Origin of the sequence: Nocardia sp. NPDC052112 (assembly GCF_040680135.1) — a bacterium.
Lineage (GTDB): Bacteria > Actinomycetota > Actinomycetes > Mycobacteriales > Mycobacteriaceae > Nocardia.
In genome coordinates, this window is record NZ_JBFAWD010000010.1 from 230,357 (window position 1) to 276,675 (window position 46,319).

40 protein-coding genes and 1 pseudogene (1 of these 41 cut by a window edge) are annotated in these 46,319 nt (G+C 66.4%); 24 read left to right on the plus strand and 17 right to left on the minus strand.

What is annotated here, in order from left to right; all coding sequences use genetic code 11:
- Positions 1 to 1,519: the 5' portion of an ABC transporter ATP-binding protein/permease gene (locus AB0L58_RS21470; protein ID WP_364389163.1), read on the minus strand. 338 nt of this gene lie to the left of the window's left edge; the window shows 1,519 of its 1,857 coding nt (coding positions 1–1,519); the start codon lies at positions 1,517 to 1,519; its stop codon lies off the left edge, out of view.
- An 802-nt stretch (positions 1,520 to 2,321) separates the two neighbouring features.
- On the opposite strand from AB0L58_RS21470, the gene AB0L58_RS21475 reads away from it, so the two are divergent.
- The 4 genes from AB0L58_RS21475 to AB0L58_RS21490 are packed head-to-tail and all read left to right on the plus strand — an operon-like array spanning position 2,322 to position 5,363.
- On the plus strand, positions 2,322 to 2,720 hold the full coding sequence (locus tag AB0L58_RS21475; RefSeq protein WP_364389164.1) for a helix-turn-helix transcriptional regulator: 399 nt from the start codon (positions 2,322 to 2,324) through the stop codon (positions 2,718 to 2,720).
- Positions 2,720 to 3,505, plus strand: a complete 786-nt coding sequence (modA, locus tag AB0L58_RS21480) for a molybdate ABC transporter substrate-binding protein (RefSeq protein WP_364389165.1) — start codon at positions 2,720 to 2,722, stop codon at positions 3,503 to 3,505. The genes AB0L58_RS21475 and modA overlap by 1 nt, the downstream gene beginning before the upstream one ends.
- Positions 3,505 to 4,317 (plus strand): molybdate ABC transporter permease subunit, encoded by an 813-nt coding sequence (gene modB / locus AB0L58_RS21485; RefSeq protein ID WP_364389255.1) that lies wholly within the window; start codon positions 3,505 to 3,507, stop codon positions 4,315 to 4,317. Before modA ends, modB begins: the two co-directional genes overlap by 1 nt.
- Positions 4,314 to 5,363 carry an ABC transporter ATP-binding protein gene (locus tag AB0L58_RS21490; protein WP_364389166.1) on the plus strand — a complete coding sequence of 350 codons (1,050 nt, stop codon included), beginning with the start codon at positions 4,314 to 4,316 and terminating at the stop codon, positions 5,361 to 5,363. Before modB ends, AB0L58_RS21490 begins: the two co-directional genes overlap by 4 nt.
- Positions 5,364 to 5,550: 187 nt before the next feature.
- Here the strand turns inward: AB0L58_RS21490 and AB0L58_RS21495 are convergent, their stop codons facing one another.
- A complete protein-coding gene (locus tag AB0L58_RS21495) occupies positions 5,551 to 5,952 on the minus strand; it encodes a PPOX class F420-dependent oxidoreductase (protein WP_364389168.1) in 402 nt (133 codons plus the stop codon).
- 168 nt (positions 5,953 to 6,120) lie between these two features.
- On the opposite strand from AB0L58_RS21495, the pseudogene AB0L58_RS21500 reads away from it, so the two are divergent.
- Together AB0L58_RS21500 and AB0L58_RS21505 are read left to right on the plus strand one after the other, a co-directional pair.
- Positions 6,121 to 6,240: pseudogene (locus tag AB0L58_RS21500) on the plus strand (type III polyketide synthase); the annotation flags it as partial.
- 181 nt (positions 6,241 to 6,421) lie between these two features.
- On the plus strand, positions 6,422 to 7,327 hold the full coding sequence (locus AB0L58_RS21505; protein ID WP_364389169.1) for an ADP-ribosylglycohydrolase family protein: 906 nt from the start codon (positions 6,422 to 6,424) through the stop codon (positions 7,325 to 7,327).
- 333 nt (positions 7,328 to 7,660) lie between these two features.
- Here the strand turns inward: AB0L58_RS21505 and AB0L58_RS21510 are convergent, their stop codons facing one another.
- Entirely contained in the window at positions 7,661 to 8,434 is a 774-nt protein-coding gene (locus tag AB0L58_RS21510) for a TIGR03084 family metal-binding protein (protein ID WP_364389171.1), read from the minus strand.
- 295 nt (positions 8,435 to 8,729) lie between these two features.
- Between AB0L58_RS21510 and AB0L58_RS21515 the strand changes: the two genes are divergently transcribed.
- On the plus strand, positions 8,730 to 9,653 hold the full coding sequence (locus AB0L58_RS21515) for an NADP-dependent oxidoreductase (RefSeq protein ID WP_364389173.1): 924 nt from the start codon (positions 8,730 to 8,732) through the stop codon (positions 9,651 to 9,653).
- Between the two features lie 170 nt (positions 9,654 to 9,823).
- Entirely contained in the window at positions 9,824 to 10,393 is a 570-nt protein-coding gene (locus AB0L58_RS21520; protein ID WP_364389174.1) for a helix-turn-helix domain-containing protein, read from the plus strand.
- Between the two features lie 252 nt (positions 10,394 to 10,645).
- Here the strand turns inward: AB0L58_RS21520 and AB0L58_RS21525 are convergent, their stop codons facing one another.
- The 3 genes from AB0L58_RS21525 to AB0L58_RS21535 all read right to left on the minus strand — a co-directional run bounded on the left by AB0L58_RS21525 (position 10,646) and on the right by AB0L58_RS21535 (position 12,790).
- Positions 10,646 to 11,416, minus strand: a complete 771-nt coding sequence (locus tag AB0L58_RS21525) for a hypothetical protein (RefSeq protein WP_364389176.1) — start codon at positions 11,414 to 11,416, stop codon at positions 10,646 to 10,648.
- Between the two features lie 181 nt (positions 11,417 to 11,597).
- Positions 11,598 to 12,149 (minus strand): N-acetylmuramoyl-L-alanine amidase, encoded by a 552-nt coding sequence (locus tag AB0L58_RS21530; protein ID WP_364389177.1) that lies wholly within the window; start codon positions 12,147 to 12,149, stop codon positions 11,598 to 11,600.
- Positions 12,146 to 12,790 carry a DUF1906 domain-containing protein gene (locus AB0L58_RS21535; RefSeq protein WP_364389178.1) on the minus strand — a complete coding sequence of 215 codons (645 nt, stop codon included), beginning with the start codon at positions 12,788 to 12,790 and terminating at the stop codon, positions 12,146 to 12,148. The genes AB0L58_RS21530 and AB0L58_RS21535 overlap by 4 nt, the downstream gene beginning before the upstream one ends.
- A 1,074-nt stretch (positions 12,791 to 13,864) precedes the next feature.
- Here AB0L58_RS21535 and AB0L58_RS21540 point away from each other — a divergent pair.
- Entirely contained in the window at positions 13,865 to 14,110 is a 246-nt protein-coding gene (locus AB0L58_RS21540) for a DUF6400 family protein (protein ID WP_364389256.1), read from the plus strand.
- A 216-nt stretch (positions 14,111 to 14,326) separates the two neighbouring features.
- Here AB0L58_RS21540 and AB0L58_RS21545 read toward each other — a convergent pair whose 3' ends face one another.
- The gene (locus tag AB0L58_RS21545) at positions 14,327 to 14,734 is read right to left on the minus strand and encodes a hypothetical protein (protein WP_364389179.1); all 408 of its coding nucleotides are present in this window, start codon (positions 14,732 to 14,734) and stop codon (positions 14,327 to 14,329) included.
- Between the two features lie 560 nt (positions 14,735 to 15,294).
- On the opposite strand from AB0L58_RS21545, the gene AB0L58_RS21550 reads away from it, so the two are divergent.
- Entirely contained in the window at positions 15,295 to 16,185 is an 891-nt protein-coding gene (locus AB0L58_RS21550; protein WP_364389180.1) for an SAM-dependent methyltransferase, read from the plus strand.
- Positions 16,186 to 16,704: 519 nt separating this feature from the next.
- Here the strand turns inward: AB0L58_RS21550 and AB0L58_RS21555 are convergent.
- The 4 genes from AB0L58_RS21555 to AB0L58_RS21570 form a co-directional block, all read right to left on the minus strand.
- A complete protein-coding gene (locus AB0L58_RS21555) occupies positions 16,705 to 17,961 on the minus strand; it encodes an FAD-dependent oxidoreductase (protein ID WP_364389257.1) in 1,257 nt (418 codons plus the stop codon).
- Between the two features lie 519 nt (positions 17,962 to 18,480).
- Complete coding sequence (locus tag AB0L58_RS21560) at positions 18,481 to 18,837, minus strand: nitroreductase/quinone reductase family protein (protein ID WP_364389182.1); 357 nt, start codon at positions 18,835 to 18,837, stop codon at positions 18,481 to 18,483.
- 68 nt (positions 18,838 to 18,905) lie between these two features.
- Entirely contained in the window at positions 18,906 to 19,829 is a 924-nt protein-coding gene (locus tag AB0L58_RS21565) for a hypothetical protein (protein ID WP_364389183.1), read from the minus strand.
- A 120-nt stretch (positions 19,830 to 19,949) separates the two neighbouring features.
- Complete coding sequence (locus tag AB0L58_RS21570; RefSeq protein ID WP_364389185.1) at positions 19,950 to 20,777, minus strand: hypothetical protein; 828 nt, start codon at positions 20,775 to 20,777, stop codon at positions 19,950 to 19,952.
- Between the two features lie 740 nt (positions 20,778 to 21,517).
- Between AB0L58_RS21570 and AB0L58_RS21575 the strand changes: the two genes are divergently transcribed.
- The 7 genes from AB0L58_RS21575 (at position 21,518) to AB0L58_RS21605 (ending at position 29,088) form a co-directional block, all read left to right on the plus strand.
- Positions 21,518 to 22,021 carry a DinB family protein gene (locus AB0L58_RS21575; protein WP_364389258.1) on the plus strand — a complete coding sequence of 168 codons (504 nt, stop codon included), beginning with the start codon at positions 21,518 to 21,520 and terminating at the stop codon, positions 22,019 to 22,021.
- A 414-nt stretch (positions 22,022 to 22,435) separates the two neighbouring features.
- A complete protein-coding gene (locus tag AB0L58_RS21580) occupies positions 22,436 to 23,455 on the plus strand; it encodes a hypothetical protein (protein WP_364389186.1) in 1,020 nt (339 codons plus the stop codon).
- Positions 23,455 to 24,081: a hypothetical protein gene (locus tag AB0L58_RS21585; protein ID WP_364389188.1), complete on the plus strand. Its 627-nt coding sequence runs from the start codon at positions 23,455 to 23,457 to the stop codon at positions 24,079 to 24,081. The genes AB0L58_RS21580 and AB0L58_RS21585 overlap by 1 nt, the downstream gene beginning before the upstream one ends.
- Positions 24,082 to 24,207: 126 nt before the next feature.
- Positions 24,208 to 24,372 carry a hypothetical protein gene (locus AB0L58_RS21590; RefSeq protein ID WP_364389189.1) on the plus strand — a complete coding sequence of 55 codons (165 nt, stop codon included), beginning with the start codon at positions 24,208 to 24,210 and terminating at the stop codon, positions 24,370 to 24,372.
- A 206-nt stretch (positions 24,373 to 24,578) separates the two neighbouring features.
- Complete coding sequence (locus AB0L58_RS21595; protein ID WP_364389190.1) at positions 24,579 to 25,193, plus strand: class I SAM-dependent methyltransferase; 615 nt, start codon at positions 24,579 to 24,581, stop codon at positions 25,191 to 25,193.
- A 257-nt stretch (positions 25,194 to 25,450) separates the two neighbouring features.
- Positions 25,451 to 26,251 carry an LLM class flavin-dependent oxidoreductase gene (locus AB0L58_RS21600; protein WP_364389191.1) on the plus strand — a complete coding sequence of 267 codons (801 nt, stop codon included), beginning with the start codon at positions 25,451 to 25,453 and terminating at the stop codon, positions 26,249 to 26,251.
- Positions 26,252 to 26,850: 599 nt separating this feature from the next.
- On the plus strand, positions 26,851 to 29,088 hold the full coding sequence (locus AB0L58_RS21605) for a DUF4328 domain-containing protein (protein ID WP_364389193.1): 2,238 nt from the start codon (positions 26,851 to 26,853) through the stop codon (positions 29,086 to 29,088).
- Positions 29,089 to 29,293: 205 nt separating this feature from the next.
- On the opposite strand, the gene AB0L58_RS21610 is transcribed toward AB0L58_RS21605, so the two are convergent.
- The 3 genes from AB0L58_RS21610 to AB0L58_RS21620 all read right to left on the minus strand — a co-directional run bounded on the left by AB0L58_RS21610 (position 29,294) and on the right by AB0L58_RS21620 (position 33,457).
- Positions 29,294 to 31,321 (minus strand): protein kinase, encoded by a 2,028-nt coding sequence (locus tag AB0L58_RS21610; RefSeq protein WP_364389194.1) that lies wholly within the window; start codon positions 31,319 to 31,321, stop codon positions 29,294 to 29,296.
- Positions 31,322 to 31,391: 70 nt separating this feature from the next.
- Positions 31,392 to 32,087: a response regulator transcription factor gene (locus tag AB0L58_RS21615; RefSeq protein WP_364389195.1), complete on the minus strand. Its 696-nt coding sequence runs from the start codon at positions 32,085 to 32,087 to the stop codon at positions 31,392 to 31,394.
- Complete coding sequence (locus tag AB0L58_RS21620) at positions 32,084 to 33,457, minus strand: histidine kinase (RefSeq protein WP_364389196.1); 1,374 nt, start codon at positions 33,455 to 33,457, stop codon at positions 32,084 to 32,086. Before AB0L58_RS21620 ends, AB0L58_RS21615 begins: the two co-directional genes overlap by 4 nt.
- Before the next feature lie 158 nt (positions 33,458 to 33,615).
- On the opposite strand from AB0L58_RS21620, the gene AB0L58_RS21625 reads away from it, so the two are divergent.
- From AB0L58_RS21625 to AB0L58_RS21635, 3 genes are read left to right on the plus strand one after another with little or no spacing between them, the layout of a single operon-like run.
- Positions 33,616 to 34,041: a hypothetical protein gene (locus AB0L58_RS21625; RefSeq protein ID WP_364389197.1), complete on the plus strand. Its 426-nt coding sequence runs from the start codon at positions 33,616 to 33,618 to the stop codon at positions 34,039 to 34,041.
- A gap of 59 nt (positions 34,042 to 34,100) precedes the next feature.
- Positions 34,101 to 34,817, plus strand: a complete 717-nt coding sequence (locus AB0L58_RS21630) for an ABC transporter ATP-binding protein (RefSeq protein ID WP_364389198.1) — start codon at positions 34,101 to 34,103, stop codon at positions 34,815 to 34,817.
- Positions 34,814 to 37,306: an FtsX-like permease family protein gene (locus AB0L58_RS21635; protein WP_364389199.1), complete on the plus strand. Its 2,493-nt coding sequence runs from the start codon at positions 34,814 to 34,816 to the stop codon at positions 37,304 to 37,306. Before AB0L58_RS21630 ends, AB0L58_RS21635 begins: the two co-directional genes overlap by 4 nt.
- A gap of 380 nt (positions 37,307 to 37,686) precedes the next feature.
- Here AB0L58_RS21635 and AB0L58_RS21640 read toward each other — a convergent pair whose 3' ends face one another.
- Positions 37,687 to 39,669: a protein kinase gene (locus AB0L58_RS21640; RefSeq protein WP_364389200.1), complete on the minus strand. Its 1,983-nt coding sequence runs from the start codon at positions 39,667 to 39,669 to the stop codon at positions 37,687 to 37,689.
- 262 nt (positions 39,670 to 39,931) lie between these two features.
- Between AB0L58_RS21640 and AB0L58_RS21645 the strand changes: the two genes are divergently transcribed.
- The gene (locus tag AB0L58_RS21645) at positions 39,932 to 40,819 is read left to right on the plus strand and encodes a hypothetical protein (RefSeq protein WP_364389201.1); all 888 of its coding nucleotides are present in this window, start codon (positions 39,932 to 39,934) and stop codon (positions 40,817 to 40,819) included.
- Here AB0L58_RS21645 and AB0L58_RS21650 read toward each other — a convergent pair.
- Complete coding sequence (locus AB0L58_RS21650; protein WP_364389202.1) at positions 40,816 to 41,481, minus strand: response regulator transcription factor; 666 nt, start codon at positions 41,479 to 41,481, stop codon at positions 40,816 to 40,818. The genes AB0L58_RS21645 and AB0L58_RS21650 overlap by 4 nt on opposite strands.
- Positions 41,482 to 41,683: 202 nt before the next feature.
- Positions 41,684 to 42,883, minus strand: a complete 1,200-nt coding sequence (locus AB0L58_RS21655) for a histidine kinase (RefSeq protein ID WP_364389259.1) — start codon at positions 42,881 to 42,883, stop codon at positions 41,684 to 41,686.
- A 201-nt stretch (positions 42,884 to 43,084) separates the two neighbouring features.
- On the opposite strand from AB0L58_RS21655, the gene AB0L58_RS21660 reads away from it, so the two are divergent.
- From AB0L58_RS21660 to AB0L58_RS21670, 3 genes are read left to right on the plus strand one after another with little or no spacing between them, the layout of a single operon-like run.
- Positions 43,085 to 43,843: a hypothetical protein gene (locus AB0L58_RS21660; RefSeq protein ID WP_364389204.1), complete on the plus strand. Its 759-nt coding sequence runs from the start codon at positions 43,085 to 43,087 to the stop codon at positions 43,841 to 43,843.
- On the plus strand, positions 43,840 to 45,279 hold the full coding sequence (locus AB0L58_RS21665) for an alpha/beta-hydrolase family protein (RefSeq protein ID WP_364389205.1): 1,440 nt from the start codon (positions 43,840 to 43,842) through the stop codon (positions 45,277 to 45,279). Before AB0L58_RS21660 ends, AB0L58_RS21665 begins: the two co-directional genes overlap by 4 nt.
- Positions 45,280 to 45,332: 53 nt before the next feature.
- Positions 45,333 to 45,779 carry an SRPBCC domain-containing protein gene (locus AB0L58_RS21670; RefSeq protein ID WP_364389206.1) on the plus strand — a complete coding sequence of 149 codons (447 nt, stop codon included), beginning with the start codon at positions 45,333 to 45,335 and terminating at the stop codon, positions 45,777 to 45,779.
- Positions 45,780 to 46,319 lie beyond the last annotated feature (540 nt).

Consider the following 46,319-nt stretch of genomic DNA (forward strand, 5'->3'; position numbering starts at 1 on the left):
GCACCGCCGCATCGGAGGCGCTGTCGGGTGCCGCGGGATAGGTGACGGCCGCGCGCAGATCGCCCAGCGGCAGGTACGGCAATTGCGAGATGAACAGGGTGGCGCCGGCCTCGGGCCGACCGACGACACCCCGGGTGTAGGGCCACATCTCGGCGATGGCACGCAGCAACGTCGTCTTGCCGCTCCCGGAAAGCCCCTTGACGACCACCGCATCGCCGCTGCGCAGCCGCAGATTCAACGCCGCGATCAGGACCGCGCCGTCGGGCTTCGATACGTCGACCGCGGTCAACTCCACCGATCCGTCCAACGCGCGCACGCCGATGGTGGGCAGTTCGCGCGATTGCGCGCTCGCATCGACAAGTCCGTACAGGCGCATCAGGGTCGCGCGAAAGGCCGCGAATTGGCTGTAGCTATTGCGGAAGAAGGACAGCGACTCCTGGATCTGCCCGAATGCGGTGCCGGTCTGCGTGACATCGCCGAGGGTGAGCGTCCCGGCGAAGAAGTGCGGCGCCTGGATGAGCCAGGGAAATACCCTGGCCGTCTCGGTCGCCGCCTGATTCCAGCCGATGAACCGGGTAGTGAACAGAACCAGGCGATAGTAGACGCGCAGCACTTCCGTGAATAGCGTACGCAATCCGGCATTTTCCGTGCCCCCGCCGCGGTAGAAGGCGATGCGCTCGGCATTCTCACGCAATCGGACCAGTGCATAGCGGAAGTCCGCCATCACCGCCTGATATCGGAAACCGAGCCGGATCAGTGGGCGGCCGAGCCGGAAGGCGATGGTCGTGGCCGCCAGTACGTAGGCGAATACCAGGAACACCATTGCCCGTGGAATTTCGAAGCCGACAAGCGTCAGCGGCTCCGAAAGGTCCCACAGGATTCTGGTGAAGGACACCACCGACACCACGGCGGTGACCGCCCCGAGCGACAGCAAGCGTGCACTCGCGATCATGTCGCCGACATCCTGCTGGATGCGCTGATCCGGGTTGTCGATGGGTTCGTCGATGAATCGGGCCCGATAGTAGGCCCGATCGCCGATCCACGTTCCGGTGAGACTGTCGGTAAGCCAACGGCGCCAGACGATTTCGAAGATCTGACCGAGATAGAAATCCAACTGGGTGCGCAATACTTCGACCGAGGCGAGTAAGGCGAAGATGGCCATCGAATGCCAGAACGCGTTCTGGGCGGTGCCGAGCGCGCTGTCGTCACCGCTCCCGATCGCCGCGGCGGCACTCTGCAGTGCCGAGTACATGTCATTGCCCTGATACGACAGCAGCACCTGCACTCGGACCGATGCCACGGCACTCAATAACAGCACCCCGACCAACGGAATGGCGCGCACCGCCGTCCTACCGGTGAAAAACTCGCCGGTGACCGTCCAGAAATTCTGCCCCCATGTGGTGACCCGCAGCAACAACACCGCGACAAGCAGAAAGGCAATGACGGTGATCGGGAAGGCCATGAGCAGCCACCGTGCCGACCCGGCCAGTTCGTCGCTCCAGTCTCGTGACGCAGGCACCGCAGCCTCCGATCGTTTCCGGCAGCATCGAAATCGCAGTCGAGAATTCGCCCGGCGCCGGGCGCGAGCCAACGCTACTTGCTACCCACGCGAACTCCGTGGAACCGGATCGACTCGCGGTACACAGCGGGTGCGGGTATGGATCGGCGGGTCGGGGCTCGGAATTTTGCCGGACGGCTCTATAACGCAATGGCTGGGCAGGCCGACGCTCGACCAGCGTGCTCAGTTCGATCTGCACCGCGCCCGCGACGCTGCCTGGGCCACCACGCAAATGCTCTGGATGCACCGCGACAATAAGCTGCTCCTCGAAATGACACGGCGAACATGCCACGCGCCGGACTATCACATCGGGCTCGCCGACCCCGCCGACGACGGCGAAACCCTTGTCTGCCGGGGGTGCGGCGCGAATGACCATGACCGGCAACCGATTCCGCGTCGTACCCAATGGCGCATGCGCAGCATTGCCGGTGTTCATCGCCTTCAGCTTCGCCGACGATCCGATCGCGAGCACGATTCCTCTTCGGCCTCGCGGTGCTGCGCGCGCAGACGGGGTCTGCACCGATGCGGTACGACACGCAGTGTTCGGTGACGCAGCCACACAATCGCCGGTCCGCGATGACCAACGAACCCGACCCGCTCGTACCCGGCTCCGCATTCCCGGCGAATCGAACAGGGGCCAGCGTGACGTCGCGTTTCGAACAACTCGCACCACCGGCGACGCGCGTGTCCACCTAGATAACGATCCGCCGAAGCGTCTACATCGGGCTATACATTCCGTGGATACGGCAATATGCTGCCAATCGTGTCGAATCTGCGGATCAGCGAGGTTGCCGCCTTGATGGGGGTCAGCGATGACACCGTGCGGCGGTATATCGATCAGGGGCGACTGAAAGCGATCCAGCTGGACAGCGGTCGCAAGGGCGTGAGCGGCCGCGAGCTGGCGGAATTTCTGCAGGCCAACGCGGAGGCTCCGGAACCCGGCGCCACGGTGGCTGCTTCCGCGCGGAATCGGATGCGCGGGATCGTGACACGAATCGTGAAGGACACGGTGATGGCCCAGGTCGAGATGCAGGCCGGGCCGTTCAGGTTGGTGTCGCTGCTGAGCCGGGAATCGGTCGATGAGCTCGGCCTCGAGGTCGGCAGCATCGCCGTCGCGTCGGTCAAGTCCACCCACGTTGTTGTAGAAATCCCGGAAAGTTGATGAGGATGATTCGTTCGCTGAGTGCGGTTGCCCTGACCGGCGCGGTCGCATTGACTCTGGTCGGCTGTGGATCGGACAAATCGTCCGACTCGGCCCCTACCGACAAGATCTCCGGGACGGTGACGGTATTCGCCGCCGCATCGCTGACCGAGACGTTCACCGAACTCGGCAAGCAATTCGAGGCCGCGCACCCCGGCACCAAGGTCGTCTACAGCTTCGGTGCGAGTTCGGCATTGGCGGAACAGATCAAGCAGGGCGCCCCGGTCGATGTGTTCGCCTCGGCGGCGCCGAAGAACATGCAGCAGGTCGTCGACGCGGGCGATATCACCGCCAAACCGGTGACCTTCGTGCGCAACCGCCTCGAAATCGCGGTTCCCAAGGGCAATCCCGGCCACATCATCGGACTGGCCGACTTCGGCAAGACCGAACCGAAGATCGCGCTGTGCGCCGAGCAGGTGCCGTGTGGTGCGGCGGCCAAGACCGTCTTCGATGTCGCCGGTGTCAACCCGCAGCCCGACACTCGTGAGGCGGACGTCAAAGCGGTGCTGACGAAGGTCACCCTCGGTGAAGTGGACGCTGCGCTGGTCTACCGCACCGACGTCAAGGCCGCGGGCGACAAGGTCGAGGGCATCGACTTCCCCGAGGCCGACAAGGCGATCAACGACTACCCGGTCGCACCGCTGGCCAAGGCTCCCAACTCCGCCGCCGCCTCGGCATTTGTCACGTTCATCGAGTCCGACCAAGCCCGCGCGGTATTCACCGAGGCGGGATTCGACAACCCGTGATCCGGACGTCGGCGCGACGGCGGGCAACACGTGGGCGGCGACCGCTCATCCTCGTGCTGCCCGCCGTCTGCGGCTTGGCGTTCCTATTGTTGCCGTTGGTCGGGCTCCTGCTGCGCGCACCGTGGCGCAGCATGCCCGACCGATTGTTCAGCGCCGAAGTCGGCCAGGCACTGCGCTTGTCGCTGATATGCGCGAGCTCGGCGACTGTCGTCTGTCTGGTATTCGGTATCCCGCTGGCGTGGCTGCTCGCGCGCGGCGAGATGCCCGGACTCGGATTCGTCCGAGCGCTGGTGACCGTCCCACTGGTATTGCCGCCGGTCGTCGGCGGGGTCGCCTTGCTACTCGTTTTGGGCAGGCGCGGAATCATCGGCCGGCATTTGAACGAATGGTTCAGTGTCTCACTGCCTTTCACCACCGCCGGGGTCGTGGTCGCCGAGGCGTTCGTGGCGATGCCGTTTCTGGTCATCTCCGTCGAAGGTGCACTGCGCGGAGCCGACCCCCGCTACGAGGAAGCCGCCGCCACCCTCGGTGCCTCGCGCTGGCTGATCTTCCGGCGGGTCACCATGCCCGCGATCATGCCGGGCGTGATCGCGGGCGCGGTGCTGTGCTGGGCCCGTGCCCTCGGCGAATTCGGTGCCACCATCACCTTCGCGGGCAACTTCCCCGGCAAGACCACGACCATGCCGCTGGCGGTATACCTCGCCTTGGAAACCGATCCCGAGGACGCGATCGTGCTCAGCCTGGTACTGCTATTCGTATCGGTGGTCGTACTCGCGGCGCTGCGGGACCGGTGGACACGAGGTGCGATGTGACCCTCGAAGCCGAAATACGCATCACCCGAGAAAGATTCGAACTCGACATCACCGTCACCGTGTCAGCCGGGGAAGTCGTCGCACTGCTCGGCCCCAACGGAGCGGGCAAAACCACCGCACTGCGGGCGCTGGCCGGACTCACCCCACTCACCGGCGGACGCATCCGTCTCGACGAAAACACCTGGGACGCACCGCCGAAGCTGTTCACCCCCGCCGAGCGACGCGCGGTCGGCGTCGTATTCCAGGACTACCTGCTGTTCGCGCACATGTCCGCCCAGGACAACGTCGCTTTCGGACTGCGCGCCCGCGGACAGCACCGCCGCGCGGCCCGCGACCGCGCCGAATATTGGCTCGACCGGGTCGGCCTCGCCGAACACCTACACGCCAAACCACGCGCACTGTCCGGCGGACAGGCGCAACGCGTCGCCCTGGCCCGCGCACTCGCGACCGACCCACAACTGCTGCTACTCGACGAACCGCTGGCCGCACTCGACGCCAGCACCCGCTTACAGGTTCGAACCGACCTCGCCCACCACCTCACCGATTACACCGGGCATACGGTGCTGGTCACCCACGACCCGCTCGACGCCATGGTGCTCGCCGACCGCCTCGTCATCCTCGAGGACGGCAACATCATCCAGGAAGGACCACCCGGCGAAGTGGCCCGCCGACCACGCTCCGACTATGTCGCAAGCCTGGTGGGCCTCAACCTCTATCGCGGCACCGCCCACGGCAACACCGTCGACCTCGACGGCGGCGCAACACTCACCGTGGCCGAACCGGCCCAGGGTGCGGTCCATGTCGCGTTCCCTCCCAACGCGGTGAGCCTGCACCCCGAACAACCCGCGGGCAGCCCGCGAAACACCTGGCCGGTCACCATCATCGGGCTCGAACAGCACGCCCACACCACGCGAGTCCGCCTCGACGGCAGCCCAACGGTTCTCGCCGATGTCACCCCGGCCACTGTCGCCGAACTGCGCCTACACCATGGCGCGCAGTTGTGGGCAGCGCTCAAAGCGACCGAGATCAACACCTACCCGGCATGACGCCACCACGCGGCGGGTGCCCGTCCGAAACATCCATCCAGGACCGCCGCCACTGGCACCCGACACTTCCACCCGGCCGCGCCCGCACGATGTGGGTCGACCAGCACGGCGCGGTCGCCTATCCGGCCGCTTGGCAGCCTTTCGGAACCGCGCCGCATGCCCCCAAGGAACTTGCGGGCGCGACCACTCAGTTGTCGGGCGTGCGACTGGTGAAATCGAAGGAGCCGCCGTCGATGCCCCAGGAGATGATCCGTTCGGGATGAATCCGAATGATCGAGCGCTCCTGGGGCGGGAACGGCGGCTCCTGGTCGTCGAGCGCCTCGGCCGTGCCGCGCACCTCGATGCCGCGAATAACGTACGGCTCCAACGAGACCTGCTGGTCGACGACGAACGACACCCGACTGCCCGCCTCGACATTGCGGTACTTGCGGCTGTTGTGCATGCGCATCCCGCCGATGTCGATGGTGCCGTCGGCATTCACCCGATAGCTGGTCGGGTTGTTCTGCACAACGCCGTCGGGCGATACCGTGGCCAGCCGACCGATCCCGGCCTCCGCGAGGAACTGCTGCTCATTCGTAGTGAAAGTCACCGATGAAGCGTAGCGGGGCTTCGGCAGCGATCGCGCCATCCTTTACTTCGTTCGGATGACGTGGACCGGTGGCAGGTTCCGGCGACGGCGACGATGTCGAACAGTTGGTGTTCGGTGAGGAGTTTGTCGATGATTTCCCGCGGGCTTCCGGCGTCGACCTGGCACTTCGGACTTCTCGTGTTCGCCACGAGCACCGGCGTCATCGCGCCCGGCGTCGATGTCGCGGTCGTCGAAGACCTCGGACTGCCTCGTTCGATCGCTCGCCTGGTGGTCAACTTCATGGGCTGTGGATGAACGGATCCGCACCGCCTCCAATTCTGCTGCCTCGACTTCCGAGACATGCTCGGCGGCATGCAGTTTCGACTGGCATGCGAGTCGGCCGCGGCGGTCATACCGCCGTGGACCATTGTGGCACTGCTCTTTTCGGGTGTTGCGGTAGCTGGTTGCGGTTGGCATCATTGGCCACCGTATGTCGTTGGTTTCCGATTCCGCGTATCACAGCCTGCAGGGTTTGTCTGTTGGCGATGCGCTGGGTGCTCAGTTCTTCGTGCCCGGTCACTCCGTCGCTGATCTGCTCGCAGGGCGAACGCCAGTGGCCCCGTGGCAGTGGACCGACGACACCGAGATGGCCTGTTCGGTGTATTCGGAAGTCCGCGGCCGCGGCGGTGTCGACCGGGACGCACTCGCGGGCGCCTTCGCCGATCGCTGCGAACCGTATCGTGGCTATGGTGGCGGCACAGTCGTTGTGCTGCACGAGATTCGCGACGGGCGCTCCTGGGAGGAAGCGGCAGGCGCTGCTTTCGGCGGGCGCGGATCATGGGGAAACGGGGCCGCGATGCGGGTCGCCCCGCTCGGGGCGTACTTCGCTGGAGACCTGCGCCGAGCGGCAGCGCAGGCCGCGCTGTCCGCCGAGGTCACCCACCGGCACCCGGAAGCGATCGTGGGCGCCATGGCGGTCGCCGTCGCGGCGAGCCATGCTGCGGTGACGCGTGGAAAAGACTGTGTACCAAGTGAATTGCTGCACGCGGTAGAGCCGTATCTGGTTGATGGCCGGACCGGGGACGGTGTCCGGCGAGCTCGAAAGCTGCTCGGCCGATCGGTAGCCGAAGCAGCTTACGAGCTCGGCAACGGCGCACAGGTCAGCGCTCAGGACACGGTGCCGTTCACGCTCTGGGCAGCCGCCACCTTTCTCTGCGACTATCCGGCCGCCGTCACCGCGTGTATCGAGGCTGGCGGGGATGTGGACACGACGGCCGCGATCGTCGGTGGAATCGTGGCAGCACACACCGGGATCGGAAGCCGAGGCACGATACGCGGAATACCGGAACAGTGGTTGTCGGCACGTGAGCCCCTGCCTGCATGGGCGACGGACTGACGCCGATCATCAGCGGGGTGAGCCAGCCGGAGACGAACGCGCGCATCTGTCGAGCGATCGCGACGTTGTCGACCCAGTCGTTGCCGCGGAGAAAGCACTGCCGATTATGTGATGTCCGGTGCAGGGTAAGTCGCTACTCGACCTCATGCTCGATGCCTTACGGCTGAAAACGACCAGCTGACCAAAATGGAAGCCAGCCCCGGAAGCGGAAGGGCCGACCACGGCACTGCCGAGGCCGCTACTCATCCGTCGACACTGTGAACTCATCGCACGGTCTGCACGCTGCGAGCCGACGTTCAACGTCTGGATCATTGGCTCGGGGAACCAACCTCTTCAGAGGAAAACACGAGCGATCTCCAGCCACTTCCGCGCGTCCTCGCCGACCGCCGTGAGGTCGGTCTCGGCCAGGGACCTGCGTTGGGTGACTCGAAGACAGAAGTCGAGGGCACTGCCCCGAACCCGTTGCCCGGCATCTTCCGGGCCCCAGACCCAGGTCCGGCCGTCGGGACCGGTCAGCTCGACACGGAACGGCTCTGCCGGAGTAGGCAATTGGGCCGCGTAGAACGACAGCTCTCGTCCTACGACCCCCAAGGAGGCCACATGTCGGAGCCGACCCGTCGGACGGTGTGCGACACCCAACGCATCGAAAACGTCCTGCCCATGAGCCCACGTTTCCATCAGCCGCAGCGGCACCATGAGCGCGGCGGTCAACTGCGAGCCATACCACGGAAACCCATGGTCCAGTGGAACATCACGCAGCGCCGCCGCCACCGCGGTACGACCGGCACGCCATTGTTCCAGCAGTACCGATCGCGGTTTCGCTGCTCCCGCGGCAGCGTCGAGATCGGCGTATCGGCTGCCTGCGGCTTCGGCCTGCTTCAGCACGGCGTCGAACGCCTCCGGGGTCCGTATGGCGATGAGAACGTTCGCATCAGCTGCAGCAAGATGAGCGATCTGGTGGGCGATCGTCCACCCCATTGCCGGCGTGTCCGTGGACCAGTCGGCCTGCGCTGACACCAGGGCGTCGAGCTCATCTCCTTCAGCCACCAAGTCGGGCAGAGCAAGATCGCGCTCCACATCGGACATGTCGAGGCCGTAATCCAACATCCGGTATCACCTTCACACACATGGTCGAACATGATCACCACCAAGGTAGACGCCGACCGCGCCACACCGCGGACGCATCCGGAAATGCCGCTGATCGGTTGTCCGGCACGCTGACTCGACGATCGGGCGGAAGGCACTCTTCTGTCGATTTCCACGCGCGCCCGACGAGTGCGGGCAACATCATCGCTTACTGTGAAGCCGTTGATCCTGATGAGCCTGGCTGCGTTCGAACCGTCACATCCGGCAGTGCTGCCTCGTCGCCCTGTCGGCAACATACGACAACGAAGGACCAAGCATGCAAGCCATCATCGTTGGGAATCGTGACGCCGGCGTCGCCGGGATGACCCTGACGCACGACCTGCCCTACCCCCACGCCGCCGAGAACGACGTGATCGTGAAAGTGCACGCCGCCGGGTTCACCCCCGGTGAGCTGGACTGGCCCGGCACCTGGAACGACCGCGCCGGCCGGGACCGGACCCCGAGCGTGCCCGGCCACGAGTTGTCGGGAGTGATCGTCGAACTGGGATACGGCACCACGGGTTTGACCGTCGGCCAGCGGGTCTTCGGTCTGGCCGACTGGACCCGCAACGGCACACTTGCCGAATACACCGCGGTGGAAGCCCGCAACCTCGCTCCCCTACCCGCAGATATCGACCACACCGTGGCCGCCGCACTGCCGATCTCGGGGCTGACCGCCTGGCAGGGCCTCTTCGACCACGCCCGCCTCACCACCGGTCAGACCGTCCTGATCCACGGCGCCGCCGGCGGTGTCGGCTCGATCGCGGTGCAACTCGCCCGCGAGGCCGGCGCCCGAGTCATCGGCACCGGCCGAGCCCGCGACCGCGACCGCGCGCTCACTTTCGGCGTGCACACCTTCCTGGCCCTGGACACCGAGCCGCTGGAGCAGGTCGGCGAAGTCGATGTGGTATTCGACGTGATCGGCGGAGACGTTCTGGATCGCTCGACCAGCCTGGTACGCGCCGGCGGAACCCTGGTCACCATCGCCATGCCACCCACGATCCAGCCCGACAACGGACGCGCCGTCTTCTTCGTCGTCGAACCCGACCGGGCCCAACTCACCGAGCTCGCCACGCGCCTGCGCGACGGCCGCATCAAGCCGGCCGTCGGTGCCGTCCGCCCCCTCGCCGAAGCACCCGACGCCTTCGATCCCGGCAGGCACAGCCCCGGCAAGACGATCATCCGCATAAGCGACGAATGAATACGCCGTCGTTCACCCTGATTGCGGTCGGTCGCCGAGTCGGACGCCTGGGCCTCGATCCCACGCCGATGCACTCCGACTGCGGAATACGAGAACAGCAGCAGCGCGCCGACCGCAACCAGAGCGAGTGACCCTCATGCCGCTGCGCGAACGCGGGGAGTTGCGGACACATGTCCGCTTCTGTCAAGAGCGACGGAACGCGGCGGGCGGTCGCGCAGCGCAACCACGAACGGATCCTTCGCGTGGCACGCGATCTCGTGCGCGAGCCCGGAGAGCTGAAACTCAACGCGGTCGCGAAGGCCTGCGGCATCGGGCAGGGCACCCTGTATCGGCACTTCCCCACGGGTGAGGACCTCCTCGCCGAGGTGTACCGCCATGAGGTGGACGAACTGGTCGCGGCATCGTCGCGCCTGCTGGCAACTCACCAGCCATTGGACGCGTTGGCGGTATGGTTCGACCGGGTGGCCGCCTACGCTCGGGTCGAGCGCGACATGTTCGCCGCCGTCGAGGCAGCGACCTGGCGTGACCTCGCCGCCCACAGCCTCGGCCCGATCGGTGCGGCGGTGGAGCTGCTGCTGGCCGCCGGTCGCTCGGCCGGGAGCGTCCGCACCGACACCGAAGCCCGCGACGTCATCGTGCTCATCAGCTGGCTGTCGCGGCTGGACGACGCCGAACTCGACGCGCGAGGGCCGCGGTTGCTGTCGATCCTCGTCGACGGTCTCCGCGCGCACCGCCCCTGATGCGAATACGCCGTGGGAGCGCTCATCGCGCCGCCCGCGCGGCGCATGCTCATGCCGCTGACGCGGTCTCGGTCCGGCGCTGATCTCCCGCCGCTGCGCCGTTGGCGGTTGACGTTCGAATGGCACCATGAACTCCGGTCAGGCGTTGCGACGATCGCTCGAAACCGCCCTTTCGTCCCCCAGGATCTGGTCGACGTCGGTATCCACGCCGAGCAGGCGTTGGACAATCCCGTGGCAACCAGGAACAGAGCACTAGCTGCAGTGTGCGCCGGTGACGGCGAAACGTTCGACCGGTGCCGTGTGACCGCCCGTTGCCACGGCGATCGTGAGCGTGCCAGGGCAGGCGTCGGTCAGCGGAACTGTTACTGTCCAAGGGGAATTGGTGCCGCCTGCGGGGATTCCAGATACCTCACCCGCAGGTTGTGACAGATCGCTGCGGCGGACCTGCACACGCAGGCTTTCGTCCGCGCCGGTAATGCGGCCACCGACGGTCAGCGGCGAGGTGATCGCCGCCCCGTAGCTCGGCGTGGTGAGGGTGAGCGTGGTGTCCTCGGTGCCCACCACTTCCCACGGGGCATCCGCACCCGTCCCGTAGCGCGCCAAATGCACCACGGCCGCGGTGGCGGTCATGCCGCTGGGGTTGTCGAATCCGACGCTCACCCGCGCCTCGTCCTCTCGGACATCGGTTTTCACGATCTTGTCGACATTCCGGTAGCCGAGATAGTCGCGCGTGAACGTCTGGGCGACCTGATCGGCAGCAAGATGCCATGGCTGGTGCCCGCCCGCCCGGTAGGCCTGCTGCCATGTGGCCGCATCCGCGGCGCTCCCGAACGGCCACAGCGGCTGATAATCGAATCGAATCGGAGTTGACGACGCATTCTCGCTGGTCGGCGCGGCGTCACCCGGTGAGGAGGACGCCGCACTTCGCGACGAGACCGCCGATGTGGCGGCCGGCGGATGGTTTTCCTCGGCCGTCCCGCAGGCCACCGCCAGCGGCACGGCCGCCAGTACGGTGCCGATCACCGAACGACAGTGCGGCAGAGACAATTTGGTGAGCATAAGAGCAAGCATCGTCCGCCTGTGCGCAATTCGAAACCCGTGAAATCAGGGGTCGCCCTCGGCCGGGGACGGCGTTCCGAACATGAGCCCACACGACCGAGTAGCCGCTCGCTGCAATGGTCTGTTCGGAACTGATCCAGCCCTGTCAGGAGCCGGAATACTCGCTCAGTTTGGAGTTCACATAGTCCCACGGGAAGTTCGGGCCCACGTCGGTGTGCGAACCGTTGTGCTTGCCGATCGTGTAGGCATTGTGATCGGCGATTCCGGCCTGGTCGTTCCCGAGTTCTTCCGGTGAGATGGTGCGGATCGGAATCCCGTACTTGCGGCAGTCCTGCACCGCGATCCAGACCGCACAGTCGATGCCGCGCTGCATATTCGAGAACCATTCGTCGCGAGTCCACGCGACCCGCGAGCCCGCGAAGCACAGGTTGATCGATTGCGGGTTGCCGCTGAGCACCGACCACGACGCCAGATCCGTATCCACCACGCCGATCACCGTGCCGGAGTTGTCGACCGTGTAGTGATAAGACACTCCGGAGTCAGGATTCTGCAGGTAGTTCGCCAACGACTGGGCGTTGCCGTCTCCCTCCTGCGTGTGCAGCAGGAACCAGAGAATCGGCGCGCCGTTGCGGGATTCACAATTCGGGCTGACGCCGGTCTGATCTTCTTCCTTGTACATCGGCGATGTCATGGTCATGGTTTTTCCCCTCCTGGTCGGCGAGCAGCCGACCACTGTCCGTAGTCGTTCTTCAGAGCCTCGTTCACATCGACGCCGACGCCATCCACCTGGCGCTGGTCGATCTCGATCTGGTGCAGATGTGCCTGCGGATGATCTCCATTGATAGACGGATCACCGGACCAGTTGTGTTGCCAGAACCACCGCGCCACATCATCTTCCAGCGCCCAATCGATGCAGCGGGCGTTGCAGTAGACGCCGGTCCATTCGAGGCCGATAACCGACGCCCAGCCGCGTAGGAACGGGGCGATGAGGTTGTTCCAGTCCGCCAGGCTCGGGTTGTCGTCAACCGGGGCATACAGCGGACGATAACCGGGTCCGCCGGCCTCGAAGTGCAGGCGCAGTGCGGTTTCCGCGTGCCGGGCACCGCCGTCGTAGCCACCGCGCCAGTCCGCGGTCTCGCCCTTGCCGTACTGATAGTTGGCGACGATCTCCAGTCCCGCATCGCGCAGCCGATCACAGTAGTCACGGCGTAGCGGCTTGGCACCGAAGTCGGTACCTGGACGCGACTCGGAGAAGTATCCGACCACGCCGGCGAAGCCGGCGGCCTTGATGTCGGCGGGCTCGATAAGTGCCGCCGAGAAGTCGATCAGCTGAGTCACGACAATCCTCCGGACGCCCGACGACTGCAGCCCGCGAGTTGCGCACAGAAGCAGCACTGAATACGCAAAATGTATTGTCCTTCCACATGTTCCGGTGACTCGAGTGTTCACGCAAAGAGTGGTGATCCGGACGACACCGCGCAATTGATCGACGGACGAGCGGATCGACAGGCTGACGACACCAACCGTTGAACGGCGGGTTATCCCGGATCCGTTGTTGCTGCCGCGCCGTGAGCTCGGCTACCGATTTACGCGCGTGTCGAAAGGCGTCAGACAGGGACGCACGATAATTCGAAGAAAATCCGCACCTTGTTCCGCCCCCTCCAACGTACCGATGTTTCAGCCGGAAGCATACAACGCACATCGAGGATTCGCGGTGCAATCCCCAAAATTGCATCAGCACAAGGTCATTCACCCAGGTCGGGCGTGGTGCACCTGCGATGGACTGCACGACAGCCGCAGGGTCGGTCCCGATCGCCGACGGCCCCCCAGCGCAGCACCGCTGCGTCTTGAGCACGAGCGTGAGCCGAAACCACGTCTAGCACAACGGAGTTCGAGGCGTCATCGCCTTCCGCTCGAGCGAGCATCCATACGCACCGGGAGACCGGAAACCAGCGTCTGTACTCCACATATGCATCAATCGGCGTCTCCCACATGCACTTCCGATTATCGTGGCGCCGCGCTCAGACATAGCGCGTGATCCCGGCGAACACCGCGGCCAGCGACTGCAAAAGCCACAACGGGCACCTCACCTGGGCACGGATCCTTGAACGACCGCACAGTTATGTCGCTGAGCGTTTTCGGCAGGCGAGATGCGCGGCGGCTCAGGTATCCGCTGATGCCGAATATCACGCGCTCGTCACCGGCCCCTGATGTCGTAGGGCCCAGTTCGGGGTCGATCGGTGCGTGGGTGTTCGCATCGGAGTCGCCGGCAACAGCACCCGGGCGCCAGCGACGGCCAATGGCGAGCGCACGAGCGTCGAATGTGACGAAGTCCAACCATGGAATGTGATGCAGGTCATTGCCCGAGGCGGTGTTGTTGGGCATCGTCGTCAATTCGTTTTTGGAAAGAACCTGGTTGGAGATGCCCAAATGGCCGACCACAATTTTGCTTACGACCTCACGCTGGACGAGGCACGACGGCGCAGCGCCGTCGTCGCGGCGCTCGGTGACGACTGGGATCCGGCCGCGGTGCTCGCCGAGGAAGACCTGGCCTACGACATGTTGTACTCGAATCTCGACGATGAGCAGCAGCGGATCTACGAGGAACTCGTCCAGGCCGGGATCCTGCCGGATCGGGCGACGCGCATCACCGACTGATCTCACCGCCGAGCACGAACCATGACTCGGCGTGTTAGTTCCGGTGAGGCGTGACCCAGCTGCTGCGGCTCTCGGCTGAGTTTCGTGGGCAGTGGTGCGCAGTATTGCCGCATATCGCGCGTTTCCCAACGGCCGCAACCCCCGGGTTCGATGGCCGAGTCGCGAGGTCCGGACAGGACCCCGCGACCAACCTGTGCCGCGCCGAACCCGAACCCCTCAGGCCGCCGCGTCCAGAGCCGCCACGATCTTGCCGACCATCACCGCCACGGCAGGACTCGACTCACCCTTGCCGGACTGGGCAGCGGCTTCCACGGCGACCAGCACGGTACCGCGGAAATTCTCGGCCTCCTCCGGATACTGCTCACCGAGCAGACCCATCGCCGCGGTCAGGCCCGGCAACACCTGATCGGCGAGTTCGGCGACGGTCTTGCCTGGCAGGTGAATGTCTTTGGACTTGGCGGCGAGCACATGCCCGACCAGACCGGTGGCCGAAGTCAACACAATCGAGCCCTGCGTGATGCCCTTGTGCGGCGCACCGGCGGCGGCCATCAACGACACCGCACCATAGGCGGCGGTGCGCAGGGTGCTCTTGTCCTGGTCAGTCAGGGTAATGGTGACAGACATCTCGTGTACTCCTCGAAATCGGTTGTGGCACCGTGTCGGTGCCGGTCGTTTTGTTCGATGGACACACTCTCGCCGGACTAACTGACAGCGACCTGACACACACCTGACACCCCCACTGACACCACGACCGGCCATCAACACGCCAGCTTCATACGGCCTGAGATCGCTGTGACTCGGAAAGTCCTACCGCGACCCTCACGTTCGCTCCCGGCAGCGCCCTACTGCCGACAGTTCCCGATGCCGCGCCGCCAGGTGCGACCGCCCGCACGCAATAAGACCGGAGTCATCGCCGCGACTGCCGTAGTCGTGACAGCCGCTCCGTCTGGCTTCGTCCGTGATCTGTGACGTCGTTTGTTCGTGAATTTCGACGGCACTCGAGGGGAGTCTGTCGGGCGAGTCGTTCGCGAATGTCGACGGCCCTGAGATCCGGAGGCGATCGTGGTGCCGAGGCCTGGTCGTCGCTGTGTCGACCGGACCGGCCATCCGATTGCGGACGACCCACGCCCGGTGTGGTCGAGTTCACGGGTGCTCGCGTGGTGTTCGTGAGTAGCTTCTTGTGTATGGACAACGAGGGACCCAGCCGGACCGCGCTCGTGACTGCCTATGCCCGTGCCTATCATCAAATTGCTGACCGGCCAAGGATTCTTACCGATCCGCTGGCGGCACGTCTGCTGGGTGTCACTGTGGACGAGCTGACCGAATTGGGCCGGCCCACAGAGGATCGTCCCGGCAGCGATGTGGGCTCGGGAATCCTGCGGCTGGGTGTCAGTGATCGGCCGCGCCGCCTGTTCTTTGCTGCTCGTGCCCGTTTCGCCGAGGATCGCGTGGCCGAGGCCGTCGCTGCCGGCGTGCGACAGGTCGTGATCCTCGGCGCGGGCCTGGATACCTTCGCCTACCGCAACCCACATCCTGACCTGCGTGTATTCGAGGTCGACCATCCCGCTACCCAAGCGTGGAAACACCAACGCCTCGCCGCCTCCGGTATCGACCAGCCCGAGCGGTTGACTTTCGTGCCGGTCGACTTCGAAACCGACACACTGGCAACACGATTGGCGGCCGCCGGATTCAGCCGGACCGATCCGGCCGTATTCGTGTGGCTCGGTGTCGTCTTCTATCTGACCCAGGACGCCGCCCGCACCACCCTCGAATACATTGCTCGTCAATCCGAGCCGGTCGAGGTGATCTTCGACTACCTACAGTCGGCAGACACCGACGAGGAACGGGCGCAGATGCAGGCGCGCGCACATCGAGCGGCAGCTATCGGCGAACCCTGGTTCAGCTACTTCACTCCTGACGACATCGCCGCACAGTTGCGCGCGCTCGGCTTCACCGACATCGAAGACCACTCCGCCACCGACCTCATCGCTGGGTACCTCGATGGATCCGCGGAATTCGCGGGCGAACCACCCGAGGCACTGCACCCGGTCCGCCTACTACGGGCGAGCCGCTGAGGGTCCCGCAAGTCCTTGCCGGCGCAGCCTCAGCTGCGCTCGGTCTCCGCCGAGCAGGAGGGTGAACCGGAGCAGGTCGACGCGTATGTCGTGGTCGGTGTAGCCCGTGTGGGCGATGTAGTGGTCCGGGCAAGCGCGAGCGGTTCGGTCGGCAACGAGCCAGTCGTGTCGAACTGCAGCAGTTCAGCCAGTTCTGTTGTGTCGCTGCTGTGTTCTCGGTCACGTCAGTATTTGTCTACGGCGGCTCGGGTGTGGGCGAGCCGGTAGCTGTCGGTTCCGGTTCGCGGCCAGTTGGGAAAGGCTCGTGCCGTGTTGAGAATACTGCGGCGGACTCCGCCGGACTTCGTGATCATGGTGTGAGTCGGGACCGGTGCTGGTAGTGGTTGCGTCGGGCGCAATGCTGGTGTCGGCGTCGCCGGAGCGACCATCGCATCCGGTGGCCGGGGGAACGGGCAGGGGCGAGACACGTGCTGCGCGGACGGCACCCGTCACCACCGAGATCGTGCCTCTTGTATCGGATTACGTATCCATCAGCGCGATCGGTAGTCGATGGGCGGACTCGGGTCCGTGCTCGGGCGCGGCCTGCAGTTCGGGCGCGGCGGCGGCCAGCAATGCGGCCCGGTCGCGGTTCAACGGAGGATAGATACGCCGAGTGTTGATGGCGCGCTTGGTGTCTTTGGCCTCTTCGCCGTACGCGACCACGTGTCGGTCCCAGCCCTCGGTATACACCGCGCCTGCCGGTCCCAGATCGAGAACCGTTACATACCAAGGGATCCGCAACGGCTTCAAGGGCTTGCCAAGAAGATCACCGATGACGTTGTATCCGGCCCACCGGCCCATCGGGCGGCTGTGCTGGCAGGACATCACCGACATATGCTCGTCGTCCATTTTTGCGGCGGCGACGTCACCCGCGGCGAATACCCCCGGCACACCGCAGACCCGCAGATAATCGTCGACGGGGAGTCGACCCAGCCGGTCACGGTGGACCCCGAATTCCGCGGTCAGCGGATTGGCCAGCATGCCGGCACACCAGACGACGGTGGCGGCGGGCACCACTTCACCCGAGGAGAGCGTCACACACCGCTCGTCGACGGCAACGACCCCGACGCCCAACTTGGTCTCGATCCCGATGTAGGCCAGCGCCGCCTCGATGACCGGTCGAGCCGATGCACCCATGTCCGAGCCGACCGACGGGTTGCGGTCGACCAGGATGACCCGCGGCGCGACGGCACGCGCGGCAAAGGCGTCGGTGAGCATTGCGGGCAGCTCAGTCGCCTCTTCGATCCCCGTCAAACCCGCCCCGACGACGACTACCGTCGCGGCCGCCGGGTCAGCGGGGCCCTCGGCAAGCCGGCGCAGGTGGGCTTGCAGTCTGGTCGCCGCATCATGGGTGTCGATGTCGAAACCGAATTCCCGCAGGCCAGGAATATCGGGTTTGACCACCTGGCTGCCCAATGCAAGCACCAGCCGGTCGTAGCCGTGAGCGCCCGCGGTGGATTCCACGACCCGCGCCAGCGCATCGATCGCCGTCACTGCGCCGACGATGTGCTTGATTCCGACCGGATCGAGAAGAACGCTCAGTGGGATGCGGGATGTGCTCAGATCGGTCTCATAGTCGCGCACGCGGATGTCGTGGTACGGCGTCGAACTGATCATCGTGAGATCGACGGTCCCGACTGCCACACCGAGTTCGTCGAGCCGCCGGGCCGCCGCGAGCGCCGCCCACAGACCCGCAAACCCGGACCCGAGAACCACGACACGCGAAGGATCGGTCACCGCAGCGCGCTGCACATCGTTATTTTAATACCCCAACCGGACCGCGTGATCGTTGATGCTGCTGGTCAGGGCGCTGGAAGTGGGGCGGCCACCGCGTGATCATGATGTGTTTGTTTGGGACACAGCTGAATATGTCGCATCAACCACAGCCGCCCCATCGGCGCACTTGAATCCCCCGGGAGTGTCTGGAGACCTCAACCTCTGTGAAGGAATCTCGATGATGATGTCAAGTCCTCGCGGATATGGCGAGGTTCGGAGGTTCGTCGGCGAAGTGGCGGCCGTGGCGCAGCAGTGCCCACAGGACGTCGACGAGGTTTCGGGCGGCACGCTATCCGTACGGTCTGACAGCCCCTCGCCGAGCAACATAGGTTGCTCGGTGATCATTGTTGCGGCTGTTGATGTTCGGGTGTTCGGTTGCCCTCAGCGAAAACTCAATCCGAACCCGATTCGAGTCCCGTAGGAAGACTTCACGCCACTGGGCCACCTATGTCGGGTAAGCCCTTGTGAGGTTGCCGTGGGCTAATCGACCTCGTTCAAATGCACAATGACGCTGACGCGGCCCTTGTCATCGCGTCGGGCGACGGCGTGCCCGGACCGTTCGGCGCCGTCCAGTTTCAGTGAGATAGGGCCGCCAGCGCCGAGAAAGTTGCGCCACCACGTCTTCTGATCTGGCATGCCCACCGCGATGGTGATCTCGTCGCCAGAGCGTCGAAAGCCCACCGGTGTGCTGATGGTGTGTCCGGAACGTCGGCCGACGTAAGTGATCTCGGTGATCGCCCGGCCCACCCGAGGCCCGATCCATGGTGCCTTCGTCAACGCCATGACGCCCGCGTTGAATCCGCGCGCAACAGGCCCCAGCACCGCTTTGAGCTCCATCGCATCTCCTGATCGCCGAACGGGCATCGACTACCAAACTAGCGGACCGCCGTGCGTTCAGCGACGTGCTACGTCTGCAATCCGTCCAGCGCCCTGCGGGCTTGGTTCTCGGCGATCGTGGCGAGCTCGTCCCGGTTCACCGGGGGTTCGCCCTTCGCGCGCAGGACAGCGACTTCCACTCGTACCGAGACATTGCTGTCCTGCACGCCCACGATGTAGGTCATTCCGTTGCTGGTGTCGGTGGTCGCGGTATGCCAGTAGCCCTGGGCGCCGATTCCGGTGATCTCGCCCGAGGCCCGCCCCGATCCGGCGGCGCTGGTGTCGGTCTGTTTCCAACGATCGTAGGCGGGGGCGGCGTCGGCGCCGGTGATCTGGGCCTGGAGGCCGATGCCGGCTTCGTCGATGGTGGCATCGTCGGGGACGGTCGAGGGGCTGGTGTAGCGGATGGCGCAGTACAGGTTGCCGCCGTCGAAGTTATTCGGCGGGAATTCCTGATGCACAGGGGCTTCCCTCGGGGTGGACGACCACCTGTGCAACGGCGTGGGGTCGACAAGATCGCACGCGTTGGTGATCCCACTCATCGCATAGATTCCCGGCGCCGGTTCCCGACGGGATGTCGTGGCCGCAGCCGCACTGGACGAGGCCGAGGTGCTGGACAGGGCCGGGGCCGTCGCGGACTCGCTATCTCTGTCGCCGACGACGACACCGATCACCACACCGAGACACAGCACTACCGCCAGCCCGAGCACACCGGCAACGATCAAACCCGTTCTGCCGCTGCCGGTTCGCGGCGGGTATGGTGGCCGCCCGTATCCCGGACCAGGTGGGCCGTACCCGGCAACGGGCAGACCGGGGTTGGCCCAGGACGCAGGCGTGTACCTACCCGAGTCCGGGACGCCCCAGCCGCCGACTGGCGGATCGGGTTGTCGCACAGCAGGATCGGCGCCTTCCGGCATCGACCGATCGTCAAGTCCGCGCTGGGAATCGGTCATCCCCACAGCCCCTCCGGTTGTGCAACGGGCTCCCCGTCGACCTCGACTCCGACCCGATCGTATTCCGGCCACCGTCGGTCGTGCACACCGTCCGCACCGATCCGCTCGAGTCGCCGATCTCTACTTCTCCCGCAGACCATCCAGCGTCCTGCGGACCTGGGACCTGGCGATCGAATCGAGCTCGTCCCGCCGCACCGCGGGAGAACCCTGCTCACGCGTGAGGGAGATCTTCACCCGCACTGACACATTGCCGTCCTGCACACAGACGACGTAGGCCATGTTCGCGACGAGGTTTCCTCTGACTTCGGAGTACCAGTAGCCCTGATTGCCGATTCCGGTGACCGCACCGGACGCCGACTCCGCTTCGGGTGTGGCGACATCGGCGTGCTGCCAATGGTCGTAGTAGGGCGCCGCCGCACCGTTGGTGAATTCGGCCTCGACACTCATGCCGGCCTTGTTCATGGGGAACTCACCGGCGCTTGCGCTGCTGTAACCGGCATCGCACTTCAGGCCGCCGCTCTCGTAGGCGGTCGCCCGCCTTTCGCGATGCTCGGGTGCACCGCTCGGCGTGGGCGACCAGTTGGTCAACGGCGTGGGATCGACAAGGTCGCAGGCGTTGGTGACCGCGTTCATCGAGTAGGTCCCTGTTTTCCCGGTAGCCGAGGCCCCCGCGGACGCACTGTTACTGTCGCCACGGCCGACGACGATGCCGATCGCCACACCTAGCCCCAGCACCACCAGCAGCCCGAGAACACCGGCGATGATCAAACCTGTGCTGCCGCTGCCGGTCGATGGTGTCGGATACGACAGTGTCGGCCCATATCCCTGGCCAGGTGGCCCGTAAGGCGCGTTCCATCCGCCTGTCGGCGGATCCGGTTGCCGCGCAGCGGGATCGACGCCACCCGACATCGGAGGCCGACCATCAGGTCCACGCTCGGAATCGGTCATCCCGGTAGCCCTTCGATTCCGCAACGGACTCCCCCGTCGCCCCGCAACTCAGAGCCGATCGTATTCCCGCCACCATCGTCACGGGTAGCAGCGGTCGGTGTCGCTCCCTGCACGTCGGCTTCCTGGGGCGGAGGCTTTCATGGATGACGCGCCTGGTCGGTGGTGTTCGGCGGTGTCCAACCGATGAATCCCAAGAAGATTCAGGCTGACGACATGCGGCTGCCCGAGGCACTGGCTTGTTTCCCAAAGCTTCAGCGCTTCCACGCGCTGACTGAACCCATCTGCCGGCATCTCCTCGAGCAACGCGACGGCCCCGCCGAACCGGCCCTGTACCCACCTCAGGATAGAATTCGAGCAACGCCATGCGCGCGATGCACCCGGACCATCCGCGACGCGCAGATCTTGCGACACGAGGCCGACAACCGGGCACTCGGCGAACGGCTCGCCCAGGCCAGCGGCAGATCGACGGACTCACCGACTTCCGGGTCCGGGCGCTTGCCAGAATCGCCGCCCAACACCACGAAATCCAGCGACTCCGCACCGCAGCATTCTCGAATCCGACCGTGACCCGCTTGCCACCTCCACCGCAGCCGGTCATCGGCCATGCCGAAGGCGGCGCTGAGAAACCGAAACAACAAGTACGACAGGCAAACCCAACCCTTCCCAACAGAATCGAGCCGACAATGACATGGTCGATACCACGAATCACCACCGGTGCCGAACGCCGCTTGCTCGAGAGCATGCTCGACCGCAACCGAGCCGAATTGGTCGACACAGTGCGCGGCCTGTCCGAAGGAGACGCCCGCCGCCGCCTCGTTGCGTCGATGACCACCCCGATCGGACTACTAAAGCACGCCGCAGTCGCCGAACGGATCTGGTTCCAGCACATCCTGGCCGGCCTGCCCAAAAGCGAATGCGACGGCGGCACGACGCCGGGCGACGCCAGTTTCGTCGTCGACGACAACGAGACTCTGGCCGATGTGATCGCCGAATTCGAGCGCGCCAGCGACCGTTCCCGCGTGATCGCCGCCGAATTCGACCTGGACGACATCCGGACGCATCCCCGCATCGGCGACGTCAGCCTCAGATTCATCTATCTGCTCGCGATCGAGGACTTCGCACGTCACGCCGGCCATGGCGACATCCTCCGCGAGCAGATCGAACATCCCCCCGCACCGAGCACCGACGCCCCAGAATGGCCTCGGGCACATGACATCTCAACAAGCACTACTTTACCGAGCTGAGCGCGTTCGGTGGTGGCTGGGTTTCGACCGATGCATGACATGCTGGTCGTGGGTGGCGGGCCCGCAGCCGGCGAACGCATCACAAGGCCGCCGGGCGAGCGGGGTTGCGCGACGAGATCGATTGCGGCGCAGACGCTCCGCTGATGCCGATCTACGCTTAGTAGGCCCCGCCGTGGGCTTCGGTGGGCACGACAGTAGTGACGTCCGCCGGGACGGAAACTCATCGCCGGCCGGTTGTGGGGGCGTTCCACTCGGCGTGAGCGCGGCTGCCTGTGCGCGAAATCAGCAAAATCGGTTGCCGCCCGTGTCGGCGCCGCTTTACCGTGGACGGGCAACGTATCCCGTTGTTCCCGTCTCTCTTTCACAACCTCAGCCGTGACGGGCGGCGGTGGGTGCTTCCCGGAGTGCGCAGCCATGACGATCCCTTCCGCCTCGATCCCATCCGGTCGCCGCGTTCTCCTCCGGCAGGTCGCGACAGCAGCCGCCGTGCTCGCCGCGGTCCTCGCCGCCGGCACAATTCCCGCAGCCGCGGCCCCGTCGGTGATTGCGCCGCCGCCGAATTCGAGCGTGACCTCGGTGCCGCCCCCACCGACCAGCACAACCGTGCGCAAGGTGTCACCGACCACCACGACCACCGGCAGCGGCAGCGGCACCCGCGACGGCTACACGCTGATCCTCGAGGTTCCGTCGACGGCGGTGCAGGGCACGACGATCACTGTGCACGGCGGGAACTGGCTGTGCAGCAAGGTGACCGTCACCCCGGGCTGGGCCACCTCCGCCACCACGGTGACCGTCACGAGCTACCAGTTCGACACGACCGTGGGCGTGCCCACCGGCGCCACACCGGGCAAGTCCACCCTGACCGCAACCTGCACCGCGGACAGCTCGATCACCTCGACGAAGCCCATCACCGTGCTCGCGGCCCGGAAGGTGACCACGGACCCGATCGTGACTTCCGACCCCGATGAAGCGAATCCCACACCACCGACCGCGGACGCACAGGGCCCCGAGAACAACTCAGGGACATCGTCTGTCGGTCCGCTCGCCGTGGGTGCCGCCCTGATCCTCGCCGCGATCGTTGGTGCCCTCGCCCTGTTCGGCCGCCGCACACGCGCAACGGAGTCCCCCGTCCCCGGCAGCAGCCGTGCCACCGGGCCCGCCCCGTTCCGTCGTGGCGAGCCCGACACCGCACAGCCCGGCGTCCCGGCACCCGGCGCTGCACCGTTCGGTCGCCGCACCGCCGAATCCCCTCGCTTCGGCAGCCCGGCACTCAGCCCCCGACACCCGGGTCGCGTACCCGACGTGCAGGTCCGCGTCCATCAGGACCGGAGCCCCCGCCTGGACATCCGGACCTTCCCTGCTCGGCCACCGCGTGTGCAGATCCGCGTGCACCGGGCCGAACCCATCACGACCGTGCGAGAGGTGCGACGCTGATGTTCCCCGAAACCCTCACCGCACGAGCCGTGCTCTACGACAACGGATCCCGCGAAATGGGCTGCGCCGAGCTCACCGCCCGCCTGCGGGAGGTCGGCTTCGACCACGCACTGCACACGGCCGCACCAGCGCTCGGCGACCTGGTGCGCGGTATCGCCCTGCCCAGAATCGCCGAGGCCGTCGACGGCCTGCTCGACATCGATCTCGGTGACGCGGTGGTCGCCGGCTGGCGCGGCTACGATCGCCTCCGCTCCGCGGCCGTCCGCTCCCAGCGCGGCCCCGAGGAAACCGTCGAACTGCTCGCCCACGAGCTCGCCCACACCTACCGCCCGAACCTGGAGATCCTCGTCGACGGGCAGTCCGCCGGCTCGGTCACCGTCGCGCTCGTCCTGACTCTGGCGATCCAGCCGCTGGCCGCCACCGTCCGCCACGGCGCCCTCGTCGCCCTCGGCCCCGGCGACTGCACCGCGACCGTCTCGCTGGGCACGGAGTCCACCGGCCCGATCCTCGAACGAGAACGGCAGATCCCCACCGCCCACATGGTCGACCTGGGCAGGCCCATTCCCCTGGTCCGGTCCCAGCCCGCAGGCCGTGGCGCCCCCTTCCCACCGAATTCTCAGAGTTGACGCGGTGTTGCGCCCGCCTAGCCCGCTCAGCCGTGCACCCCGACCCACCGCCACCGCCACCACCGGTGGTGGCCTCCTCCCGACCAGCTATCGATCGCCCGTCGCCGCACCGAGACCTCGGTGGTCGTGAAGTACGAAGTGCACGGCACGTCGGTCCAGACGGGCCGCCCCTACAACAACCGCTTCGTCTCCGTCGTGACCGTCGAGGACCGCAAGGTGACGCACTGGCGCGACTACCTGGACCTCATCGCCGTGTTCGACGCAGAGGGATGGCCGCAAGACCGCCGCTAACGGCCGGCACAGCAAGCGCTTGTCAGCCGCACCCGCCGGCCCACCGCACGGCACTGCGTCGAAAAGGATCGGATCACCAGCCCCGATGATGGGGATCGATTGGGCGGAACGCATCGGCGGCGGGCACCATCAGGCCGCGCGCTCACTATCGGCACGGCGGTGGCACAGTGAACCAGAGGCCGGCCCGAGCGAAGAGGAAACAGACCATGAGCGGACGTACCCCAAGCCAGTGGGAAGAGCTCACTGCTGCTGACCCTGCGCATTCGACGTGGTACGTGGAGCGATTCCGGGCAATGGCGGCCGAAGGCACGGATATCGTCGGGGAGGCGCGGCTGGTCGACGCGATGCTCGACCGCAGTGGCCGAGTCCTGGACGCGGGGTGCGGTCCGGGCCGTCTGGGTGGCTACTTGCACCGAGCCGGTCACGTCGTGGTCGGCGTCGACGTCGACCCGGTGTTGATCGCCGCGGCGGAGCAGGACTATCCCGGTCCGACCTGGATAGTCGGTGATCTCGCCGAACTGGACTTGCCGGGCCGTGGGATCGCCGGCGACTTCGACGTCATCGTGTGCGCGGGGAACGTGATGACATTTCTGGCACCGTCCACCCGGGAGGCAGTGCTGGCCGGGTTCGCCCGAAATCTCGCCCCAGCCGGTCGGGTGGTTGTGGGGTTCGGCGCCGGTCGAGGTTACGAGTTCCCGCAGTTCCTGGCAGACGCCGAGGACGCCGGACTCACGGTGGATTTGCGGCTATCGACGTGGGATCTACGTCCATTTACCGACGAGTCCGACTTTCTGGTGGCGGTTTTCTCGCGCGCGGATTGACCCCCGCCCAGCCCCGAGAGATCCCGAACCCGACTGGGCTCTATCCGTTCCACCGAACACCTATTGTCGCTTGCCGCAATGATCGAACCGGCCGGCGCGGTATCTCGGAAGATCAACGGCCGTGGCCGACCGAGCGCACGCTACTGCCGAGTTCAGGGCGTTCGTAGGAGCGTGTACACGATCTCGGCTGGACCGATGAATTTCGAGTGGATCCGGCGTCGATACCTCTGGATATACCGATCGACAGGAGTCCAGGCATGACGAAGCCGTTTCGATTCGGGGTTGTTGCCCCGCTCATGACCGACGTGCCGACGTGGCGAGATCGCGTGCGCCGCATCGCCGACAGCGGCTACTCGACGCTGCTGGTGCCCGACTTCCCTCTCACGCAACCGGCGCCCGGCCCCATGCTCGCGACCGTCGCGGCCCTTACCGACCTGCGCGTGGGCACCTGGGTGTATGCCTCTCCGCTACGACCGGCCTGGATGACGGCGTGGGAAGCGCACTCGCTGTCGCTACTGACCGACGGTCGCTTCGAGATGGGCATCGGCACCGGCAGACCGGGAATCGAGGACGAGCTCCGTGACAAGGGACTGCCCGTCGTACCGCCGAACGAGCGGCTGGCCCAGGTACGTGAGACCGTCGAGACGCTGCGAGATCTCGACGGCCCCGACCGCCGCACGCCGGTGGCGATGGCCGTACTCGGTCCGAAGGCCAGGGCACTGGCGGCCGAGGTCGCAGACACGGTCACCTTCGCGCTGGGGGATCAGCCCCGGGCCGAGGTCGCGCGGCTGGCGGGCGACTTCCGCACCGGGGACATCGAGCTCGCGCTTGCCGTGCCGGTCATCGGCGACACGGTCGCGCCGCACATGGCGCCCCCTGACACCGACCCTGCTCCGCTTCGCGCGGCGGACGCACTGACCATACTTCCGGATGACCCGGCGGCCGCCGTCGAGGAAATCCAGCGGCGACGGGAGGAGATCGGCTTCTCCTACTTCGTTTTCGGCGCCGACTTCGCCGAAAGGTTCGCTCCGGTCGTCGCCGAGCTCACCGGACATTAGTCGGGCGGCGACGGACGATGCGAGGCGCCACCCACCAGCTTCGTGAGCCGACGCAACGGAGTCGCCTTCTGTCCCGCACCGAAACCGGGCAGGCCCCGACGAACGGATCCACGTCGACAAGAGGTCCGGCGCTACCGCCGAACGACCCCATGGGCGATCACACAGCGGGACTGGAGGGCTCAGCACTGGTCGGTGGCATGATTCGGATGCCTGTACCGGCGTGGCCGGACGGTTCGAATCAATGGTCGAGACATGTTCCACCCCATGCGCATTCCCATTCGTGGGCATTTACCGAGAGCTCGGGAGTAGGTTACTGCAGTGCGAGCGAAGGGCCTCACGCGCCCAGGTGCCCGAGGGAGTTGATTCACGCAGGCGGGGCGGGAACCGATCGGTGGTGATGAGTGTTGCGACCCAACGTTTTCCGGGTTCAGACGGTTAGTACAGGTGCCGTGTCCCGGCGATGTAGCGGTCGGGTTCGGGCTGTCATCGCTGGTACCTGAAGGGACGCTGTCATGTCATTGCAACACCGTGCCCCACTTGCGGGTGATGGAAGGACTGCGCGACCGACGCGAGCGTTTGGGCTCGCGGCGATCGCGCTGATGGCGGGGGCGGTCGTCATGCTGTCGGTCAGTGTGATCAACGACTGGATCGATCTCTCGGATTTCGAACGAAGCTGGCAAGACCACGAGCAGATGCGCAAGGAGTGGTCGTCGGACTCGTTGGCCGGTGTCGTCGCGTCGTTGTTGCTACTGGGCGCGGGCATTGTCGTCATCGTGTGGATGTGGCTCGCGCGCCGAAAAGCGGAAGCGTTGTGCGCGGCCAGGCATCGGCTGCCGATCGGCTGGGTGATCGGTGGCTGGTTCTGCCCGGTGGTCAACTTCTGGTTCCCGCACATGATTCTGGCGGATGTGGTGCGTGCGAGTGATCCCCGTACCCCGGCGGACGCGCCGGATTTGCGGGGTCGTCCCACGAGTGTGCTGGTCACTGTGTGGTGGTTGGCGCTGCTGGCCGGGTGGGTTCTCACCGCTGTGTCGGTGCGGTTGAGTGCTCCGCAGTTGCGGACGGAAAGGACCGACGACTATTTCGTCTACGCGTCCGGCCCGGCTGGCGGGCAGGGGCTGATAATCGTGGAGATATTCAGCGTCGGCGCATTCGCCGTCGCGGCATCCTGCCTGAGCGCGTTGATCATCCAAGTCCAACAGTGGCAGGGAATCCGCGCGAGCAGCCGGGACAGTCGACCCGGCACCGGCTCGGCGCCCGCGACACACACACCGGCGACCACGCCGTGGCCCGCCGCGCAGCTGGGCACCGCGACTGCGGCCACCCCGGCACCTCACCCAGGTCCCGCACCGTCGCTGGTCAAGTCGAGCACGCCCGCCGGGTCCGCGCTGCCCAACCCGCACACCCTCCCGATGCGCGACTCCGATCCCACCGCGATCGGTCCGTACACGCTTGTCGGCCGACTCGGCTCCGACGCCGTCGGCGACCGCTATCTGGGGCACACCACCGATATGACGAAGGTCGTACTCCGGACCGTGCACCACCACGCCACCGGTACCGACGCACGCGCCGAGCTCGCTCGCGCGTTCGCCGTCGCTCGAACCGTGCACAGCGATTTCGCGCCGGCCGTGCTGGACGCCGACGCTGATGCGCCGCAGCCGTGGATTGCGACCGCATACATTGCTGGGCCATCGCTACACGAACTGGTCACCGAACGCGGAACGCTGCCACCACCGGCGGTCGAGTCCATCGCCACGGGTGTGGCGCGCGCGTTGTCCGCCCTCCACGACGCGGGTCTGGTGCACGGCGGCCTGACGCCCTCGTCGGTCATCATCACCGAAACCGGTCCCCGCGTAGTCGATTTCGGTATCACCACGCCACCAGCCGAGCCGTCGGCATTCGCCGCGCCGGAACAGCTCGCCGGCGAAGCGGCTGGACGCGCATCCGATGTGTTCGCCCTGGGCGGCGTACTGACCCATGCGCTCACCGGCCGCGCCCCGTTCGGAGACGCGAACGCCGCGACGCTGCTGCACCGAATGAGCACCGTGCCACCGGATCTCACCGGCATACCCGACAGCGGCCTCCGCTTCGTCATCACCGGCTGTCTCGCCGGACAACCTGGCACCCGACTCACCACAGCGCAGGTACTCGGGCACCTCGAAGCCACGGCGACACCACAGCCGAGACCAACCACCCCGACGCAGCGGCCCGAAGAGACCGAGACGACCGCCTCCCCCAACGGGAACTTCCCTTTCGGCATCGTCGTCGCTGTATTAGCGATTCTCGCCAGCATCGCCGGCGGACTCGTTATGTATTACTCGCTCGACGGATCCGGATCCGCCCGATCCGCAGCCGCCCCCACCCGATCCGCAGGTGCCGCGACGTCGACACCTGCCGCACCGGAGACGTGGGGCGATGTGCAGTGGATCGCCGATCTGTTCCCGAACCTGCTCCCCACCAATCCCCCGCCTTCCAGGCCGGGACAAATCCCGTCGCCGGCGGATGGATACCGGGGGATCACTTGCCCGCATTCCTCCACCGACCTGAACATGGTCATTTGTCCCATGGAGCGGTCCCTCCGCAATCCCTCCGTCCAAGTTTATTGCAGCCAGGGTCGGCGATACGGGGTTCCGCCGGGGCGTAAAGACGTTTTCCTCGAGGGGCTGCCGCGGCAGGCGGGGTCCGTGACCATCTGGCACGCAGCCGAAAGCGGTACAAGCGCAGCCATTTCCCTGTCCTTCGACGATTCGCCGCGCAGCCAATGCACGATCTATTCCGCCTGGAATAACCACAGCGAAGGTGAACTCGTCAATTGGTGGCGTGCAGCGCCTTTGTAATCCGCCGCCCTCCAGGAGATTTGATGTGCTTCGGTGACCGGCCGCCTTTCGGGTCGTGGCGACGTGGCGGGGTCGCCCGGCGCATGACCCGGTCCGACCGCGAGCGGGCCAGGATCTGCACCGGGAGAGCGGCCAGCAGGTGGGCGATGCGCGGTGCGTCGTCCTATGAACACGAATTCATTGCGTGTTCGCCGCGGTTGCGGTGTCAGTAGACGTAGACCACCGCGTTTTCACCCCCGGTGCAAGTAACCAGCTGCCCGTCCGCGACGCAGTTCATTGTGTAGGTTTGGCCGGTGACGGGGCTGGTTGCCACTACCGAGCGGGCTGAGCGCGAGACGTTTGTCGCGGCGGATTCGGCGTAGGCCTTGCGGACGGCTTCCGCGAAACCACAGCTGGTGACCGAGGATCCGGTGGCCGATTGGGTGTAGTTGCCCGAAACCGGTTGGCCGTTCGAGCAATTCGTCGCTCCCGCGGGGAGGGTGACCGAAGTGGGTGCGGCCTTGGTGGTCGAGCTCGACCGCGGTGTGGTCGCGCCGCCGGTGGTGCCGACAGGGGCCGTCGTAGTTACCTGCGCACCCGCCTGAACAGTCGAATCCCCGGATTTGCCGGAGTTGAGCGCCTGCCAGCCGATGGCACCGCCGACCGCGAGTACCACGATGACGAAGACGGTGACCATGATCGGCAACAGGACCGAGCGATCCCGCCGATAGGGATCCGTGGCGGGATCGTGCGCGTAGTAATCGTCTTCGTAGTCGGACTCGGTATAGGCCTGCGGCGGCGAGTATTCGGCCGGTTGCGGCGCCGGCCGGTAGGGGTTGGGCGCCGCATGGGCGGGTCCGCGCGGCGGCTCGAACGGCGGTGTGCCGGAGAAGGGTTGCGGTAACGGGACGCGGCGCGTCTCTGCGGCGGGTGAATCCTGTTGCGCGCCATTCTGTTCCGGATAACCGGTTTCGGGGTGATGCGACTCGGGATAGCGCTGGGTCTGCTCGGCTTGCGACGCCTCCGGAAACTGCTGCGCCGCACCGGGATACTGCGGTTGTTCCGGATACCGCCGCGTGGGCGGTGCCGCCGGGTCACCCGGATAACGTGGTGACGGCATGTGCTGCGGAAACTCCGGCGGTGACTCCTCGTACAAATGCGCATCCGGAAACGGCCGCACCGGCCGCGCGAGGCCGGGCGTCCCGAACTGCGGACCCGCTGGCCGCTGCGGGGGCAACGGCGTGAACTGCAGATCGGCGGGCGAGACCACCGTCGGTCCAGTCGGATGGATGACCGCCGGAATCGCGCCCGTCGCGGCCTCCGCGGGCTCCGCCGCACTGCGGTGCACCACAGCCTGATCCGACGGCCCGCGCGACGGATCGGGCGGCCGCACAATCAATGTCGGCGTATTCGCGGCGGGCACGGTGCCGCGTGCGGCCCTGGCCGCACGCGCCAGATCGCTGGCGGTCGGGAAGCGATCGGCGGCCTCCTTGGCCATACCACGGGCGATGACCTCGTCCATCGCCGCGGGAATTCCCGGTCGCTGCACGCTCGGCCGCGGCGGCGGTTCGGTCAGATGCGATCTGATCAGCACACTCGTGCTCCCGGCCGGGAACGGTGTCGCCCCGGTCAGGCATTCGTACAGCACACAGGCGAGTGAGTAGATATCGGCGCGACCGGTCACCGGTCCGGAATCGAATCGCTCCGGCGCCATGTAGGTGTAGGAGCCGATGGCCGTGCCCGCCTGGGTCATCGCACTGTCGCCCTCGATGTGGGCGATGCCGAAGTCGACCAGATAGGCGAAATCCGCTTCGGTGACCAAGATATTGGCCGGTTTCACATCGCGGTGCACGAGACCGTCGGCATGCGCGGCGTCCAGTCCGGCCGCGATCTGCTCGATGATGCCGATCGCCCGCTCGGCGCTCATCGGCCCCTGATTGCGCAGGACCTCGCGCAGATCGGTGCCGGGCACCAGCCGCATATCTATGAACAGCACACCGTCGATCACGCCCCAGTCGTGGATCGGGATGATGTGCGGTTCGGCCAGCCGGGCGGCCGCCTGCGATTCGCGACGGAAGCGCACCTGGTAGATGGGATCCCTGGCGAGTTCCTCCGACAGCAGTTTGACCGCGACCACGCGGTCCTTCACCGTGTCGTACGCCTCGTAGACCTCGCCCATACCCCCCTTGCCGAGCAGCGATCTGAGCTCATACGGCCCGAACCGACTACCGACTCTCCATCCAGGTCCGTCCACCCCGTCATTCCTCCACATCCCGGGCGAGATCGCCCATCACCAGCACCGGTATGCGCGATCCGGCCGCCCGTCAACCTGTGGATTGTCCTGGTGCGACCACCCCGTGGTCAAACGCAAACACGATCGCGGCGGCGCGATCCCGCAACTCCAGTTTGCCGAAGATATGTCCGACATGGCTCTTGACGGTAACTTCCGAGATACCGAGATCACGTGCGATCTCGGCATTGACGCGCCCGCGCCCGATCAATTCGAGCACCTCGTACTCGCGCGCGGTGAGTTCGGCCAGTCGGCTGTCGTCGCGGGTGACGGTGGGGCGGACCGTCCGATATGCCGAGAGCACCCGACCGGTGACCGACGGGTCCAGCCAGGCCCCGCCGACGGCGACCGTGCGGACCGCCCGGATGAGATCCTCGGCGGGTGAATCCTTCAGGATGAATCCGGCCGCCCCGGCCCGCAATGCGCCCGAAAGCAGCTGGTCGTCGTCGAAGGTGGTGAGCACCAGCACCGGCGGCGCCCCGTCGCGCGCACGCAGCATGCGGGTCGCGTCGATGCCGCCGACGCGCTTCATGCGCAGATCCATCAGCACGACATCGGGTCGGTTGGCCGCGATCGCGGCCGGCACCTCGTCGCCGTCGGCACATTCGGTGACCACGAAACCGTCGCGCCGCCGCAGAATGCGCCGCAGCCCACCGCGCACGAGTTCCTGATCGTCGACGACCAGAACGGTGACGGGCTCATCGCCACCGGCCGCATGCCCTGTCGTCACGCGCCCTCCCCCACCGCACCGTCGCGGCGCATGTCACGCATCGCGGTCGCGGCGTCATGGAAGACGTCGGGCAGACCGCACGACATCGACCAGGCTCGCACGCCACTCAGCGGGAACTCGGCGCGCACCGTCCAGCCGTCGGCGTAGGGCCCGGCCTCGAGGCGGCCGCCGAGCAAATCGGCGCGCTGGCGCATACCGGACAGTCCCATCCCGCTGCCCAGATCCGGCGGCAATCCCTTGGGCAGCGAATTGTTCACGATCAGCCGGGCCACCGACGAGTCCACCTCCAGGAGCACGGTCGCGGTCGCGCCGGGCGCATGTTTGATCACATTGGCCAGGGATTCCTGGCCGATCCGATAGAGCGCGAGCCCGACCGCGGCGGATACCGCGGACAAATCCTCGGCACGGGTGTAGCGGACATCCAATCCGGCCCCGGCAAAGTCACCGACCAGATCATCGATGTCGCGAATACCCGGCTCCGGCACGAGTTTGGACGGGCGAGCATCCAGCAGGCCGATGGTGCGGCGGATATCGGCCATGGCCTGCCTGCCGAGTCGCTCGGCATCGACCAGTGCGTCCACCGCTTCGTCCACGTCGCGATCGGTCTGCAGCGCGTGCCGGGCGGCGGTCAGATGCAGCAGCGTGATGCTCAGCGAATGCGCGATGACATCGTGCACCTCGCGCGCGATGCGGCTGCGTTCCGCGTCGGCGGCCCGTTCGGCCCGGATCTGCTGGCTCTCGCGTTCCTGGTACAGAAATTTGCGCTGGTACTGCAACATCACGCCGACCAGCCAGCCGAGTGCGATCCCGACGATGTACATCTGCAGGCCCTGCAACCGCTGACCCGTCACGCTCCACATCAGATGACCGGCCGCGTCGAAGGCCGTCAACTGGAGTACCGCGACCACCGCGAACAGCGCACTGAAGCGTTTTCGCACAATCGCCGCGACCTCGCCGACCATCACCACCAGGATGAACGGGGAGAAGTCGGACGATACCGGCTGGGTGAGCATGATCGCCGTCGCGACCAGGCCGGAGACCGCGAGCAGGATCGGGCTCGGGGTCACACCGAAGAAACAGAACAGCGGCACCGACAGGAAAACCAGGATGAGCGCGAGAATCGGCAGCGCGGTCGGAAAATAGTCGTGGCGCTGAATGATCGCGCCCACACCGACCACGAGCAGGGCCGCATCGGCGCTGATCATCACCGAGGGCGGGTAGTCGAACGGCAACTCTTCGAGATTGCGGCGCAGGACCGCGATCGGATCGCGCACGAAGGCCGCGAACCGGTCCCGGACGCGCCCACTCTCGCGGAACGGTATCGCCGGTTGGGCGCCCGCCGACGAGCCGATGGCGTGGGTCACATCCATGTTGTAAGGCTAACCGCCAGGTCGAGACCGGTGCATCGTGCTCGGAGCGGGGTCCGACTCCTACCGCGGTAGGAGATCGATTCGCGTCCCTGGCACGAAGACACCATATTTTCCCGTCCGTAGCGTGAGATCTACCAAATCACGGAAGGGCATATGCCATGTCCGATCATTTCGAGCGACCTGCAAGCAATCGCCACGGCGATCATTTCGAGCGACCTGCAAGCAATCGCCACGGCGATCGATTCGAGCAACACAGCAGTCGCAATGGCTGGGAAGATCAGCACCGCCGCACCGAGATCGTGCACACCGTGCTCACCCGCGCGGCCACCGATCCGGCCAGTCCCGACCTCTTCGCGGAGATCCCGGACCTGGATCGGCTGTTCGGCGGTCGGGAGGGCCTGTTGCTCGCGTTGCGATATCGATGGAATATCCATCTCGACGCGAAATTGGACCAGGCGCTGGTGCAGGGCCAATCCGCAGTCGAGGCCTATCTCGAACTCGCCGCCGAACAGCCCGCCCTGCGCGCCGTGCTCGATGCGCAATATCGTCGCCAGGGCCGGGCAGCCGAGGCGATGGCACGATAACGCCTCGTGCGACACAATCGAACAAGATCGAATAACTGAGAAAGAGGTGGGGGACCGCGATGTCGGACCAGGCCATGCTGGAACTGACGGATATCACCAAGGAATATCGCGTCGGCGAACAGACGGTGCGCGCGCTGGACGGCATCAGCCTGCGCATCGAATCCGGTGAATTCACCTCGATCATCGGGCCGTCCGGCTCGGGTAAGAGCACGCTGCTACATCTGCTCGGCGCGCTCGACACTCCCGACTCCGGTTCGATCCGCTTCCAGGGCGAGGAGATCGGCGGCCTCGACGATGAGCGGCAGTCCGAATTCCGCCGCCACCGTGTCGGTTTCATCTTCCAGTTCTTCAATCTGCTGCCGACCCTCACCGCCTGGGAGAATGTCGCGATTCCGAAGTTGTTGGACGGCACCGGATTGCGCAAGGCCAAGCCGCGCGCACTCGAACTGCTCGACCTGGTCGGGCTGAGCGAGCGGGCCGCCCACCGGCCCGCCGAATTGTCCGGCGGTCAAATGCAGCGGGTCGCGGTGGCGCGGGCGCTGATCATGGATCCGCCGCTGATCCTGGCGGACGAACCGACCGGCAACCTGGATTCCAAGACCGGTGCGTCCATCCTGAAATTGCTCGGCGAAATCGCGGGCAACGGTAATTCGGTGGTGATGGTGACCCACGATATGGGCGCGATCGGATATTGCGACCGGGTGATCACGTTGCGCGACGGGCAGATCGGCTCCAATGACAAGGTCGATATCGCCACGCGGTCGGTGCGCGCGTGATCGGCGCGGCATGGGATCGGCTGCGCCTGTTCAATATCGGTGAACTGCTCGCCCACCGCGGCCGCACCTTCATGTCGTTGACCGTGATGGCCGTTTCGGCATCGCTGCTGGTCGCGGTGTTCAGCATTTCCGGTTCGGTCACCGGTTCGGTGGACCGGCTCACCCGCAGTCTCGGCGGCAAGGCCGTGCTGGAGGTCACCGGGATCACCGACGCGGGCTTCGATCAGCAGGAACTGCAACGGATCGCGACCACACCCGGCGTCGACAAGGCGGTGCCGATGTTGCGCGCGCAGGTCGGATCCGGTGCCGATAAGGCACTACTGATCGGCGCCGACACCAGCATCACCGCACTCGGCAGCGATCTGGGTGGGCCGATGGCCGCACAGGCGAGCAAGTTGCTCACCGTGCCGAACGGTGTCCTGGTCGGAGCCGGGATGGGGCGCGCCGAGGGTGAACAATTCCCGCTCGGCTCCGGAACCGTCACCGTCGCAGCGGTTCTCGACAAGAAGACCTCCAAGCAACTCAACGGAGGCCACATCATCGCCGCCCCGCTCGGGCTCGCACAGAAACTCACCGACCGCGTCGGGCGGCTGGACTCGATCCAGATCATCGCGACCGCTGGCACCGATGTGGACCAGTTGCGCGAGACGCTGACCAAGGTGGTCGACGGCCGGGCCGTGGTCGCCGATCCCGGATTGCGCACCGCACAGGCGGCTGGCGCCATCCAGATCGTGCGGTACTCGACGGTGACGGCCTCGGCGGCGGCCCTGATCGTCTCGGCATTCCTGATCTACAACGCGATGAGTATGGCGGTCGCCCAGCGCAGACCCGTGTTGTCGATGCTGCGGGCCATCGGCGGCAAGCGCGGGCCGATGGTGCGCGATCTGCTGGTGGAGGCGGCGCTGCTCGGCGTGCTCGGCGGGGTGGGCGGCGCGGTGATCGGTGCCGTCATGGGTGGCGTCGCGATCGGCAAACTGCCCACCGCCATCATGCAGTCGGTGGAGGCACGCACCGAATATCTGGTGCCCGGCTACGCGATTCCGGTGGCGATCGGAGCCTGTGTGGTAGCCAGCGTCGTGGCGGCCGCCGTCGCGGCGCGCCAGGTGTACAAGGTCGAACCGATCGAGGCGTTGGCGCCGGTGGGGGCGGCGCGCACCGATGCGACGAGTGCGGCACTGCGCTGGGCCTCGATCGTGCTCGGCGTCGGCCTGATCGTCGGCGCGATCGTCATCGCCGAAGCCGACCTGGGCCGTACGTCGCTGGCGGCGATCTCGATGTCGTTCGCGGGGGCGGTGGCTCTGTGCTTCGCCGCCACCGGGCCGATCGTGCGGGGTGCCGCGGCGATCGCCGGACGCTTCGGCGCGCCGGGCACGCTCGGGGCCACCACACTCGAACGCGCACCGCGGCGGGTGTGGGCCACCGCGATGACGGTGATGATCGGCGTAGCCGCGACCGTCGCGATGGGTGGGGGCTCGCGCAATATGGTGGATTCGGCGACCGCTTCGTTCGCGGGCTTCGCCGATACCGATCTGTTCGTCAGCACCAGCTCGATGGAGCAGTTCCCGACCGGGCCGTTGCTGCCCAACGGATTACGCGAGAAGATCGCCGAGGTGCCCGGGGTCGAGAAGGTGGGGCCCGCGCAGATGGCCTTCGCCACCCTCGGCACCGGGCGGGTGATGCTACAGGGCTATCCGAGCGAGGCCGACGAATCCGAGACCGGTTCGGTGAGTCGAGAGGTCATGGCCCACTTGGCCACCGGGCAAGGTGTCGCGATCTCGCGGGATGTCGCGCGATCACTCGGCATCAGCGCCGGGGCGGAACTGACCCTGCCGACCCCGACCGGCAACCACACCGTGCGGGTGCTGGATGTGATTCCGTACATCTCGGCCATCTCGGGTGTGGTGGTGATGAATCTCGACCAGATGCGCGCGTGGTATCAGCGGCCGGGCGAAACCGTGCTCGCGGTGCATTTCCAACCGGGCGTCGACAAGTCGGCGGTGCAAGCCGCTGTGCGGCGGGTTGTGCCCGCGGATATCCATGTCGATACCGGCGCGCAAGCGGTCATCGCGATCTCTTCCAGTCTGCGGCAGGGCTCGGCCATCAGTTATGCCATTCTGTGGATCGTGGTACTGGTGGCCACCGTGGCACTGCTGAACACCCTGATGCTCTCGGTCCTGGAACGCCGCCGCGAGCTCGGCGTCCTGCGAGCCATGGGTACCAGCCGCAAGTTCCTGCTGCGCTCGGTGCTCGCCGAGGCCGTCGGCATCGGATTCATCGGCGCGGCAATAGGTCTCGCGGTCGGCGCGGCAATCCAGTATCTGGCGACCGTCGCCACCGGGCACGCGTTGACAATCGACATCGAGTACCAGCCGAGTCCGATGCTGCTGGTCTACGGCACCGCCGCTCTGGCACTGGCACTGCTCGGATCGATTCCGCCCGCCTTGCGTGCGGCACGGATGCCGATCGTGGAGGCACTTGCGGTCGACTGAGTCCGGTCGGGCTGTCGCATTGCGTGCGGCCGCCCGATCGGTTTGTTCGGCGGACGATTACAGCGGTGGCGACTCATATGCCGGATTCCCTAGCGGCATCCAACTCGGCTGTCCGGCAGGCGATTACGGCCGTTCGGTGCCCACCGCAGTCCACGCGCCGCAAGCTGGAGGCCGATCCCGCGGCGCTTGTCACACACGCCCGCGATTGCCGAGTCCGGCACGCGGCTAGGGCTGGGCGACGCCCACACCGCGGCGAGTAGGCACACAGCGGAGCGCTCGGTGATCGTCTCGGCGTGGTCGCAGCACGGTCGGGGCTGTCGACTCGTTCCGCGTGGGCAGATCGCCCGATTTCCGACCGAATTCAGCTGTCCGGCAAGTGATTACAGCGGCGCCGCGTCCCACCATGCAGTCAGTGCGTCCTGGGCGGTAGGTGTCGGCGGGACGGTTTGGACGCCCCCGGCGGTGCCGTGGTTGCTCACGTACACCAGGAAATTCGAGCGGGCGGGGTCGGATTCGAAACTCACCACCAGTTTTGCCGTGTGATAGAAGGGCTGGAGGGGGCCGGGCGGGTCCTCTACGACCCAGCGGTGGGTATTCACCGGGATTCCGCTCTTCTTGGCGGCCGTTGCGATATTGGCGGGCAGTGCCTGGACCACGGCTCGGGCGTCGGCGGCGGAGGGGTATTCGAGGATGGTGTAGCTCATCTGCGCGGTGGTCTGGGTTTCGCGATGGCATTCCCATGCGGTGATCCACGGGCTGAATTTCAAGGGTTCGTCCTCGACCCCCAGCGCCTCCCCGGCCTCCGACGCCATACAACGCGCGTCCTGATAGGCCTCGCCGAAATCCTCCTTGCCCTGCGGCACCAGATTCGGAAACAGCCTGCGGCTCTTGGCCAGCGCATCGGACGGAGCGGCCACCGCAGTGGAGGTGACCGGTGGTGGCACCGCCGAATCGGGCGGACCTTCCGAATCCCAGCCGACGACCACGAGTGTGCCCATCACGGCGATCACCGCGGCGACGATGCCGACGGCGATCCAGCCGATCAGCACCGCCGTACTCCGCCCACGATCCGGCGTCGGCTGCGGGGCAACGGCATTCGGCCCGAACGGGGGCGGCGCGGCAGCCGGCGGCATCGCAGCGGGCGGGCCCTGAGTCGGCGTCGGCTGACCCGGCATCGGCGAGCCGGGCGTCGGTTGGCCCTGCGCCGGTGGCCCCGGTGGCGGAGCCGCCTGCTGCGGTGCCGCCGGATAGGCGGCCGCCTGCGGCGCAGGTGCCGCCGGATAACCCGCGGCGTGTGGCGGTACCGGCTGCTGTCCTGGTGGATAGGCCTGCGGCGGCGCGGCGTATCCAGCCGGTCCGACGGCCTGCGTGGACTGTGCTAAGGCAACCTGATCGGCGGGCGTACCGAATCCCGGTGCGGGCGGCGCGGATCCAACGGTCTGTCCCGGGTACGCCGGAGGGAAGCCGGGACTCACCTGCACGGTGGCAACCGGTGGCGCGGTCAACGCGTGGCGGGCCGCTGCGGCGAATTCGACGCAGGTCGCGTACCGGTGCTCGGGATGTTTGGCCATCGCCTTGGCCAGCACGCCATCGAGCGCGGGATTCACCCCCTGTCGTCGGGTAGCCAATGGCGCGGCGACATGTTGCAGATGCCCGCGGATGATGTCGTTCGGATCGGGCGCGTCGAATGGCGCCATGCCGGTGAACAGCCAGTACAGCGCGCACGCCAGTGAATACTGATCGGTGCGGTTGTCCAGCTTGGCTCCGGTCATCTGCTCCGGCGAGGCATAGGACAGGGTCGCGCTGAACATCCCGGTCTGGGTCAGATGAGTGGAGTCCTCACGCAGCCGGGCGATGCCGAAATCGGTCAGGAAGACCCGCTCGCCCTGTCCGCCGCTGGAACGGGCGAGCAGGAAGTTGGCGGGCTTCACATCCCGATGCAATACGCCCATGCCGTGCGCGTAGTCCAGTGCCGCCGCGACACCCTCGATGATCTGCACCGCCCGCTCCGGCGGCAGCGTCATCGGGTCGACGGTCGCCGCGTCGACGCCATCGATGTACTGCATGGAGATCCAGAGCTGGCTGTCCTCGGAGCCGCGGTCGTATACGGCGACGATATTCGGATGGTCCAGATGCGCGGCCAGATCGGCCTCCCGCTCGAAGCGCGCACGCACCTCGGCGTCGGTGAACAGCTCCCGATTCAGCAGCTTCAGCGCCGTCTGCTTACCGAGGCGGGGGTGTCTGGCCAGGTATACCGAGCCCATCCCCCCTTGCCCGAGCAGCCGCTCCACGGTGAACCCGGCGAACACCTCACCGCTGTTCAGCAACGCGACCCCCTTCAGGTGACTGCGGCCCTCGGACATCGGTCATCCGAACGCGTAAACAGAGTTGTGAGCCTACCGGGTAGCCTCTTGGCCACGCCGTTTCGAATTCTCCGGGAAAATCGGCGAAACTATCAACAGGGCGTCAGCACCGTGTCAGCTCCTGGCATGATCCGGTGCTGATCGCGCGACGTCCGGTCACCGACCGGGCGGGTGTGACGAGGATTTTTTCGCACTGCCGATGGAACAACGGGTGTCAGGTTGTGGTGGTGGGGAGAACATGGCGGTGAGGTCTACAAGAACGATGGTGAATTATCGGGTGGCGCTGCGCGGCGCGGCACTCACGGTTTTGGTCACTCTCACCTCCTGCTCGCTGTTGACGAGTACCCACGACGCACCCGCTGAACCGACGCTACCCGTGGAACGGCCCGGATCCTGGCATCCCGGCTGGTCGATCTCGCGGCCCGATTCGCTGGCCGCCGATTTCACCCAACTGCAGCCGAATCTGCCGGGCCAGGTCGGGATGGCCATCATGCCGGTCGGTGGCGGCCGGATGACCATCTTCGGCGACTGGACCAGCGGCATCGCCTGGTCCACCATCAAGGTGCCGCTGGCCATCGCGGCGCTGCGGCACGACCCGACCGGTGTCACCGAATACGCGCACGAGGCGATCACCGTCTCGGATAACGATGCGGCCGAAGCGCTCTGGGAGTCACTCGGCGACAGCGAAGAGGCCGCGCGGGCCGTTCAGGAGGTCCTGGACGAGGCCGGTGACGCGCTGACCAATGTGTACGGACCGAAGACCAGCATGGACTACATCGCATTCGGCGCGACCGAATGGACGCTGGCCAATCAGGTGCGCTTCGCCTCGCAGCTGCCGTGCCTGCCCGAGTCCGGCGCCGTGGTCGAGTTGATGGAACAGATCACGCCGGAACAGCGCTGGGGCCTCGGCACCATCGAGGGCACCGAATTCAAGGGCGGCTGGGGCCCGGACGACGAAACCGGCGTCTACACCGTCCGCCAGTTCGGCATCGTGCCGACCCGATCCGGCGGTGTCGCGGTCGCGCTTGCGGCACAGGCCGATTCGGGCACATTCGAAGATGCGACCGCCCTGCTCGATCGGCTGGCCCGGCTGCTGTCGCGGCACCTCGACGATCTCAACGGCGGTAAGTGCCCGCAGCAGCCGCGCTAGCCCGGGGTGACCAGTCCGGATTCGTACGCGAGTACGACTGCCTGCGCGCGGTCGCGCAGATTCAATTTCGAAAACACCTTGGAGACATGGGTTTTCACGGTCTGCTCGGCGACGAACAGCGTGCTGGCGATCTCGGTATTGGACATGCCCTTGGCGATCAACTCCAGCACCTCACGTTCGCGCGGGGTCAGTGATGCCAGTGCCGGTGTGGGTTTGACGCGGCTGGCGGTGCGGCGGCGGGTGACATCGGCGATGAGGCGACGGGTGACCGTCGGGGCGAGCAGTGCCTGCCCGTCGGCGACCACACGCACCGCACGCACCAACTCCTCCGCGGGCGCGTCCTTGAGCAGGAATCCGCTGGCACCGATGCTCAACGCCTCGTATACGTAATCGTCGATATCGAAGGTGGTCAGCATGAGCACCCGAACCGGCGGGTCGAAACCGGCGGCGAGGATGGCGCGCGCGGCGTCGAGTCCGTTCATCTCCGGCATGCGGACATCCATCAGCACCACATCCGGGCGCAGCCGCTTTGCCTCGGCGACGGCGACCTTTCCATCCGGCGCATCACCGACCACGCTGATATCGGACTGCGCGGCGAGCAGGGCGCCGAAGCCCTGACGCACCATGGCCTGGTCGTCGGCGATCAGAACAGTAATTGCCACGAACGCTCATCCGCCTCTCCGCGTATTCAGGCCATACTAGTCAGGTGCGAGATCAGTAGCGTTCAGGTCCTGCGTCAGGCACGTAACCAGTTGTGGACGTGCCCGACGAGTTACCCATGTGCCAACGAAATCAGTTGCCCAGTAGGCGAATAGCCACGATACACAGCCGCGGAGAGGGCCTATACCGTCGACGTGATGCCGGTCAGATGTCGTTCGCGGCGCTGATTGTCGCAGTAGTCGCCGGATCGAGTTCCGGCTGCGTCGCGGGAAGGATCGGCAGGCGCACTTGCACTTCGAAGCCGCCGTCCGCACACGGGCCCGCCGATACCTCGCCGCCGACCGCGAGCGCTCGGGCCCGCATGCCCGCGAGGCCGTGACCGCCGTTGCCGACCGGACGGGCGACGGTGGCGCTCAGCGCATTGCCGACGCGCAAGTGCAGTGCGTCGGTGTCGACGACAATCGATACCTGCACCGGCGCGCCCGGGGCGTGCCGGGAGGCATTGGACAGCGACTCCTGGACGATCCGGTAGAGCGCGAGGCCGACCGAATCCGGGACCGGATCCAGCAGCCCGTCGACGGTCCAGTCGATGCGCACACCGGCGCGGCGCGCGCCCTCGAATAGGCCGAGCACATCGGCGGCTTTCGGTTGCGGTGCGTGTTCGGGCTGCTGACCGTCGCTGCGCAGGACGCCGAGCATGCCGCGGATCTCGTTCAATGCCTCGCGGGCGGTCGCGCCGATGGATTCGAATTCCGCGCGGGCGGCGGGCGTCACACCCTCGACCCGATACGGCGCCGTCTGGGCCTGCACCACGACGAGGGACATGTGGTGGGCGACGACATCGTGCAGGTCACGGGCAATGCGGGCCTTCTCCTCCAGAATCGCGCGCCGAGCCCGCTCCAGCTCGTTCTCCTCCTCCTTGGCCAGCAGCTGTTTGCGCGACTGCACCAGCCAGCGCACCAGCATCGCGAACAGCACGACGGCGGCGAAGGCGATGGGCCAGGCCCAGGCGGCGCCGGAGATATCGCCGTCGCTGGTCATCGTGGTGGCCAGCAGCAGGGAGGTCGCGCCCCAGGCCACCGCGACGATCGGGACCGCCGCGCGCAGGGCCACCGCGAACAGCAGCGCGAACAGGCACAGAATGTGCACGACCTGGATCGGGATCTGATTATTCGGCTGATTCGGGATGGCCAGGGCGATGAGCAGGGCCGAACCCGCGGATATCGCCCAACCCAGCGCCGGATTCAGCCGGATCAGCAGGATCGGGAATGCGGCGAGCGCGGCAATGAACGGCTGCACCGCGACCGGTACGTCATGGGTGAGGTGCAGGGTCGGCCACGCGACGGCGTAGAAGATCACCGCGAGCAGCACGGTGCACGCGTCGAACCACATCCGCGCGTTCATCCCCTTGATCCAGCTACGCCGTTTTTCCCTCATGGCTACGACAGTAGGAAGCCGGGCGGTCTGGGTCCTCATACCCACGGGTGAATTCCGTGCCAGTACCGGAGTGGGAGGTCTCGCGTGCGCTCCCCCGGCGGCACGGGCAGCGAAACCGCTCCGCGGCGTGAGGTGGCGTAGCGGGGGCGATTCCTAGCGTCGAGCACCATGAGCACACCGACCATCGCTGCCGGCGCCCGAACCCGATCCATCGCACGACGCTCTGCCGCATTGACGGCGGCCGCGCTGACCACCATGGCAGCCACCATCATGTTGGCACCCGCGGCGCATGCCGCCACCGTCGAGCGGCCGGTGGAGGATGCCGCGATTGGTGCCGCCGTGCTCGAGCTGACCTCGGGCGGGCCGGGATCGGTCGCCGTGATTCCCGCCGACTTCGCGGAGCGGTTCGGTTATCGGCCCGCCGTTGTGGATGGGCTGCTGGTGAATCCGGACGGGGATTGCTCGTCACCGGTGACATTGCCCAGCGAATTCGAAACCGCTTGTAAGGCACATGATTTGGGATATGACCTGCTGCGCTATGCGGATGCGCACGGGCAGCCGCTCGGCGGGTGGGCCAGACAGGCGCTGGATGCGACGCTGGATGCGCATATGCACGAGGCGTGTGCGGCGCGCGTGGACGGGTTCTCGCGGGGGCGGTGCAACGCGATGGCGAGTATCGCGGATACCTTCGTCGATCTGAATTCGCGGCGGCAGGGCTACGGGGTACCGGTTGTCGAATCGACGCTCGGGGCATCGGGTTCCGGAGGTAGCGGGTGGCCGGGTTGGGTCGTCGGCGGCGGTACGCTCGGGTTGGGGGCGGCCGGGTTGCTGCCGTTCGTCGGGCGACGGCTCGATGAGCGGGCCCGACGCCGTTCTCCGTCGAGCGGAGTTTCGAATCGTATCGGCGCTCTGGGGATTCGGGCATGAGCACGTCGATCATGACCAGACCGGTATCGGCCCAGGATAGTTCGCCCAGCATTTCGCCGCACCGAGGCAATCGATGGAAGACGATCGTCACCAAAGGATTTCACCGCGGTACGCATCCACGGATCGGTACGACGCTCGGAATCGGCCTCGGCACCGTGATATCGCTCGCTCCCGGCCTACTTCCTCGCACACCGAGTACCCAGGCCGTATTGACCGGGCTGCTCGCCGCCCTTGCGCTGGCCGCTGCGGGAGCTCTTCGATTTGCCGTGCGGCGCTGGGATTTCGATATCAACCGTCGGTTGGTTCGATTTCGCGCACCGTTGCTCGGTCTGACCACGATCGCCGTCGTCGGGATGGTCGCGCAGGCGAGCCATTGGCAGAACCGGTTGCGTGCGGCGATGGGTACGGAGCTGATCGGTCCGGACTACTGGCTGTGCTGGGCCTTCATATCCGTAGCGATTGTCGGGGTACTCACCGGAATCGTCCGCGTGGCCGGGTGGTGCGCGTGGAAGTTGGGCTGGACGCGCGGCATCGCGGTGGGTGTCGTCGCGGCGTCGATGCTCTACCTCGTGGGGATACCCACGGCTGTCGACTGGCGACGCAGTGCCTACGCGGCTGCCAATGCGACGATCGATCCCGAACTGGTGCAACCGGTTTCGTACATCCGGTCCGGGAGCGCCGGATCCGCGATCAGCTGGCTGTCACTGGGCGCACAGGGGCGCAAGTTCGTTGCCGGATCACCCGCCGGACCGAGACGGGTGTACGTCGGACTCGACTCCGCGCCCGACCTCGATTCTCGTGTGGCCCTTGCCATTCGGGAGTTGGAGCGGTCCGGTGGATTCGAGCGGTCGAATATCGTGCTCGCGGTGCCGACCGGGTCCGGATGGATCGATGCGAATGCGGTGCGCGGCTTCTACGAACGCTTCGGCGATGATGTCGCCCTCGTCGGAATGCAGTACTCCTACGCCCCCAGCTGGGTGACCTTCGTCTTCGGGCGCGACGATGCGGTCGCCTCCGCGCGGGCGCTGTTCGATGCCGTGGAGCGTCGCATCGGTACGCTCGACCACAAACCCGAGCTCTACGTCTATGGGCAGAGCCTCGGCGCGCTCGGCGGCAGCTCGATATTCACCGACGACGCCGATCAGGATCGCCGGACTTGCGCGACGCTGTGGGCGGGTCCGCCCGCCGGTCAGGTGCATCGGGCGGGCGCGACGGTATTGGCCAACAGCTCGGATCCGGTGGTGCACTGGTCGCCGTCGCTGCTGTGGCGCGCGCCCGAACTCCGCGATGTCCGGGTGGATGCTCCTGCGCCGCAATGGCTTCCGGTGGTCAGCTTCCTGCAGACCAGTGCCGATCTGCTCGCCGCGCTGAATGCGCCGCCGGGCCACGGCCACCGCTACGGCACCGATCAGGGCACCGCCATGGGCCGCTGCTGATCATGCTGCCGAGAGGCTTGATCGCCTATAGAACATGTTCTAGTTTGCTAACCATGCCCTTTGTCATCGATGCCACCGTCGAGATCGACGCCCCCGCCGAACTGGTGTGGCAGGTGATCACCGACCTCCCCCGCTACGGCGAGTGGAACCCCTTCTGCATCGAATGCCGCAGCACCCTCGTCCCCGGCGAACCGATCGATATGCTGGTCGCGCTCTCCGGCCCCAAGCCGCGCCGCCAGCGCGAATGGATGGTCTCGCACACCCCGGGCACCGAACTCAGCTACTCGATGAAGCCGGTCCCCCTCGGCGCCCTACACAGCCTGCGCTCGCACCACGTCACCCCACTCGGCGCCGACCGCACCCGCTACGAATCCCACTTCGAACTCGGCGGCTGGCTGCACCCCCTGGTAGTGGCCACCCTCGGCAAAAACCTCCAGCGCGGGTTCGCGGGCATGACCGAAGGCATCCAGAAGCAAGCCGAATCCCTGCGCGCCCACTGACGACGCACCCGTCTGATCCTGAGATCCCGGCGCGGCTGCGGCACGCCTACCCGAGTACGTCGCAGACCGCCACGAGGCCCGATACGCCGAGCCTCGTACGAGAACATGCGCGAAACCGACTGACGGCCGCGCCGGGCGAAACTTCGGGCTCCATGCCGAGCCCCGAGACCCCTTGTCCGCTCTCGAACCAAGGTCCGCAAGAGCGCGCGATTCAACCACAGCAGAGCACGCAATCGAGCTCGACACCGAACCCTCAGATCCCCGAACCACGCTCGAACGAACATCCGCAAGAGCACGCGAGTCGGATGAGCCGAGACACGCAGTTCGAGCTCGACACCGAACCCTGAGACGTCCCGAACCACGCTCGAACGAACATCGGCAAGAGCACGCGAGTCGGATGAGCCGAGACACGCAGTTCGAGCTCGACACCGAACCCTGAGACGTCCCGAACCACGCTCGAACGAACATCCGCAAGAGCACGCGAGTCGGATGAGCCGAGACACGCAGTTCGAGCTCGACACCGAACCCTGAGACGTCCCG

What these genes read in the sequence shown, in the direction of transcription:
- AB0L58_RS21660 (WP_364389204.1), top strand. Translation starts at nt 43,085, where the DNA reads ATGAGCACACCGACCATCGCTGCCGGCGCCCGAACCCGATCCATCGCA.
- AB0L58_RS21580 (WP_364389186.1), top strand. Translation starts at nt 22,436, where the DNA reads ATGACGATCCCTTCCGCCTCGATCCCATCCGGTCGCCGCGTTCTCCTC.
- AB0L58_RS21645 (WP_364389201.1), top strand. Translation starts at nt 39,932, where the DNA reads ATGGTGAATTATCGGGTGGCGCTGCGCGGCGCGGCACTCACGGTTTTG.
- AB0L58_RS21585 (WP_364389188.1), top strand. Translation starts at nt 23,455, where the DNA reads ATGTTCCCCGAAACCCTCACCGCACGAGCCGTGCTCTACGACAACGGA.
- AB0L58_RS21550 (WP_364389180.1), top strand. Translation starts at nt 15,295, where the DNA reads ATGGACAACGAGGGACCCAGCCGGACCGCGCTCGTGACTGCCTATGCC.
- AB0L58_RS21600 (WP_364389191.1), top strand. Translation starts at nt 25,451, where the DNA reads ATGACGAAGCCGTTTCGATTCGGGGTTGTTGCCCCGCTCATGACCGAC.
- AB0L58_RS21505 (WP_364389169.1), top strand. Translation starts at nt 6,422, where the DNA reads ATGTCGTTGGTTTCCGATTCCGCGTATCACAGCCTGCAGGGTTTGTCT.
- AB0L58_RS21510 (WP_364389171.1), bottom strand. Translation starts at nt 8,434, where the DNA reads ATGTTGGATTACGGCCTCGACATGTCCGATGTGGAGCGCGATCTTGCT.
- AB0L58_RS21560 (WP_364389182.1), bottom strand. Translation starts at nt 18,837, where the DNA reads ATGGAGCTCAAAGCGGTGCTGGGGCCTGTTGCGCGCGGATTCAACGCG.
- AB0L58_RS21570 (WP_364389185.1), bottom strand. Translation starts at nt 20,777, where the DNA reads ATGACCGATTCCGAGCGTGGACCTGATGGTCGGCCTCCGATGTCGGGT.
- AB0L58_RS21640 (WP_364389200.1), bottom strand. Translation starts at nt 39,669, where the DNA reads ATGTCCGAGGGCCGCAGTCACCTGAAGGGGGTCGCGTTGCTGAACAGC.
- AB0L58_RS21545 (WP_364389179.1), bottom strand. Translation starts at nt 14,734, where the DNA reads ATGTCTGTCACCATTACCCTGACTGACCAGGACAAGAGCACCCTGCGC.
- AB0L58_RS21515 (WP_364389173.1), top strand. Translation starts at nt 8,730, where the DNA reads ATGCAAGCCATCATCGTTGGGAATCGTGACGCCGGCGTCGCCGGGATG.
- AB0L58_RS21595 (WP_364389190.1), top strand. Translation starts at nt 24,579, where the DNA reads ATGAGCGGACGTACCCCAAGCCAGTGGGAAGAGCTCACTGCTGCTGAC.
- AB0L58_RS21670 (WP_364389206.1), top strand. Translation starts at nt 45,333, where the DNA reads ATGCCCTTTGTCATCGATGCCACCGTCGAGATCGACGCCCCCGCCGAA.
- modA (WP_364389165.1), top strand. Translation starts at nt 2,720, where the DNA reads ATGAGGATGATTCGTTCGCTGAGTGCGGTTGCCCTGACCGGCGCGGTC.
- AB0L58_RS21565 (WP_364389183.1), bottom strand. Translation starts at nt 19,829, where the DNA reads ATGACCGATTCCCAGCGCGGACTTGACGATCGGTCGATGCCGGAAGGC.
- AB0L58_RS21665 (WP_364389205.1), top strand. Translation starts at nt 43,840, where the DNA reads ATGAGCACGTCGATCATGACCAGACCGGTATCGGCCCAGGATAGTTCG.
- AB0L58_RS21630 (WP_364389198.1), top strand. Translation starts at nt 34,101, where the DNA reads ATGTCGGACCAGGCCATGCTGGAACTGACGGATATCACCAAGGAATAT.
- AB0L58_RS21620 (WP_364389196.1), bottom strand. Translation starts at nt 33,457, where the DNA reads ATGGATGTGACCCACGCCATCGGCTCGTCGGCGGGCGCCCAACCGGCG.
- AB0L58_RS21575 (WP_364389258.1), top strand. Translation starts at nt 21,518, where the DNA reads ATGCTCGACCGCAACCGAGCCGAATTGGTCGACACAGTGCGCGGCCTG.
- AB0L58_RS21625 (WP_364389197.1), top strand. Translation starts at nt 33,616, where the DNA reads ATGTCCGATCATTTCGAGCGACCTGCAAGCAATCGCCACGGCGATCAT.
- AB0L58_RS21605 (WP_364389193.1), top strand. Translation starts at nt 26,851, where the DNA reads ATGGCGGGGGCGGTCGTCATGCTGTCGGTCAGTGTGATCAACGACTGG.
- AB0L58_RS21655 (WP_364389259.1), bottom strand. Translation starts at nt 42,883, where the DNA reads ATGAACGCGCGGATGTGGTTCGACGCGTGCACCGTGCTGCTCGCGGTG.
- AB0L58_RS21520 (WP_364389174.1), top strand. Translation starts at nt 9,824, where the DNA reads ATGTCCGCTTCTGTCAAGAGCGACGGAACGCGGCGGGCGGTCGCGCAG.
- AB0L58_RS21530 (WP_364389177.1), bottom strand. Translation starts at nt 12,149, where the DNA reads ATGACCATGACATCGCCGATGTACAAGGAAGAAGATCAGACCGGCGTC.